Genomic DNA, 57,671 nt, shown 5'->3' on the forward strand with positions numbered 1-57,671 from the left:
ATAAGCGTAGGGATTGCGTAAAATTCTCAACATTCTAATCGAATTGACACAAAAAAATGAGCAAATATTCCAATGCAAAAGAGCTTGCGGGCTTAACGTTAGGTAAAAAAACAGCCTACGCCACTCACTACGACCCAACCCTTTTGCAACCTGTTCCACGTAGTTTGAACCGAAATGACCTGAATCTAAGCGCCGATTTGCCGTTTCAAGGCAGTGATTTATGGACGCTGTATGAGATTTCATGGCTCAATCAACGTGGTCTCCCTCAAGTGGCTGTCGGTCATGTTGCCATTCCAGCAACCAGTGCCAATCTGATTGAATCCAAATCGTTCAAGCTTTATCTCAACAGCTTTAACCAAACACGTTTTGCAGCCTGGGATGACGTGCAAACCACGATGGTGAAAGACCTCTCTGCTTGTGCAGGAGAAGCAGTAACGGTCGAGCTATGTTCTGTTGAACAATTCACTGGTGAAGCCATTGTCTCTATGCAAGGTGAGTGTATCGATAACCAAGATATTGAAATTACTCATTATGAATTTGATGATACTCTACTCTCTAACGCCAAAGGTACAGAGGTGGTTACTGAAACATTGCACAGTCACCTACTCAAGTCCAACTGTCTTATCACCAGTCAGCCAGATTGGGGCAGCGTAGAGATTCAATATTCTGGTAGCAAAATCGACCGTGAAGCGTTGTTACGCTACATTGTCTCTTTCCGTGACCACAATGAGTTTCACGAGCAGTGTGTTGAACGTATTTTTACCGACATCATGCGTTACTGCCAACCGACACAATTGACCGTTTATGCTCGTTACACCCGCCGTGGTGGTTTGGATATCAACCCATACCGTTCGACAGAAAACGCGCTCCCGGCGAACAAACAACGTATGGCAAGACAATAATAGGAACACCCCAATAATGATCATAACTCGCTGGCAATCTTGGTTTGCTCTGTTCATGTTGACCGCGTCGACACTCGTTCACGCGACCATTTATTCATCACCAACACTGAACGAAGCCGCCGGATTAGTCGATATTGCCCCAATCCAAGCCAAGGCCTTAGCCAGCGAGTATCTCAATCAGCGCCGCTTGACGGACAAAGCAGAAAAAACGCCGACCACCATGGCGCGAGATGAAGCAGACAGCCGTATTCGAACGCCCGGTAGCACAGTCGATGCGATGGAGCTTCTGGCTCAAGCCGAATTTAATCTTGGTAATGCCCTAACCGCTTATACCGTCTTAGAACAGGCAGAAAAGCTCACCGAGCAATATCAACTCCCATACTTAAACCTTGATGTAAAACTTCTGCATACTCGCTTGCAATGGGTTGATACCGAAAGTGCTGCCAATGCCAATCAGGCCTTAGACGGCATTGAAGCAGCATTTAAAAACATTCAAAACGCAGACCAGCTTGCGACTGGCATTGAATACAAATTGCTGATGCTACGGGCAGAAGTGGCCTCGAAAGCAGGACAAATCACAACTGCCAACCAGCTTTTTGCCAACGTTCAAAATTACCTCAACAAAATAAAATCGACCAAAACTGCCATTGATTACCACATTACCGTGGGTGAGCACTATCTCGACCACGAGCGTTACAACCTCGCGTTGTCAGAACTGTTACGTGCTTACTGGGATGCGATAGAAAATGATTCAGGGGCACAGCTGGCGAAAACAAACACCCTATTAGGTCGACTATTCTTCGAACGTAGAGTGTTAGACAAAGCGTTGCTCCATCTTTCTCAAGCTGCTGATTTTTATGGCAAATATGAAAAGTCCCCGGTATTAGCGCGCGTGCTCAAACGTATGGGTGACACCTACTTTTTGCAGGGCAAATACAACCTCGCCTTGGTGCACTATTTCAACGTCATCGACCATGAAAGTAGTAACAGCGATATCGAACAAGTGATTGAAACTCGTCTCTCCTTAGCGGCGACTTATCTGCAGCTGTATAACTACCCGCTGGCTAGCCAGTACCTAAAACGTGCTGAGGAGCTGCTAAGCTATAGCGACATTCCGCGCCTCAAAGCCAAAGTTGCACTGCTCAACGCAGGTCTCGCTTTCCATCAGAAAAAAACCAGTGACGTAATTAACTACTCGACCAAGGCCCTACAAATCAGCCGAGCATTAAATGATGCAGATCTAGAAGAGCAGGCGTATCAATTGCTCTCTGAAGGCTATGAGCAATCGGGTCAACTGGCGCGTGCACTGCAAAATATGAAGTATCACAATCATCTTGCGCAGCTGCGTCAAGACAAACTCAATCGGATTAGCGAAGATGCGTTTCGCCAGCAAAAAGAGTTCGTTGAGCAAACCTTGCACATGGCTGGTCAAGAGGAAGAGCTTAAACGCCTAAAACAGGAATACAGCAAATTCCAGAAAATTGCCTTTGCTCTATTTATTACTTCAGCGTTATTTTTCCTTTTCTTACTGCGCCGTGGTTACATCATTCAGCGCCAAAAAGATGAGATTGAAGAGCTGAACAGTAACCTATTTACTCACTCGCGATCACGCTTACGCAACCTACGTATGCTCAACGCCAAACTGGCAACCTCGCTTGAAAAGAGCAGTCGTAGTTTTGAAGAGTGGCATATTGGGGAATTAATCAATGAACCGCTCAACGACCGCTTGCGCTTTGTGATGGTGGATATCCCGTTTATGCGTAACATGTATCTGCAACACGGTTACACTGGCGGACTAGAGTTAGAACATGCGTTTGGGGCATTTTTGAAATCCAAACTGACTGGCGATCAGCGCATTTACCATTTCTCCGACTCCAACTTGCTGTACATCGAACCCAATACAGATCGAAACCGCCCACCGGAAGAGATGTTTGAGCTGTTCCAATCATGGATCAATGAATTCGAGCCTCATCGCCATCTCAATCGTAATATTCGTGTTGGGATTGCGGATTACCCATTCCTACCACGGGCTTATACAGCAATTAACGATAAAGAATTGTTAGACATCCTGCTGATGGCAACCGACATCGCTCGCGGCTTGAGCTTGCAAGAAAACAGCAGTCATTGGGTCTACTTTAGAGCGATTGATAACGCCCCTGCGGCAAGTTTTGCTTCGAATAATATTCGTCGCTCTTGTAAGTACGCAATTAATCAAGGTTTGGTAAAAGTGCAATCTTCGTATAAAAATGAAGACACCATTAAGAAACTCTTAAAAGCTGGTTAATTTTCCATCACTTAAGCAATTAGTGAGGTGACGAATCAATTTATTTTGATATTATCGCCAATAGGTCTAATCAATGAACTTTTACACCATATTCAACTAGTTTACTAGATAGGTTAGTGAATAGCGTTCTCAATAACGAAGTGCTTTAACACCGATTATTGCGCACAAATCTCCGTTTTTTTGGACTTAAGACAAAGTTTCGTTGTGGCAGATACGCACAATATAAGCATCAAAGCACTTTCTCTCTTTGATGCTTTTCGACCTTAGCATTTAATTGCATATTTCTTAGCTTCCCATCGTGATGAACTAAGACCTTTTGATCTAACTGATCTTTTTTGTTCCTTAACCAGTGGCATTGGAGCACTTGTAATGCAGCACAGTCTGGCAACTGACAACCCGACCCCAACGTTAGCAGAACAGCTACAACGTAGCAGCGAATGTTTGCTTCGGGTCCCGCATCTGCCAGAACGCGTAAAACGCGAACTACGTGACCTTATTAACTTTGCTGCATCACAACGAATTGATGACAATGAGAAAGCCTCACGCTTACTCAATCTCTATGAGATCACCATTAAGATCCTCAGTACCAACCGCGAGAACACTGCCCCGAATAACTTAGGTTTTGATGCCAGCAGTGATCAGTTAAAACGCCTTAACAAAGAGCTACAACATGTTATCACTGAGCTTGATTTCGAAGGTGAATACGGTGATTTACTGGTCGACATTCGTGCCAAATTGCTGCTCGGCGTCAGCTCTAGTGCTTTACTAGAACTGACACTACAAGTGTTGCAGTTGGTGGTATTAGGTACTGAAAATGAACGTAAAAGTTCAGAGAAGTTTCTCGAACAAACCCATGAGTCACTCTCTAATATCAGCACCAATTCAGAGCAGATCATCAGTCAAACTCGCAGTGATTTTGTACAGCGCCAAAGCTTGCATCAAGAACTTAACGGGCTGGTAAAACGCAGCCAGAACTCTCTTGCGTTAGACAAAGACTTTGCCTCATTGCTTGGACGAATGACGCCACTCGTTAAAGAGCTATCACAGCTTTCTGAGCGTTTTAATTTGTCTGAAGCACGTGAGCAAGCGTTGCTGGAACAGATCCAATACGCGAAACGCCAAATTGATACCTTAAGCGACATGACTAATGACTATCGACGTCGTTTAGAAGATCAGGCAAAACGTCTACTGCTTGATCCACTTACCAAAACGCTTAATCGTACCGCCTTCAACGACCAACTTGAGTTGGAATATCGTCGTTGGATTCGTACTCAACACAACTTACGCATCGTGTTGTTTGATATCGATAACTTTAAGCAGATCAACGAAAACTTTGGCTACAGTGCCGGAGATAAAGCGCTGAAAATCATCTCCCGTAACATTGGCAAAGAGCTTAATCAGTCCGATACCTTAGCTCGTTTTGGTGGCGAGGAATTCGTGGTTATTTTGCCCGAATATCAAGACCAAGAAGTATTGGCGTTGATCCAAAAAGTGCAGCGTAACATCGCCTTGCTCCCGTTCAAATTTCGCGATCGCAGCTTAAAAATTACCGTGAGTGCCGCCTGTACTTCGTTTAAAGAATCTGACACACCGGAAGTCGTACTAGAGCATTTAAGTAAAGCGCTTTCTGAAGTAAGAGATTTTGGCTCTAACCAACTCTCTTGGAAATAATTCCACCCAATACGAGTTAAAAACCTTGGTTCTCCAATAACATCCCCCTCGCGCAACTGGTCGAAAAATAAGCTATTCTTAGCAAAGATTGTGCTCATCGTCACATCTTTGATGTTGAGCAATTTCCGAACACTAAAGATGCACACTAGATTGTTATAAACAAAATATATCAATAAGTTAGTGACCACCTAAGTCGGTTATGCTCACGCCCTTCTGACATCAGCACCTCAAGGTGGTTTGATTTTCCTTTGCAAAGGAGACCAGTATGATCACACAAGTCAGCCCAGCGGGCAGCATGGATTTGTTATCGCAGCTGGAAGTTGAAAAATTAAAAAAGACAGCCACAAGCGAACTGTATCAGCTCTATCGTAACTGTAGCCTTGCCGTGCTCAACTCTGGCAGCCATACCGACAACTCGAAAGAGCTGCTCGATAAATACCAAGACTTTGATATCGATGTCATGCGCCGTGAGCGCGGCATCAAACTCGAACTCATCAATCCACCAGAACATGCGTTCGTGGATGGACAAATTATTAAAGGCATCCAAGAACACCTATTTTCAGTGTTACGAGATATTGTTTATCTCAACTTGCATCTTGGCGCAACGCCGCAAGCCTGCTTAGAAGATTCAACTTACATCACCAATCGCGTCTTTGCGATTTTACGTAACGCAGGCGCTCTGATTCCGGGCATTACCCCTAATCTAGTGGTGTGCTGGGGCGGCCATTCGATCAATGACATTGAATACCAATATACCCGTGAAGTGGGTAATGAACTGGGATTACGTGAACTCAATGTTTGCACCGGGTGCGGTCCGGGTGCTATGGAAGGCCCAATGAAAGGGGCTGCAATTGGTCATGCGAAACAGCGCTACACCGAGCAGCGTTATCTTGGTTTGACTGAACCGTCTATTATTGCGGCAGAGCCGCCTAACCCAATCGTGAACGAACTCATCATCATGCCAGACATCGAAAAACGTCTGGAAGCGTTCGTCCGTATGGGGCACGGGATCATTATCTTCCCGGGCGGTCCAGGTACGGCCGAAGAGTTGCTGTATATTCTTGGCATCATGATGCATCCCGATAATGCAGAGCAACCTTTGCCTATCGTGCTAACCGGTCCTAAAGAGAGTGAAGCTTACTTTCGCTCAATAGATCAGTTCATTGGCGACACACTAGGTAAAGAAGCGCAAAAACGCTATCAAATCGTGATTGGTGATCCCGCTGAAGCAGCACGCATTATGAAAAAGGCGATGCCTGTGGTGCGTCAACATCGCAAAGATATGGAAGATGCCTACAGCTTTAACTGGTCACTTAAGATTGAACCAGAATTTCAGCATCCCTTTGAGCCAACTCATGAAAACATGGCCAACCTTGATTTGCATTTAAATCAAGCCCCTCAAACCTTAGCCGCTAACTTACGTCGAGCGTTCTCTGGTATTGTGGCGGGTAATGTGAAGGCTGAAGGTATTCGCGAAATTGAGCAAAATGGTCCATTTGAAATTCATGGCGAACCTGCGTTAATGAAGAAGATGGACACCTTGCTAAAAGATTTCGTCGCGCAAAATCGGATGAAATTGCCTGGCGGTTCCGCTTACGTTCCATGCTATAAGATTGTTCAATAACAGCTTTGGCTCGCCGTAAGGTAGTATTCCTAGTCAATATCATTACAATAAGGGCTTATTAGCCCTTATTTTCTTTCTGTTTATGTCAATTCATCTGGTCATTATCGACGCTCTTAACCTTATTCGCCGCAACCATTCGGTTCAACCGGATCCCAACGATATTGCCCGGACGATAGACACCACCAGCAAAACGCTTACTCGCATCATCAATGAAGCCCAACCTACCCATATGATTGCGGTATTCGACCATCATCTGCAAGACCGAGGTTGGCGTGGTGACATTCTGCCAAGCTACAAGGAAGGCAGAAAGCCGATGCCTGAACCGCTAAAAAATGGATTAGAAGCTATTCAAGATGCGTGGTGGCAATTGGGTATCGATTCCCTACTCTCAAGTGGCGATGAAGCCGACGACCTCGTGGCCACCTTAGCGCTCAAAGTCGCAGCGCATCAAGAGAAAGTCACTATCATTTCAACGGATAAAGGCTACTGTCAGTTGCTCTCTCCAACCTTGCAAATCCGCGATTATTTCCAACAACGTTGGTTAGATGCGCCTTTTATTGAGCATGAGTTTGGCGTAAAACCAGAACAGTTGACCGATTATTGGGGCTTGGTTGGCGTGAGTTCGAGCCAAGTTCCTGGCGTTCCGGGCATTGGACCCAAAGCCGCAAAAGAGATTTTGACTCAATTTACCGATATCGAAGCGGCCTTTGCTAGTGATGAATTGGCCTCTAAATACCGTAAAAAGCTCGATGAACACATTGATATGGCAAGGCGCTGTAAGCAAGTGGCGACCCTTAAAACCGATATTGAGCTGGGCTTTAATTTGCAAGACATCCGCTACACTGGGCCAAACGAGTCACAAGAGTCGGTTCAATAACCGCGAATGTTGTTTGATGGATAAAAAAATAGCGCCCATGGCGCTATTTTCAATTTATCTTCTCCGCTATTAATGAGGGGAGATATTCGATAACACTTGTATGTGAACCGTAATTTCTTCACGGTCGTGATAAAGGTGTTTAGCTTGCATACGGAATTTAACGCCGTTTTGAATAAGGAAGATTTTCAGGTTTTCGATATCCTGTAGTACTTCGTCATAACGACCTTTCATTGGCAATTTAAGGTTAAATAGCGCCTCTTTTGCCCAACCAGCAATCAACCACTCACCCATCAGCTGAGCAACGCGTGATGGTTTCTCTACCATGTCACACACTAGCCAAGTGACGTTCTTACGTGCAGGCTCAAACTTAAATCCATCGACCATATGATGTTTAACTTGACCTGTATCCATCAAGCTTTGCGCCATCATACCGTTATCAATCGCATGCACGAACATTGAACGAATCACCAACTGATAAGTCCAGCCGCCAGGACACGCACCTAAATCAACGGCCCACATACCCGGAGCTAAGCGCGTTTCCCACTCTTCACGAGGAATAAATACGTGAAAGGCTTCTTCGAGTTTCAACGTTGAACGACTTGGCGCATCCGCTGGGAATTTCAGACGAGGAATCCCCATAAAGAACTTAGAGTTGTTATCTGAATAAGAATACCCCGTGAAGCAGTGTCCAGGAGCCACAAAACAGACATGCAGCACTGGCTTCTTCGGGTTCTCATTTTTCAGCAATAAGCCTTTACCACGCAATGCTTGACGCAGTGGCACAGTAAATTTGCGGCAGAACTTTAGCAGCTCTTTTGCTTCGTTGGTGTCTGGCGTTTCAACACGCAAGTCACCACATTTAGGCATGCTTTCATCTTCAGCCAAGCCTTCCAGCAGCGGCGAAATACGGTCATCTGTTGGGAGATCCTGACACTCAGCCACCACCGCAAACATCTGGCGCGAAAAGATCAGAGAATTGAAGTCGATTTGACGAATCAGTTTCTCTGCATCTCCATCCTGATAGCATTCGAACAATACATAACCTGTATTGCTTTTTAAACGCGGAAAACCAAACACTTCCAGTTGGGTTGCCTTATCCTGAATCTCACCTGCACACTCTTTTTCAAAACCAGAGCGGCAATAGAGCATCACTTGTTTCACGACTTCACCTCGTTAATTTTCAGTGCAGCAACAACAAAGTACACCCAGCCCAAAATGAACAGGAGACCACCAAACGGCGTGATTGGTCCAAACCATTTCACACCTGTTAGCGCAAGAGCGTACAGACTGCCACTAAAACAAAAGATGCCGATGATAAAGCAAATTGCTGCACGGCTGAAATACTTTCGTGCCAAAGGCGCATTTACTTGCAATAACATCAGTACACCACAGAGCAAAATCGCTGCGGCATGAATAAATTGATAATGCACGCCCGTCTGAAACACTTCCACCATAGGCAGAGTGATCATTTTCTTCAGGCCATGTGCTGCAAAAGCCCCAAGAATCACACCTAAGCCAGAGAATGCGCCACCAATGGCTAATAACGACTTACTTTGCATCTTGATACACCTCAAAGATATAGGCACTGAGCAGTTCAATGACCATTTGAATATTGTCCGGTTCAGTATGTCCGGAAGACTTGCGGGGTTTAAAACTGTGGTCACCATCAGGGATAAACGCACAGCGAATTTGGTCGCTGAGTACGAAATGTTCGAACTCTTCACGCTGCCCAAAAGTATCTCGCTCTCCCTGCAATATAAAGCAAGGCTTGGCTATCTCTGCCAAGTGCTCCCCTTTAAAGCGTTCAGGTTTACCCGGTGGGTGAAATGGATAACCAAGACAGGCAACGCCTGCGACTTGAGGATGCTCCCATAAGAGTGACGCCATCCGTCCTCCCATCGACTTACCACCAATCACCACAGGGCCATTGGCGTACTGTTCAATTACCTGAGCATAGGCTTCTAAAAGCTTAGGCGCTCGATCCGGTGGAGACTTTTTACCGGTTAAAGCTCGCTTGACCATATAAGGGAAGTTAAAACGCAGCACTCGAATCCCCTTTTGCGCTAGACCTTGCGCCACTCGTTCCATAAAGTCGTGGTGCATATCTGCCCCTGCGCCATGAGCAAAGATGAATAAGGGTTGATGCTCTGCACCATTAATTAGAACCAACTCACTCATCCAGCATATCCTCTTGTTCACTGCGCGCGGTTTTCAGCATCCAATCGCGGAAGGTCGCAATACGTCCCATGTCAGCCTGCTTCTCATCGCACACGACGTAGAAGGCATTGGGCGTCATTAATATTTCATCAAAGGGAGCAATCAAACGGCCAGCATCCATTTCAGGTTTGGCTAATACGTTATTGCCAAGGGCAATCCCCTGCCCATGAATCGCTGCTTGCAGCACCATGGTGGTATGACTAAAGATAGGACCATGATTGACATTAACACTCTCTAAACCATGATCTTTGGCGAACTGTTTCCAATAGTGGCGCGACGTGTCATGCAATAGTGTGTGGTTAGCAAGATCAGCGAGCTTTTCAAGAGGCTTAGTGCCGAGCAGTAGGTTAGGCGAACAAAGCGGAATCAAATATTCTTGATAGAGCAGATCAGTTCGCAAGCCCGGCCAGTGACCACGACCGTAGTAGATAGCAACATCCACATCATCGGTGAGCGAGCCTTCGTCTAGATCCACAGCTTTAATTCTGACGTCGATGTCCGGCTCTTTTTGATTGAAGTCAGAGAGACGAGGCACCAACCACTGAATTGCAAAACTTGGTGGTAAACTGATCGTCAGTGCACCTTTTTCAGTACGCTCTAACAGCTTATCGGTTGCTTCAGCAATTGAACCAAAAATATCTTTAATATCAGAAAAGTATCCTTGTCCTTCTTCGGTTAGCAGCAAAGAACGGTTACGACGACGAAACAGTTTTAAACCTAAAAACTCCTCCAGTGCTTTAATCTGATGACTCACCGCTGCTTGAGTCACAAATAACTCTTCAGCTGCACGAGTAAAACTTAAATGTCGAGCCGCCGCTTCAAACACTTTTAGTGAGTTTAATGGGGGTAATCTTCTAGACATAGGCATGTTCTACCATGGATTAGTTTTTCTTATGTGAAACATTATAAATTGTCCGTTGCTAACCAGCCAGAGAAAATCTATATTTCGTCCCGCAGCAAAAGCCTGAACGGCTTGATTCGTTTTCGAATCAATGGGTTTTTGTTGCGATGTTGTGTTTGCAAACTCGAATTTCGAGTTCGGTAGTTTCTACCATCCGGTTTTGTACAGTTATCCCCTGTGCAAAACTTACTTCCTGTATTTATTTTTTGACCTGTCTGTCAAATATTCTTCACCGCCTTATATGGCGGTGTTTTTTTATCCAAAATTCAAGCAATTCCAGCTCAGCACCTCTTTGCCAAAATCGACTTATCTTAACTCAGATCGTTCTGATAACCAGCTTACATCGATCACTCTGTTAGCGTTAGGCATAAAAAAACGCCGCGACAGCAAGGTCAGCGGCGTTACAAATTCATGTCAAATGTATGAATTTTTCTATCGATTAAGGGCGATAAACTTTAACGTTATTGAACCCTTGCTCTTTCAGATAAAGTGCCTGCAAACGACTCATCACCCCACGGTGACAGTACAGCAAGTAAGTTTTAGATTGGTCGAGATCACCAAACTTAGTCGACAGCTTGTAGAAAGGAATGTGGGTTACTTCCACACCTTCGATTTCTAATGGGCTCTCTTCTTCTTCGTCTGGGCTACGAATATCCAATACCACTGCTTCGCCTTGAACAACGTTAACCAGTTCCACTTCAGGAACCGCTTCTTCGCTCTCTTTCGCGATATCGCGAATGTCCATTTGGCGTGCGTTGTACACCACTTGCTCAAGGATGCTGAAATCAAATTTCGCTTCTTCTGCTTCCAGTTTCGCTTTGATCGCTTTAACCGTTGGCTTACGCGAGATCACACCACAGTATTCAGGCATAGTCTTGGCAAAATCTTCTGTGCCGATTTCACGAGCAAGATTAATGATGTCTTCTTTATCCCAGTTGATTAAAGGACGCAGAATCAAGGTATCGGTTACACCGTCAATATGGCGCAAGTTAGTCAATGTTTGACTTGATACTTGGCCAAGTGCTTCACCGGTCACCAACGCTTGAATATCAAACTTCTCAGCGATCATACCTGCAGCGCGCATAAACATACGTTTTAATACCACGCCCATTTGGCCATCATCAACTTTTTCAAGGATTTCAGCCACTACCGGTTCAAAATCAATCGCTAGGAAACGTACCTTGGCTGAAGAGCCGTACTTATTCCATAGGTAATGCGCAACCTGTTTAACCCCAATTTCATGAGCAGGACCACCGAGGTTGAAGAAACAGTAATGCACTTTTGAACCACGTTTGATGTGCAGGTAGCTCGATACACCAGAGTCAAAACCACCCGAAATTAGGCTCAATACATCTTCTTGGGTTCCTAGCGGGAAACCACCCAGACCTTTGTAACGAGCGATAATTTGGTTGAGCAGTTCATCTTGTACTTCAATGTTGATAGTCACATCTGGATTTTTCAACTTCACTTTTGCACTAGCAACCGCTTGGTTCAAACCACCACCAACATAACGCTCAACCTCAATAGAGGAGAAATCATGTTTACCGCGACGTTTAGCGCGCACGACGAAGGTTTTACCTTCAATCAGATTACGATTGCGTTCTAACACTTGTTCATAAATGTTGTGCAAATCAGTGAAGTTGGATTGCTCAACTTCTAACACATGGTGAATACCCGGTGTATGAGTCAAGATTTCCAATACTTCTGGGTAGAACTTATCGCTCTCCGCGGCCACTTCAATATGGTCACGACGGTTAAATACCGATACGCCTTCCGTTCTACGCTGGATGATGATGCGAATGTTGCTCTCGAGAATCTTTGTGAAGCGCTTACGCACAGATTCACTTTTGACATAAATTTCTGGATGTGGCTTAACAATAAATTTCATAGGTATATTCGCAATCTGAGTAAAACGTCTGGCAAGCGGACTCTGTACTGACTCATACCGAATGGCAAGGGTACATCAAGCGCTACCGCTAAGGGGGCGGGATTATACACGATCTCTTCTGTTCGGGGAAAGCCTATGAAAAAGGCAAGCTCGAAAGCTTGCCTTAATTAATTGTAATTGCTTAATTTTTACTATTTAGCACCGTTCGTTGTTGGCGCAGAATCCCCTGGTAATGACGGAACTTCCTGACTGTACAACGGTTCACCTTGCATGATGCTGATCTCCACACGACGGTTTTCCGCACGATGTTCAGGAGTATCGTTTGGCACTAAAGGTGCCGTATCTGCCAAACCACGCACTTGCAAGCGATCATGATTAAAGCCTTTCACACTCTCCATCTCTTGGGCAACAGACACGGCACGTTGTGCTGATAAGTCCCACAGTGAGCGATAGAGCTCAGAATCAATCGGTTGGTTGTCGGTGTGACCCGTAATGCGAATCTTACCGGGAATATCTTTAACCAGTTCGGCAATTTGGCGCACCAAAGGACGGAACTTAGGCTGTAAGAAAGCAGAGCTGGCTGGAAACGCCCCTTTTTCTTTAATTCGAATCACAATTTGTTGGCCAAGGTTCTCTACTTCAATCGCGCCTTCAGCGATTTCGCGTTGCAACGCCTTTTGGATCTTCTCAACCGTCGCATCTACTTCCTCTTCAGACATCGCTTCAGATTGCTGCTGTTGCTGCTCTGCATCTACGTTCTGGTTCATTTCGGTTGAAGTTTCGGTCGACTGTCCACCAGTGAGCGTTCCCGCATCACGTTGTGTACCGCCAGAACGGTCCTCATCACCCTCTTTAAACTCGAGCGTTTGCTGAGTGATATCGATAGTCTGCTGCATGATGACATCAATAGGCGTTGGCTCTGGACGGCCAGGTCGAAACTCTTGTGCGATGATACTGGTGCCTTTCGGAATGTCTTTCACTTCCAGCTTGTTTTGCACCCCGAAAGCGAACTTCATCGAACCAGCAATTTGTTTAAACTTCAGTACGTCCATTTCGGAGAACGAAAGGAGCAATACGAAGAAGCACATCAACAGTGACATAAGATCAGCAAACGTCCCAAGCCATGCAGGCAACCCTGGGGGGGGACATTTACATTTTGCTTCGTCATCCATACTTCACTTCCACTATTCGTTATCTACATCAAGAACACGTTTCCCTTCGCTCAGGTAGTTTTTCAAATAACTATCAATAACACGTGGGTTTTGACCATCTTGAATAGCTAACACGCCATCCATTATCAGTCTGCGGTTTAGTGTTTCTTGCTCTCGACGTAAGGCCAATTTATCAGCAATAGGGAAGAACACCATGTTCGATAATACTGCTCCATACAAGGTGGTTAACAATGCCACTGCCATTGCCGGACCAATCGACTTAGGGTCATCCATGTTAGACAACATAGCAACCAGACCAACCAGCGTACCAATCATCCCCATCGCTGGAGCTACGTCACCAAAAGCACGGAATACTAAGCTCCCCGCTTCATGACGTTCGTTGGTCAACGCAATGTCTTTTTGCAACGTTGAACGGACAACGTCAGCATCGTGACCATCCACCAGCAAATCAATCCCTTTTTGCATAAACGAGTTGGTAATTTCCATCTCTTCCAGTGCTAAGAAACCGCCTTTACGCGCTGCGTCTGCCATTTCTACGATTTTAGCGATTAAATCTTCGGGCTCATCCGCCTTAAACATGAACGCTTTACCTGCAATTTTGGCTGCACCAAAAAATTGCCCCATGGTAAATTTCATCATGACAACGAAAATCGAGCCCCCCACTACGATCAGGATGGAGGTCACGTCGATAAACATCGACAAACTACCACCTAAAATCATCGCCATTGTTACGAAGCCTAGGCCACCAATCAGCCCTAACAGCGTTGCTAAATCCACGAAGTGCTCCTCTGCTACTGTTCGCGTCTACCCGTTTCTCTATATTTTATCGGCAAGATTATCAAATCCTTAAATCAATAACAGCAAAAGAGCACCAACCACTTTTGACTATGGCACTCTAAATGAACTTACCTGAGGCTTGAGAAACCACTTTTCTTTGTGATTTGAGTATATATCCAAGGCTGTCTGATGTGCAGGTTTTAGAGCTATCAGAACAAGCGCACTTCAATCAATATCACATTCAAAACAAAATTATTCAGCGCACTGCAGCTCGAATCGCTTTTAGCCGCGAGCCTTAGCCACTTGAAATAACCACTCGTTGCGGATGAACATCAAAAAAACCTGGACTCAGTGTACGCGGAAACTGTGTTAGAATGCACTAAAACTCAGATAGATAGTCAATCTCAAATCGCGATCAGATAGAGATACCCCTGAGTCACTCCTTCTTTGACAATACAAAATGCAGAAAAATGCACCAAGGGAACCAGTATCTCTTGTTTAGCTGTAGTTTTTTTTACAGAGATGCTAACGAACTTGCTCTATTTGTGACAAAATTGCTCGGTTAAATTTGACCGTAGGTATTCCCTAAGGTAACTTTCGTGCATCTTTCTCAAGGTAAAATGATTATGGCGAGCAAAAAACCGGAAAATATGTCCTTTGAAGAAACCATCAGTGAATTGGATCTTCTCGTTGAACAACTCGAAAACGGGGACTTAGTTCTGGACGAAGCGCTGAAAAAATTTGAACGCGGTATCGCCCTGACTCGATCAGGCCAAGCTAAGCTTGATGAAGCCGAACAGCGCGTCAGCATTTTGCTCAGTAATAATGATGATGCCCCATTGACTGATTTTGCCCAAGAGCAAGAATGATGGAAGAAAAGATCTCTATGAATGAGGCTTTAACCTCTTTACAAAAAAGAAATAATCTACAACTTGACCAATGGTTGAACCGCCTACCAAACCAACAACAAAGCCTGATTCAGGCGATGCGTTACGGTTTATTACTCGGCGGCAAACGCGCACGTCCCTTCCTCGTCTACATTACAGGACAGATGTTAGGCTGCCGTTTAGAAGACCTCGATACGCCAGCATCGGCTATCGAATGTGTTCACGCTTATTCATTAATCCATGATGATCTCCCTGCCATGGATGACGATGAATTGCGTCGTGGTCAAGCCACCTGTCACATCAAATTTGATGAAGCGACCGCCATTTTAACCGGAGATGCTTTGCAAACTCTGGCGTTTACCATTTTAGCTGAAGGCGCTTTATCTAATGACGGTGAACAGCAACGAATTAAAATGATTCAGATGCTTGCAGAAGCCTCGGGCGCGCAAGGCATGTGTCTTGGTCAAGCATTAGACTTAGCGGCAGAAAACCGCTCAGTTGACCTTGAAGAACTGGAACGCATTCACCGTAATAAAACCGGCGCTTTGATGCGCTGTGCCATTCGCCTCGGCGCACTTGCTGCCGGAGATAAAGGCGTCGCGGTGTTGCCTCAGTTAGATCGTTATGCCAATGCGATTGGCTTAGCATTCCAAGTTCAAGATGACATTTTGGATATCATCAGCGATACCCAAACGCTTGGTAAACCGCAAGGATCTGATGAGCAATTACACAAAAGTACCTATCCAGCCCTACTCGGCTTACAAGGTGCTATGGATAAAGCGCATACTCTGCTAGAAGAAGCGCTTCAAGCATTAGAAGCGATTCCTTATAACACTGAGTATCTCGAAGCGTTCGCCCGATACGTTATCGAGCGCAAGAACTAACACTATAAGCGCGCATCACTATGACTCTTGATATTTCAAAGTATCCAACGTTAGCACTCGTTAACACACCGGAAGATCTACGTAGCCTGCCAAAGGAGGTATTGCCTCAACTTTGCGATGAGCTCCGTGAATTTTTGCTTAACTCCGTTAGCCAATCCAGTGGTCACTTAGCTTCCGGTCTCGGCACGGTCGAATTAACTGTTGCTCTCCATTACGTTTACGACACACCGAATGATCAACTGATTTGGGACGTGGGCCATCAGGCTTACCCGCATAAAATCTTGACTGGTCGTCGTGAACAAATGTCGACTATCCGCCAAAAAGATGGTCTACACCCTTTCCCATGGCGTGAAGAGAGCGAATATGACACGCTCTCGGTTGGTCACTCGTCTACCTCAATCAGTGCCGCATTAGGCATGGCGATTGCGGCAGAGAAAGAGGGCAATGGTCGCAAAGTGGTGAGTGTGATTGGTGATGGTGCGATCACCGCTGGGATGGCGTTTGAAGCCATGAACCACGCCGGTGGTATTCATCCTAATATGTTGGTGATTCTAAACGACAACGAGATGTCTATCTCTGAAAACGTCGGCGCGCTGAATAATCACCTTGCTCAATTGTTATCCGGTAACTTCTATACCTCTATCCGTGAAGGTGGTAAGAAGGTGCTTTCGGGTCTACCACCGATCAAAGAGTTGGTGCGTCGTACCGAAGAACACCTGAAAGGTATGGTGGTTCCAGGCACTCTGTTTGAAGAACTGGGTTTTAACTATATTGGTCCAGTTGATGGTCATGATGTTCTTGAGCTGATCAAAACCATCAAAAACATGCGTGAGCTAAAAGGCCCACAATTTTTGCATGTGATGACCAAAAAAGGGAAAGGCTACGAACCCGCGGAAAAAGATCCGATTGGTTATCATGGCGTACCGAAATTTGACCCGAATGCTGATTCACTGCCTAAGAGCAAATCCACCAGCCCAACCTTCTCCAAAATCTTTGGTGATTTCCTGTGTGATATGGCTGCGCAAGATCCAAAACTACTGGCAATCACTCCAGCAATGCGCGAAGGCTCAGGCATGGTGCGCTTTTCCAAGGAGTATCCCGAGCAATATTTTGATGTAGCGATTGCCGAGCAACACGCGGTCACCTTAGCGACGGGCATGGCCATTGGAGGTTATCACCCGATCGTTGCGATTTACTCTACCTTCTTGCAACGTGGTTACGATCAACTGATTCACGATATCGCTATCATGAATTTGCCAGTGATGTTCGCTATCGACCGCGCAGGTTTAGTGGGTACCGATGGTCAAACTCACCAAGGTGCGTTTGACTTAAGCTTTATGCGCTGCATTCCGAACATGACCATCATGGCACCAGCCGATGAAAATGAATGTCGCCAAATGCTCTATACCGGTCACTTACACCAAGGGCCAAGTGCCGTGCGTTACCCTCGCGGTACAGGCATGGGCGTTGAGCTTGAAGCACAGTTGACTGCCTTACCTATCGGTAAAGGCCGCATGCTGCGTCAGGGCGAAAAAGTCGCCATTCTTAACTTCGGTACGTTCTTACCAAGCGCGTTAACGGCAGCTGAAGCATTGAATGCGACTGTGGCGGATATGCGTTTTGTTAAGCCACTTGATGAGCAACTGATTCGCGATTTAGCCGCCTCTCATGATGTGCTGGTAACCATTGAAGAGAATGCAATTGCCGGTGGTGCAGGTGCTGGGGTAATTGAATTTATGATGAAAGAAAAAATCATCAAACCTGTGCTTAACTTAGGTTTACCAGACGAGTTCGTGGCTCAAGGTACTCAAGAAGAGCTGCATGCTGATTTAGGTTTGGACGCCGCAGGTATCGAGCAATCGATTCGCGAGTATCTTGCCCGTTAAGCATCTTGCGAGATAAGCAGTTACTTTACATAATCTTATCGGCCTCAATTTTATTGAGGCCGATTTTTTATGCCTGAAATATCGCGACTACTGTAACTTCAGTGAGCGCTAGCTTTGATCCTCGAGCATATGGTGGACACCAAAATCATAGCGAACTCGATAAATGTGGATTAACCCACTCAAACTCGGTAAACAATCTCAACCACGTCTCATCAAACCCCGCTCGAATCACGGTTTCCGCTTGGGTGTACGGATGGACAAAACGCATTTCGCTACAGTGCAGCAATAAGCGATGCACATCGTATTGCTCGCGATATAACCGGTTATGACGACCTTCACCATGGCAGGTATCACCCACAATTGGGTGTCTTAAGTGTGCCATATGCCGACGCAATTGATGTTTACGCCCAGTCTTAGGTTTGAGCTCGACCATGCCATAACGGGTGGTTGGAAAGCGTCCAGTAGAATGAGGTACTTCCACTTGAGCCAAAGGGCGATACTCAGTCACTGCCTCTTGCGCTTCTTTATATTGATGCGCTTTTTTGTCAGTAATCTTATCCAACTCCTCTTTGAGTGGATAATCGAGGATCCCCTCTTCTGCTACCCAACCGCGCACAACGGCATGATACGTTTTTGTCATCGTATGAGACGCAAATAGCGGCATCATATCGCGAGCAACTTCGCTCGAAAAACCAAAAATGAGCACACCGGATGTGGGGCGATCAAGGCGATGTAGCGGATACACATGTCGCCCTAATTGGTCGCGCAAGGTTTGCATAGCAAAGACGGTTTCATGCTTATCCAACCATGAACGGTGTACTAGCATGCCTGCCGGTTTGTTAATCGCGACAAAATAATCATCTTGGTAAACGATTTCTAGCATAGGTGACTCGCCTCATCGATAGTACGAATGACACGAATAACAGCGCGAAACTCGGGTTGATCGACCCAAGCTTGCTCAAAATAAGGAGTCAATGCGAACCCCGTTGGCACCCATTCAGTTGCGAGTAACTCACTCAGTTTAGGAATGAAAATCCACTGCAGCCATTCATGAGGCTCAAGGGTATCTAAAGCAAAAGGTTCACTACTTGCCAACGCTTCATCCGAAGGAGCGAAAGATTGCCACACACCTAGGCGCTGCAGCTCATATTCCAGCTCATTCAAAGCATGTTCTAATTCATTAAAAGACGTTGTCATGCACTATTCCATCATCATCTCATGGGGGTTCAAGCGAGGTATTTCCCTCAAAGCAGGCATGGTATGCAGTTATGGCAAAAATGCAATGGTTGGAGAGTGGTTTGATCAAAAGGAAGTATAGGTTAACATGAGCGCTGCAAAGAAAACTTGGGCCGTTGATTTCCATGGAAAACCTTCAAACTCTTAGCCAACTGCTTAAAACCAGTGGCAACCACTACAAAGTGTTCGACCTCGGTCGACGTATTCAATGCCTAGATAACGAGCAGTTTGCTCAAGTAGAACAAGGCTATCAACCGTATCCATTTCCTGTACAACGTACCGCGCAATTAGCCATAGCTTACTGGAACGAGAGTCATCAGCCGTGGATTTGGTTTCTCAAGTTTGAACTTGATGAGCGCGGGTTATTGCAACAGGCGCACGTTAGCCAATTCATTCAATATGTGCTTGAAGCGATGGGCTCACGTCTCACCAATGAATTGGACGAAGAGCAGCAACAAAAACTGAGCAATAACCCATTCACCTTCAAACCTCATGAAGACAAAATGGCGATGTTTCATAGCTTAATTCGTGCTCATTTAGGTCTTTCTTGCAGCCAGTATTATGAACATGCTCAGTTCTATTTCACCGGCGGTTTAGGTTGGGATAACTGGCAAACAGTGGGTCTGCAAGGTATTACCGATATGTGCGCGCGTATCAGCCATGAAAATAACGGTGTGGTATTGAGAAAAGCGCTGCGTCAACTGCCAAACCAGCCACTTTATGCCTTGCTAGGCGCGTTAGAACACATTGATCTACCAGAGAAATTGGCTGATCGTTTAGTTGAGCTGGCTCAAGACCAGATCGCATCCGATCAACCGGATCTGTTTTTACTATCGGCATTAGTTCGTTCTCTCGCCGGCGCTCCAGCTCAGCAACTCGAGCAACTGGTCGATGCCTTATTGACTAACCCTACGTTGAGCCACCAAGAAATTCTTATCGGTATCGCAGGACGTTCTTGGCATGTATTGGCAGAAACAGGACGGGCACAACGCTTTTTACTGCGCTTAGCGCAAACAGGAAATCAAAGCCTATTTAATCACCTCTTTGCTGATTTGGTGATGTTACCGCCACTGCGCATGATTATTCTGCCGCTGCTGCATTCAAGTCCATCCCCTGAGCTTACGCAAGCGTTGCTGGAATTGCAGCGACAGACAAAAGGATAATTGAGATGGAGCACCTGTTGAATCTACTGTTGGTGTTTTTGGTCTGCTTTGCTTTTTGGCAGCAACGCCGCCAATCAGAGATCGCCAAAATGGTGATTCAACGCCAGTGCGATCAACTGCAGCTGCAACTCGTCAGTGTTGCTTTCGGTCGGCACCATCTAAAAACGCCACAAGGAGCGTGGCGTTGGCATACGGTGTATTGGTTTGAGTTCTCATCACTAGGTGATGACTGTTATCAAGGTCAGCTCATCATGTATGGTTTTAAAGCGGGTAAGTTTCACTTACCACCACATCATCTGCCTGATGCATAGCAATGCTGCGCCATTCAAAACAGTAGAATGGACCAAAATCATCTTCATCAATTCCTGCCATAGTAAAGCCGAGTTTGCGCAAAATGGCGATGCTCGCTTCATGGCCTATATTCGCCGTTGCCTTAACGTGGGTCAGATTTAACTGCTGACAAATATGAGGGAAATAGGCTTTTAACGCTTCAGAGGCGAGCCCTTGCCCCCAATAAGCTTTATCAAAAATATAAGCCAGTTCAGCTTGATTATGTAGACCTGTTTCTACGTAAACATGCCCCATATATTCGCGGTTATAGTTATCTAACACCGCCATGGCATGAATATCAGGATCCCCAATAACACGTTGGAATAATTTACGTGCTGAGGCGACGGTTTTGGGGCCATTCATTTGCGCGCGGTTTTTAGCACAGCAGTTAAGCATCAGAAATTCAGACTCTAATGCTTCAGTGTAAGGAATCAACAGCGTCCTACGTGTCACTATGGTCACGGACAATCCTTGTGAGATACAAACTCAAATAACGAACGTTCCTTTTCAGTAGGGAAAAGGAAAATCATCTGGGAAGAAATGGATACGTATTTTGTGCCTTCTCCCGGAACAGAGAAGGTACTCAGATCAAAATTTACGCTTTTGATAAAGTGACAATCAAGAAAAGCCCCGATACCAACGTATCGGGGCTTCATTCTTACTCGCAGCAGTCCGGCTACTATTCGTGCTCCATGCATCATCCGTAATAGTGGCATCATCCTTTTGCCTCATCCTCGCATCGCCATCCTAGCGGTGTCCGAACTATCCTTGATACGATGCATTCCTACATCGTGCTCATCACTTGTTCCTTGAGCGGTGTCCCTTCCATCATCCTGATGGTTTCCACCTATTCCTTTGGTTGATCCTGAGCAATCCTTGCCAGCCTATGAATCCGTATAAGCTGCAGTATCCAAACTGAATCCTAACCATCCTTGCAACGGTATATCCTCATACCGTCTCTTCATCCTGAAGACGCCCAACTCCGTGGCGATTTATCCGTGTCAGTTTCCGTCCGACCCCTTCAATCTACCTCTTTATGGTTCAGAAACAATGCCCTCATAGCATAAAATTCTAGCCACTCACACTTACCTGACAATAAACAACATAAAATCAATATGTTAAATCAATATTGAGATAACATCCCCAGCATAAAAAGCCTATTTCTTACGTAACGTGTGAGAGATCTCTCACACGCCATCGCCTATTTTGCTCTTGGGGATTTGACCTAAGGTGATGGTGAAGTACACAAACCCCGAACGAGCCTCATCTGCCCATGAGTTAACACTGCATTAAAAAGCGAATTAGGTATAATAAGTGCAGTCGTTTTAGATAAGGAAACACCATGCTCACCAAAGACGTATCAGATGAACTCAAAGCCATTTTTGCTAGCTTAGATGCGCAAGGCAAAGAACCCAGTGTCGCGTTGGTCAAACACCGCCTTAGCACCTCGGTACCCATGCCAGCTCTGATTAACGCCATCCGCAGTTGGAAGAGCCAAGCCAAAGTGCCGAAAGTGGAAGTGGCACAGCCCGAGCCAGAGATCCAATCTAGCGAACAACGTATCGCGGCATTAGAAACACAAGTCGCAGAACTGATTAATCGTCTTGAAGCATTGGAAACGCAGTTAGCAGGAAAAGCACAATGAAAATTTGGGTTGACGCTGATGCATGTCCAAAAGTGATTCGCGAGACACTGGTTCGCGCCGCAGAACGTACCAATTTTGAAACGACCTTCGTCGCCAACCATCTGGTCCCAGTACCCAAACGCGCTAACATTCGTACCTTACAAGTGATGAGTGGCTTTGATGTGGCAGATAATGAGATTGTCGTGCGGGTTGAAGCGGGTGACTTAGTGATTACCTCTGATATTCCACTTGCGGCTGATGTGATAGCGAAAGGTGCTCATGCTCTTAGCCCGAGAGGCGAGCTGTTTACGAAAGAGAATATTGGTGGTCGTCTGAATATCCGTGACTTTATGGATACGATGCGCTCAAGTGGCATTCAAACGGGTGGCCCTGCGGCACTTTCCCAGACTGAACGTCGCGAATTTGCTAGCCATTTAGACAGAATCATTGCTCGTGCGATGAAATGAGTCTAGCCCTCGATAATGGAGGGCAGACTCACTCGCTTTAAGGCAAGTCCTGCGCAAAGCTAAAGTCTAAGGTCTTACGTTAGGATCGTTAGAGATTAGCGCTGAACGGCTTTAAAGCGAGGGTTCGTTTTACAAATAACGTATAGACGTCCACGACGTTTCACGATTTGGCAATCTGGGTGACGGTTTTTCGCGCTTTTTAGCGAACTTAACACTTTCATGGTGACTCCGGATAAAATAGCTAATATTTTGATTGGTTAGATGGTTGGCGTTATTTGAACATACCAAAACGGTCTTTGAATCGAGCGATACGACCTTGTTGAGTCGCCACACGTTGTTTCCCGGTATAGTACGGATGAGATTCAGATGAAACCTCAATCGTTACATAAGGGTATGTTTCACCTTCAAACTCAATGGTTTGTTTAGTTTGAACAGTCGAACCAACCACAAAGTATTTGTCGATGCTGGTATCGTGGAAAACCACTTTACGGTAGTCAGGATGAATACCTTCTTTCATGTGCGCCTCTTTTCATCTAATTGTTATGTTATAACATGCTAATTAGAAATCATTATCAACTAGAATTGCAAGCGATTTATACACAAAACTGTGATATTTTTTGCGCTGGTCATTTTTTTACGCTCAGTTTTTATGTACACCATTGAACCCGTGGCTTTTATGCAAAGCCCCTATCAAGAAAAATTTGCTGTTCCTCGACAACCACGCCTTGTTCCTGCTGCGACAGGAAGAATCAAGCTGTTAGGGGAACTAAATTGCGCAGAGGCGATTCGTGGCATCGAACAATTTAGTCACTTATGGCTGCTGTTTTTGTTTGATCAGAATCTTGAAGCCGGCTGGAAACCAACAGTTCGCCCGCCTCGTCTAGGGGGCAATGAACGTATCGGTGTGTTCGCCTCCCGTGCGACATTCCGTCCTAATGGTATTGGCATGTCAGCGGTCGAATTCAAAAGAGTGATCAAAGAGCAGGATCAATACTTTTTAGAAGTAGGCAGTGTCGACTTAGTCAACGGCACCCCAATTATTGATATCAAACCCTATATTCCCTACTCCGATGCCATTGCAGATGCCAACGGCGGATACGCAGCAGAAGAACCGGACACCATTGACGTCACTTTTTCTCCTCAAGCACTCGCCGCTTTGCAAAAACGTCCACAAGGCACAACAGAACAGCAAGTGATCGCCCAAGTGCTGGCCCAAGATCCTCGTCCTGCCTATAAGAAAAACAAGCCAGATAACAAAGAATATGCAGTAAATTTGTACGATTTGAACGTTAAATTCATGGTCGAGAACAAGTTAGTGACAGTTACTGCGATAGACCTCTTTTGACAAAGGCATTTGGCTGATATTATTAGCGGCTATTAACAAATGGCTCGTCGCGCTGAACACGACGAATCCCCCTAAACTTTGATGAACGGATACCATAAATGCGTACCAGTAAATATCTTCTTTCTACTCTGAAGGAGACTCCAAACGACGCAGAAATCGTGAGCCACAAACTCATGTTGCGTGCAGGTATGATCCGTAAGTTAGCTTCAGGCCTATATACCTGGCTACCTACTGGTCTGCGCGTACTGCGTAAAGTCGAAACTATTGTTCGTGAAGAAATCGACAATGCAGGGGCAATTGAAACCTTAATGCCCGTTGTGCAGCCGTTTGAACTATGGGAAGAGACTGGACGTTCTGAAAAAATGGGGCCAGAACTGCTACGCTTTACTGACCGTCATACACGTCCGTTTGTATTGAGCCCAACAGCAGAAGAAGTGATCACTCACCTTGTGCGTAACGAAGTAAGCTCTTACAAACAACTTCCAATGAACTTGTACCAAATCCAAACTAAATTCCGTGATGAACGTCGTCCACGCTTTGGTGTGATGCGCGCACGTGAATTCTGCATGATGGACGCATACAGCTTCGATTTGGATAAAGAAGGCCTACAAAAATCGTACGATGCAATGCACGCAGCGTACTGCAAAGCATTTAACCGTATGGGTCTAGATTTCCGTCCAGTACTTGCAGACAGCGGTGCTATCGGCGGTAACGGTTCACAAGAATTCCACGTATTGGCAGAAAGCGGTGAAGACTTAATTGCCTTCTCTACTGAATCCGATTACGCAGCAAACATTGAGAAAGCAGAAGCCGTTGCTCCAACAGCTGAGCGCGCTGCTCCAACTCAAGAGATGACGCTAGTTGACACACCGAACGCGAAAACCATCGCTGAATTGGTTGAGCAACATGGTCTACCAATCGAAAAAACCGTTAAAACTCTGTTTGTTAAAGCGTCTGACGCGATTGAAGCTCCAATCGTTGCGCTGTTAATTCGTGGCGACCACGAACTTAACGAAATCAAAGCTGAACACCTAGATGAAGTGGCGGCTCCACTAGAAATGGCTGAAGAAGCAGAAATCCGCGCTCTGATTGGCGCAGGTCCTGGCTCTCTAGGTCCAGTTGGTTTGACTCTACCCGTTATCGTTGACCGTTCAGTAGCCGTGATGAGCGACTTCGGCGCTGGTGCAAACATCGATGGCAAACACTACTTCGGTATCAACTGGGGTCGTGATGTTGAACTTGGTAAAGTAGCTGACCTTCGTAACGTGGTTGAAGGTGATCCAAGCCCATGTGGTAAAGGCACTTTAATGCTTAAACGTGGTATCGAAGTGGGTCACATTTTCCAATTAGGCACCACCTACTCTGAGAAAATGAACTGTGGCGTACTTGGTGCTGACGGCAAAAATACCATCCTAGAAATGGGCTGTTACGGTATCGGTGTTTCTCGCGTGGTTGCTTCTGCTATCGAGCAGAACAACGACGAATACGGCATCATTTGGCCAGACGCAATTGCGCCTTTCCAAGTAGCTATCGTGCCAATGAACATGCACAAATCTGAACGCGTTCAAGCGGCAGCAGAAAAACTTTACCAAGAGCTTAAAGATCTTGGTGTAGATGTTCTGTTTGATGACCGTAAAGAGCGTCCAGGGGTGATGTTCTCTGATATGGAACTGATCGGTATTCCTCACACTATCATCATCGGCGATCGCAGCATGGATGAAGGTAACTTTGAGTACAAACACCGTCGTTCTGGTGAGAAAAGCGCTATCGCGATGGATGCCATCGTTGAGCACATCAAAGCACAATTGGCGAAATAACCTCATTTTGCTTTTGCTAAAAGGTCGGGATATCCCGACCTTTTTTGTTACATCCTGCAATCATTCCCTTCGTTAGATTAATCTTGAGTTCATCTTCGGCCTTCTAGACTAGTTCACATCAACACTCATCATGTGAAGAAGGTAGAAAACGATATGGACTTAAAACAGCTATTAAACCAAGCATTGAATTCTGACCTCGTTCAACAAGGGCGACAAAAAGTCAGCCAAATCAGTCAAAGCACCGATAGCAATCAATTGAAAACTCTTGGCTTGGGCGCTGCAGGCGGTGGACTCATTGGCCTATTAATGGGCTCAAAAAAGAGCAAAAAATGGGGTGGCACGGCACTGAAAGTCGGCGGCGTCGCTGCTCTTGGCGCATTAGCCTACAAACTCTATAACGATCATCAGAAAAAACAGCCCCATCCTGCACCGGCTATCGAGTTCGATGAACACAATCCTCGCCATGAGCTGTTAGTACTTAAAGCCATCATTGCCGCAGCTAAAGCGGATGGTCATGTCGACCCAACCGAAATGGCGCAAATTGAAGAAGCCATGCAAGCCCTTGGCGCAGATAGCACAGTGCAAACCTTAGTTGAACAAGAGTTAGCCAAACCTATCGACCCAAGTGAGATAGCGTCATTAGCACGCTCACCGGCCCAAGCTGCAGAGATCTATCTCGCCTCATTGGTGGTCATTGATGAGCAAAACTTTATGGAAAAGGCCTATCTTGAAGAACTCGCTAAGCAGCTAAAGCTGGAGCCAGAATTGGTCGAGTCACTTAAAGAGCAGGTAAAGAACAATAATTAATCAATCGATATTGAGGCTTGTTACAACTCAAAAGTGAGCGTCTTGCCTTCAGTCTGTGCTTGTGTATAGTTGAGAGCAGTTATCATTTATAGGATAAAGCCATGCAAGTATATGACTGTTGCGATTTAGTTCGGTCGCTCTATGCGCAAATTGGTAGTGGCGATCAAGCATACGTGCCTCGCGCCATTGACTGTACTCTGCGCGCACTCAATGAGATCGCTGCCGACACCGCGTTAGACAAAGAGACACGAGAAAAAGCCGCCTTTGCTGCAGCGAACTTGTTGATTTCTGACTTTGAGGATGAGTAATGAATCTCGCTAATTTTGAATCGATGGATCCCATTTTGCTTTTTAGCCTAATCAACACCAAGCTACGTGATGATTTTGCTGGCGATTTGGACAAACTTACACGTTACTACGATATTGATCGTAATGCGTTAGAAGCCAAGCTTGCTGCTGCTGGGTTTGACTTCATGCCAGAAGTGGGACAATTCCGTTAAGAAAACCCGCTCTCAAGATGAAACAGCGCCAGTCGAATTGACTGGCGCTTTTGCTTAAAACCAACACCTTGTTGGACCAAGTGGCCTAGTTGAAGTTAGTTAAGATGCACATCGTAATCAGTCGCGTAGCGACGTAACTTACACTGGTTACCTTCATGGCAACCGCAGCTTAAACAACGTTTCGCCTCGTTATGCACTTGCTCAGAAGTGAATCCCGTTTCTACTTCATCAAAGGAAGTTAAACGGCGATCCATCTCGATCTCCGGCATCTGTGCGCGAAAGATCCCTTGTAGCGCTAACTGGTAATTGATCTCTTTGATCGGAGCACTACTGCCACGCGCCATATTTTTCAAACTCTCTTTCAAGCGCTTAGTATGCTCAGGACGAACCAGATTCTCCGTTTTGGCAATGTTTTTCGAACGGAAAGAGCGGGTATAAAGCGGCTCCATATCACCACCCAAATACTCATCAATCCCTTGTGCTGCAGCGCGAGCATCCGCAATCGCTTCAATCGCTGTTGCAGGACCGCGACGAAAATCACCAATCGCAAAAATATTTTCCACCCCAGAGAACATGCTCTTTTCATCCACATTGATCGTATTACGCCGACTCATGTTGAGATGAATGCTCTCCCCTTCGAGGAAGCGGGTATCGGTTTGCTGTGATACGGCAGCAATCACAGTATCAAACAGCAAAGTTTCGGTTTCCCCAGTCGGTTTAGGCGAGCGGCGACCGCTGGCATCAGGTGCACCTAACTCCATTTTTTCGAGAATAACCTGTTTCACTCGCCCCTGATCATCTGCCACGTTTTCAATCGGATTAGTCAGGAAACGAAACTCGATGCCTTCATGCTCCGCTTCATCGACTTCATAAGGTTCTGCTGGCATTGCATCACGGGTACGACGATAAATTAACGTCACTTCAGCGCCGCGGCGTAACGCAGTACGCGCGCAATCAATCGCTGTGTTACCACCACCGATCACTGCCACTTTTTTGCCGATATCGAGTTTACGTTCCAAGACATTGTCTTTTAGAAAATCGACGCCTAGGAAACAGCCAGCTAAATCACTGCCTTTATAATCCATCGCACTCGCTTGTGAGGCACCAACCGCAAGACAAACCGCATCATAATCCTGGCTTAGTGATGAAAGAGTAAAATCGTCACCGAGCACATGATTGGTATGCAGTGTCACACCGTGTTGGCAGAGCAAATCGATTTCCTGATCCAAAATGGCTTTGGGCAAACGAAATTCTGGAATGCCGTAACGCAGCCACCCGCCCGCTTGTGGCATCGCTTCGAAGATGTCGACATCGTAGCCCTCACGCCCCAGAAAATAGCCGCAACTTAATCCACCAGGACCAGCACCGACAATCGCGACTTTTTTGCTTTTTTCCGCTTTACGTGCTGGCTGAAAAGAACGATAAGCCGCAACATCATAATCGGCGGCGTAACGTTTTAATTGACGAATCGCGAGCGGTTCATCAACGTTATTACGTAAGCATTTATGCTCACAAAACGCTGGGCACACTCGACCAATCGAGAGCGGCATGGGTAGGGTGTTTTTGATCACTTCAACCGCTTTTTGAAACTCATTTTTAGCGATCAATGACAAATAGAGTTGCACATCCACTTTAGCTGGACACGCAATCTGACACGGCGGCAAGCTACAGGTGATATTGGGGTTTTCTAACAGAGTTTCGAGAATGTGTTTACGACGTTGTTCAATCTTGCTGCTGTTGGTCGTGATAACCATGCCTTCGCGCGGCTGGCAATCACTGGCACTTGTTAAACCAACACCATCAATTTCGACATCACATAGACCACAATGCCCACTCACACCATCCGAACCACATAGGCAAGGAATAATGACACCACACTGTTGTGCGGCACTGAGTAGGCTTTGATTTGTTTCAACTTGGAAAGGTTTTCCATTAAGGGTTATTAAGACCATAGCAATCCTCTAAATAGACTGACATAGAGAAATACACTCGCAGTCCGTACCTATCTGTGGACTGATATTATTATCGCTCGAGCAAGAAGCCTTTCTTCTGAAGTTTGGGTAAATCCCACTTTTTGCGTTATTTTTCTCGGTATTTCCCATCAATTACTGCACAGTGAGAAACATGACTTGATTTTCTATGCAGCTTGACACACAAATTTACAATCGAGTCATTCTTGCACAGCAATGATGGATTACTTTGACCTTGCTCAATAAAGTGAATACTGCTGCATAATCACCCTACAATTTCATATTAACTTATTGAATTTAATACATTAAAAATAAACTTTTTTTATATTCGATAAACTTCTAAACCTTGATAACACTCGCTTTCACTTTTACGCACTCAACAAAAAGGCCCTGCCGAAGCAGAGCCTTTGATAATTCAGATTGAAGACTCAAGCGTCTATCAACCGATGTTCTTACGTGCGTTTTGGAACATACGCATCCAAGCACCGTTTTCGCCCCAGTTGTCTGGGTGCCATGAGTTCGCCACTGTACGGAATACACGTTCAGGGTGAGGCATCATGATAGTCACACGGCCATCTTTGGTTGTTAGACCAGTGATTGCGTTTGGTGAACCGTTCGGGTTGTTTGGATATTGTTGCGTTGCGTTACCGAAGTTATCAACGAAACGTACTGCCACTGTACCTGATTGTTCAATCGCCGCCAGGTGGGCATCATCACGAACTTCTACACGACCTTCACCGTGAGAAACCGCGATAGGCATACGAGAGCCAGCCATACCATCAAAGAAGATTGAGTCAGATTTTTGCACTTCAACCAATGAGAAGCGTGCTTCAAAACGTTCAGATTCGTTGCGTACGAAACGTGGCCACAAATCAGCACCAGGGATCAGATCTTTCAAGTTAGAGAGCATTTGACAACCGTTACATACACCTAGAGAGAAGGTGTCGTTACGGTGGAAGAAGCTTTCGAACTGGTCACGAGCTTGTGCGTTAAATAGTGCAGACTTCGCCCAACCTTCACCCGCGCCCAATACGTCGCCGTAAGAGAAACCACCACAAGCCACAAGACCTTGGTACTCATCAAGCACCGCTTGACCACTTAGAATGTCGCTCATGTGAACGTCAATCGCATCAAAACCAGCGCGGTTAAATGCCGCTGCCATTTCAACGTGTGAGTTAACACCTTGCTCACGCAAAATTGCCATGCGAGGTTTCGCACCTTTCGCAATGTAAGGAGCCGCTACATCTTGTTGAACATCGAACGTTAGGTTCGCGTTCAAGCCTGGGTCGGTGTTGTCTTTCTTCGCTGCAAATTCTTGGTCTGCACAGGCTGGGTTATCACGCAGCGCTTGCATTTTGTGCGTTGTTTCAGCCCAAATAGTACGTAGTTCAGTACGTGAACGGTCAAGAACCACTACATCGCCTGAAGTAATCACGATCTTATCTGATGCTTCAACTGAACCAATCACGTGTGAACACTCTGCTAAGCCAAATTGTGCCAACGTGTCTAGTACCGCTTGTTCATCAGCTTTCGCTACTTGAACAACCGCACCAAGCTCTTCGTTAAATAGAACCGCTAGAGCATCGTCACCTAGTGCTGCGATATTCGCATTCACACCACAGTGACCAGCGAAGGCCATTTCAGCAAGAGTCACAAACAGACCGCCGTCGCCTTTGTCGTGGTAAGCAATCAGTTTATCGTTGCTAACAAGCGCTTGCATCGCATCGAAGAAGCCTTTTAGCTGCTCTGCGCTGTCAACGTCTGCTGGTTTATCACCAAGCTGTTTGTAAACTTGAGCGAGTGCTGTTGCACCTAGACGGTTTTGACCGTTACCTAGGTCGATAGCGATAAGGCTGGTTTCACCTTTATCAGTGCGAAGTTGTGGTGTTACTGTCTTACGTACATCTTCTACGCGAGCAAACGCAGTGATGATAAGAGATAGCGGTGAGGTCACTTCTTTGTGTTCGCCGTTCTCTTCCCACTTCGTCTTCATTGACATTGAGTCTTTACCTACAGGGATAGTAATACCCAACGCAGGACAAAGCTCTTCACCAATCGCTTTCACTGCTTCGTAAAGACCTGCATCTTCACCAGGGTGACCTGCTGGAGACATCCAGTTTGCAGACAGTTTAATACGTTTGATGTCGCCGATTTCAGTTGCTGCGATGTTAGTCAAAGACTCAGCTACTGCTAGACGAGCAGAAGCACCAAAGTCAAGCAGAGCAACAGGTGTACGTTCACCCATAGACATCGCTTCACCGTGGTAAGAGTCGTAACTTGCTGCTGTTACTGCGCAGTTTGCTACTGGAACCTGCCATGGGCCAACCATTTGGTCACGAGCAACAAGACCCGTTACGCTGCGGTCACCGATGGTGATAAGGAAGGTCTTTTCTGCAACAGCAGGTAGACGCAATACGCGCTCAACCGCTTCGTTGATTTCAATACCGTCGCGAGTAATCGCTGGGCTATTCACTTTCAAAGTGGTTGCTTCACGAGACATTTTTGGCGGCTTGCCAAGCAGAATGTCCATTGGCATATCGATTGGTGTATTGTCGAAGTGTGAGTCTTCTAGAGTCAGATGACGCTCTTCCGTTGCAATACCTACGACCGCATACGGTGCACGTTCGCGTTTACAAATTGCATCAAAGCGAGCCATGTTTTCTGGAGCGACTGCAAGTACATAACGTTCTTGAGATTCGTTACACCAGATTTCTAGAGGGCTCATGCCTGGTTCATCGTTTGGTACGTCACGTAGTTGGAATTTACCACCACGGTCGCCATCGTTAACCAATTCAGGCAATGCGTTAGAGATACCACCCGCGCCCACATCGTGGATAAACGCGATTGGGTTCTCTTCGCCAAGTTGCCAACAACGGTCGATCACCTCTTGACAACGACGTTCCATCTCTGGGTTTTCACGTTGTACTGATGCGAAATCCAAATCTTCAGCCGATTGACCAGACGCCATAGAAGACGCAGCACCACCGCCAAGACCGATGTTCATTGCTGGACCGCCAAGCACGATTAGGCTAGCGCCAACAGGAATTTCTTTCTTCTGTACATGTTCAGCACGGATGTTACCTAGACCACCAGCAATCATGATTGGTTTGTGGTAACCACGCACTTCTTCACCTGCGTGAGAAGTCACTTTTTCTTCGTAAGTACGGAAGTAACCTAGTAGGTTTGGACGACCAAATTCGTTGTTGAATGCTGCGCCACCTAAAGGACCATCGAGCATGATGTCGAGTGCGCTAACGATACGACCTGGTTTACCAAAATCGCTTTCCCAAGGTTGCACAAAGTTAGGAATACGTAGGTTAGATACGGTAAAACCGACTAAGCCCGCTTTTGGTTTACCACCAATACCGGTTGCGCCTTCGTCACGGATTTCGCCGCCTGAACCAGTAGAAGCACCCGGCCATGGAGAAATTGCAGTTGGGTGGTTGTGCGTTTCCACTTTCATCAGAATGTGTGCATCTTCATGATGATAATCGTACTGACGAGTGTCTGGATTTGGGAAGAAACGACCCACTTTAGAGCCTTCCATAACGGCCGCGTTGTCTTTATAAGCAGACAATACGTAGTCTGGATGAGTCTCCATCGTGTTCTTGATCATCTTGAACAGAGACTTCTCTTGTTTCTCACCATCAATTGTCCAATCTGCATTGAAGATTTTGTGACGGCAGTGTTCTGAGTTTGCTTGCGCAAACATCATCAGTTCGATGTCGTTTGGATTACGACCCAGCTTAGTAAAGTTCTCTACTAAGTAGTCAATCTCATCTTCAGCTAGCGCTAGACCTAGGGAAACGTTTGCCTCTGCAAGCGCAACACGACCACCAGCAAGGATATCAACAGGCGTCAATGGCGCTGGTTCTGCATGGCTAAAGAGTGCTTCAGCCGCTTCAAGTTCAGTAAACACCACTTCCATCATTCGGTCATGAATCAACGCTTTCACTGCAGTCACTTGGTCTGCATTAAGTGGTTGTTCAGATTCGATGTAGTAAGCTGTACCGCGCTCAAGACGTTGTACGCCAGCAAGACCACAGTTGTGTGCGATATCGGTAGATTTAGAAGACCAAGGAGAGATAGTACCAGGACGTGGAGTCACAAGAAGCAGTAATCCCTGAGGCTCGTGTTCTTGAATGGTTGGGCCGTAAGTCAATAACTTCGCTAGTTTTTCGAGTTCTTGACTGTCCAGATCCGCGCTAAGGTTCGCAAAGTGCATAAACTCAGCATAGATGTTGGTCACAGGCAGATTTTGTTCACGACAAGTTTCAATCAGTTTGCTGACACGAAACTCAGAAAGAGCTGGGGAACCACGCAAAATTCTCATGTGCTTAGGTCTCTATTAACTAGTGTGTGAGATAGAAATTGGAATAAATTTAATATTTACAGAGAGTTATTGTGCAATTATTAAACATATACCAATTTCATCTCTTGGATGCGTGCGCATTATAGAGGATTTTTTTTTGTGACGTAACATCAAAAGCAACCGTTTGCGTCATTTTTTTTATGAATTTTGAAATTAACCCCGTTTGATGACAAATAAAACAAATCTCGCGCGATTTTTTTGGCGAGTGCGTTTTAGGCCAGCCTAGTCACCGTAAGGGTTGCACCCTACCTTACTTAAAAAACAAACTCCTAACTGCGAAAACGCACACATCTCACGCAACAGAAAGTGCCCAAAACGATGGTTAATAGGTATAATTACCCAACACAGATGGCGTATTGGTTTGTCAAAACTTTGCCAGAAGCACTGCCTTTATCAAAAAAAGGCCACCACCGCTGTAAGAGAAATTGTATTAATGACAAAGCTTTCTTCCGATACTTTGAGTCGTAGCCTGTTTTTCCTTTTTGTGGCTATTCTATTGTCTGGCTGCCAGATCGACTCCGAACCACAGAGCGAATTAGAGCAAATTCGCGCGCGAGGAGTATTGCGTGTCGGCACGTTAAATAACCAGCTTTCCTACTATATCGGTCCCGATGGCCCAGCAGGGCTGGACTATGAACTGACGCGTGAGTTTGCTCGAGAGCTAGGTGTCAAGCTTGAGATCAAACCGGCTTACCGTTTATCCAGCCTTTTCCCTGCATTAAAAAATGGCGAAATCGACATTATTGCAGCCGGTCTTAGCCAATCAGAACAACGAGTTAACAACTTTCGTGCCGGTCCGGCTTATTACTACGTATCGCAGCAACTGGTCTATCAACAAGGCCAATGGCGTCCACGCAATATCGAACAGCTGATCGCCAAACAAGAGCAGTTGTTTAAAGAGAGCGAAGATAAACCGATTCTCAGTGTGGTCGAAGATTCTCACTTTGAAACCACATTGCACGACCTAAAGCAGACGTATCCTGACTTTCGTTTTCATATCGATGAAGATTCGGATATTAACGATTTGCTCAAACAAGTGTCGGAAGGTGAGCTGATGTTCACCATGGCGGACTCAGTACAAGTCTCGCTGGCACAACGTGTTTATCCCGATTTGGCCGTAGCACTCGAAATGACCGAAGACCAACCTATCTCTTGGTTTATGCGTCGTTCCGATGATGAAAGCCTATACGCACTGATGATCGAATTCTTTGGTGACCTAAAACAATCAGGCTATTTGGCCTCTTTGGAAGAGAAATACATCGGTCATATCGGCACGTTTGACTATGTGGATACTCGCGCACTGATCCGTGCTTTAGATACCCGCTTAATGAAGTGGGTCCCACTATTTCAAAAATATTCTGGCGAGTTTGACTGGCGTTTGATTGCGGCGGTGGCCTACCAAGAATCGCATTGGAATCCACGGGCAAAATCCCCCACCGGTGTGCGCGGTATGATGATGTTAACGCTACCTACTGCTCGTAGTGTAGGCGTGGTTAATCGCCTCAATCCTGAACAATCGGTACGTGGTGGTGTGGAATATCTGCAGCGCATGGTGAGTCGTATTCCTGACTCAATTCCAGAGCATGAAAAAATCTGGTTTGCCCTTGCCTCCTACAACGTAGGTTATGGGCATATGATGGATGCGCGCCGCCTCACTAAATTACAAGGTGGCGACCCGAATTCATGGACTGACGTGAAAGACCGTTTGCCACAATTGCGACAGAAAAAATACTTCCGCCAAACCCAATATGGTTATGCTCGTGGCGATGAAGCCCTCATGTATGTAGAGAACATTCGTCGCTATTATCAGAGCATTATCGGCCACATGGAACAGCGCCAAGTCGTCACTGGCGATGACAGTACCGATGACTTAACCGTGATCAATGTGACCACGCCATTATCCGCTGATGACCAAGTTTTAAGTGATGATAATAGCAATGTGGATGCAGAACCCGATGAAGATGTGACAAATAGCAAGAAAGCCAAATAAAGACGCCGATTGTCACGAAATTATCACTTGATCTTTGTTGGGAAAACCCATAAAACTGAAGTGAGCTCGTAAGAAATTGTTTTCTATTTTTGAACATCTTACGAGCTTATCGTACCAACAACAGATAATCACCAACCTGTTCAGTATCTCACTGTATAGAACCGTTCGGTTTACGCTCTATTTCATGTGGTCTTATCAAGAAGAATGACCCGTGAGCAAATAGACTAAAACCAACGTCATCACTAACAAGAACTGACTCAGTCATCACCTGAAATAGACGATATAGCGTAGAAAAGAAAAGGCGCTACAGGAGAGGCTAAGCCAGAAGAGTACCTGACGGTGTGGCTTATCATCTGTGCTTACACATAGGAGGTTGTTTTATGCTCAAACGTAGACAACAATCAAGACTCTTTAATAAAGCCGTATCAGCTAATCGACGTCGTCGTATGCTGGCGAACAACAAGAAAAAAGTGATTGCTCGCCATCGCGCTTTCGTTCAGTTTGTTTGCTGATATTTATAGAAATGCAAACATCTACACATCAATGAAACCGTAGATGTTTGCTTATATGCCCCTTCCACCTAGCTTTACCCTAACGACTACTCTGCTCTACCTTCATCGTTTTTCTGCGCTTGTCGCTCAGCTTTAATTTCTTTACGGCGACGTTGGAAAAAAGCTTGTAGCTGCGCTCGGCATTCTGCTTCTAATAAACCCGCTTCAACCGTGGCGTAATGGTAAGACGCTTGGCTATCAAAGAGATTTAACACGGTTCCGGCCGCCCCTGCTTTTAGATCTGGCGCGCCATACACAATGCGTTTAACACGGCTATGCAAAAGCGCACCGGCACACATAGGGCAAGGCTCTAATGTCACGTACAGCGTGGTATCAAGCAGGCGATAGTTTTGTAATGCTTCCCCTGCCGCACGTAATACTTGGATCTCCGCATGAGCCGTCGCATCATGATTGCCGATAGAACGGTTCCAACCTTGAGCAATGATCGCCCCATCTTTCACTAAAACAGCGCCTACTGGCACTTCGCCTTCACTTTCAGCATGAGCTGCCAACTCCATTGCATGGCGCATGAATGCTTCATCTTCAGCGGTAAATGTGGCTTGGTAATCCGTCATAACTCTCTCTCTTTGGTTGGCGCGGCATTATAGCCAACTCCATAAGTGACTTCGAGAAACAATCCAATGATTGCATTATTTAAACCGTTAAATGCTCGGCTTAAACCGTTAAGTGCTCGGCGAGATAATCCAGCATTAAGCGCACTTTAGGTGATAACAAACGGTTTTCTGGATAAAGCGCCCAAACCCCTTCCCTGTCATCTTTAAGATTACTTAACACCTCCACCAAACGCCCATTTTCCAAATGTTCCATCACGTAATAGTCAGGCAACTGAGTCAATCCCATGCCTTTTAAGGCCGCATCTAACAGCACAAAGCCACTGTTACATGCAATCCGGCCAGTCACTTTGAGTGTCCGAGCTTGCCCTTCCACCTTAAAACGCCAATGGTCATACGTTCCGACTAAGCATTGATGGCGATTGAGTTCAGATAAGGTATGCGGCACCCCATATCGAGATAAATAGTCTGGGGTAGCACACACATAAAGCTGACGTTTACACAGTTTACGCGAGATAAAACTGGAGTCCCCCAACTGACCAAGGCGAATTGCCACATCAACCCCTTGTTCAATCAAATCCAGCTTGCGGTTAGTTAAAATCAACTCCAACTCCAACTCAGGGTAAAGTTGCAAAAAATCGTGTAGCAGCGGCGCGATTTTACGTTCACCATAGGTCACAGGCGTGGTCACTTTCAGCTTACCTTTCGGTGTAGCCTGCATTTGAGTCACCGCCAATTCAGCTTGCGCCAACCCCTCTACGAGCGATCGACAATGTTGATAATAGAGTTGACCTGCCTCACTCAAGGAGACCTTACGCGTAGTGCGCTGTAACAGCTTGACACCAAGACGTTGTTCCAGAGCGTTGATCCGACGGCTCACATTGGCTACCGATGTCGCAAGACGTTGTGCCGCAGTGGTAAAACTGCCCGTATCCGCAACCGTTACAAACTCATTCACCCCTTCCCAGTTCGCCACAAGCGCTCCTAATTATTACTTTATTGTAAAAGTTATTCTCATTTTGCCCTAATTATCAATCAAATTGAAATAACTATACTAATTGAAACGCGAGAACTTGAACGTTCTGCAATTTAATAACGCCATGAGGAAATACGGATGTCACAAGACAAATTCATCAAATCGCGCGCCGCAGTCGCTTGGGGTCCAAAACAGCCACTTAAAATCGAAGAAGTGGATGTCATGTTGCCACGTAAAGGCGAAGTTCTAGTTAAAATCGTCGCTTCTGGCGTATGTCACACTGATGCATTCACTTTGTCTGGCGACGATCCAGAAGGTGTATTCCCAGCGATTTTGGGTCATGAAGGTGCAGGCATTGTGGAAATGGTTGGCGAAGGTGTAACGAGCGTTGAAGTCGGCGACCACGTTATCCCACTTTACACCGCAGAATGTGGTGAGTGTAAATTCTGTAAATCAGGGAAAACCAACCTATGTTCTGCCGTGCGTGCAACTCAAGGTAAAGGCCTAATGCCTGATGGTACAACACGTTTCTACAAAGATGGCCAACCTATCTTCCATTACATGGGTTGTTCAACGTTCTCTGAATACACAGTCCTGCCTGAAATTTCACTAGCAAAAGTCAACAAGACTGCACCACTAGAAGAAATTTGCCTACTCGGTTGTGGCGTCACCACTGGCATGGGCGCGGTACTGAATACTGCCAAAGTGAAACAAGGCGATACCGTCGCTATCTTTGGTCTTGGTGGTATTGGTCTATCAGCGATCATCGGTGCTCGTATGGCTGGTGCTAGTCGCATCATTGGTATTGACATCAATGAATCAAAATTTGAACTTGCCACTCAGCTAGGCGCAACAGACCTCATCAACCCGCAAAAATTCGACAAGCCAATCCAAGAAGTGATTGTTGAGATGACTGACGGCGGCGTTGATTTCTCGTTTGAATGTATCGGTAACGTGAACGTGATGCGTCAAGCACTTGAATGTTGTCATAAAGGTTGGGGCGAATCGGTCATCATCGGTGTTGCTGGTGCTGGTCAAGAGATCTCAACTCGTCCGTTCCAGTTGGTCACTGGTCGTGTATGGCGTGGTAGCGCATTCGGTGGTGTAAAAGGTCGTTCACAACTTCCTGGTATCGTTGAACAGTACCTCAATGGTGAGTTTGGTCTGCAGGAGTTCATCACTCATACCATGAGCCTTGATGAGATCAATGACGCGTTTGAACTGATGCACAAAGGCGAAAGTATTCGCTCAGTCGTTCACTACTAAGTCATTCCAAAACATAAGTTATCCCGAAACACAATGGCGGTGCTGCTTGCAGTGCCGCCAAAGGAGAAAGTATGGATCTCATCAATCTTAGCCAAGCCAAAGTTTTTGGTGGCTGGCACAAGCAGTATCAACACACATCGACCGTATTAAACTGCGACATGCGTTTTGCTATTTTCCTGCCGCTTAAAGCGACTCCAGCCTCACCAGTCCCGGTCTTATACTGGCTTTCAGGTCTTACTTGTACCGACGAAAACTTTATGCAAAAAGCAGCTGCATTCCAAAAGGCGGCTGAGCTGGGTATCGCCATCGTTGCGCCAGATACCAGCCCGCGAGGTGAAGGTGTTCCGGATGATCCCGACGGTAAATACGATTTTGGCTTAGGTGCAGGTTTTTATCTCAATGCCACTCAAGAGCCATGGAAGAAACATTATCAAATGTACTCTTATGTCGTAGATGAGTTACCTGAGCTAATTGAAGCCCATTTTCCCGTTACCTCCGTCAAATCCATTGCGGGTCACAGTATGGGCGGACATGGTGCGTTAACGATTGGAATTAAAAACCCAGATAAATACGTGTCGATCTCTGCGTTCAGTCCTATCTGCCATCCAAGCATTGTGCCTTGGGGTGAGAAAGCGTTTCGTCACTATCTTGGTGAGGATAAAAGCAGTTGGCAGCAATACGATACAATTTCGCTGATCAATCAATATCCAGTGACCACTCCTATTTTAGTCGACCAAGGCGATGCCGACGGCTTCTTACACGAACAGCTCAAGCCCGAAACTTTGCAAGCAGCCGCGCAAACTCATCGAGTGCCACTCACTCTGCGCATGCAGCCAGGCTATGATCACAGCTATTACTTTATCCAAACCTTTATTGGTGAACATTTAGCGTTTCATGCCCAGCATCTTAATCAACATTCGGCATAACCTTAGTGAGTGATGCCTCCTAGAGCGATGCCTCCAAACTTTGTCTCCCAGCACTATGTCTCCCAAAGCTATGTTTCTCAAAACTACAGGGAGACATGGCCTGCTCGGCTGAGTTGCGACTGCAAAGTAATGCTCTGTGATGCACCATTTCTTTCTTGCCAAGAGACCGTAATATCAACTTGTCGCACCAGATCGCCAAGATGCGATTGCACCTGCCAGCGCATCTGATAATCCCCCATCTGCTGAGAACCAGAACCCCATTGCGACCACATCGACTCATCCGTCGCCGCCAATTGCCACATACGCCATGATTGCAATTGATTGTCAGCTAACGCTTGAGCTTCGAGTACGTGGTGAGCATATTGGCTATGTTGTTGCAGATAAAGATGGGCTTTCATCAGGGTCAATAACGTCACCGAGATCAGCGTCATACTGACCAAGACTTCAATTAAACTGATGCCTCGCTGGTTACGGCTCATAATATCCCCCAGTGACTAATGTTGCCTTTCCATGAGAAATACGCAGCTCTTGCGTCAGTATCACCGATTGCCATTGACTGGTTAAGGTGCCTTTTTGGGAACTGACACTCCAAGTGATGACACCCACTTGGTCATCATGACGTATGCGACACAGGTCGAACGAAGTCTCAAAACTATTTTCGTGAATCAGTGCTAAGGCACACTCTAGTTGTCCTACCGCTAACCAATATTGCTCTTTAGCCCCAACCAAATGATGTACCTGTTTTAGCTGGTAAAACTGCAACTTATAGGCTGTCGCGGTAAACGTCAGCATGATCGAAATAAGCCCTATTACCATCAGCAGCAGTGCTGCACCTCGTTCACTGCGTCTCATGATTGATCACCAAAGCAGCTAGGTTAAATGTATACAAACTCGGGACTCGCTCTTTGTTTGAGACTTGCAGCGTAATATGCCAAAGAGTCACGGTGTCATGCTGCTCTACGTGGGCTTGAAATTGCTTTACGACTAACCAGTTAGGGTCAAACACTGAATAACAAAGACTGTCACGATTCGACTTGGCTGCCTCCGCCACCGTCAACGCCTTCTCTGCACGCTTTTCGCAGGCAACGAGTTTTTCGCCATCCAATGTATAGACCAAATGGAAATAGGCAGTTGAAGCCGGCTGATTAGGGTCTTGATAGATAATGGCTAACTGATGTGCCGCATCACTCCAAATAACGGCTGATGACGAATGAAGAAAGTAACTCGGATGTGTGGCAAAGGAACGATGCCCAGCGCGATGAATATCTTGTTGTAGTGACTGCAGTGCGGTCTCTACGGCACTTTGTAGCCTCAACGGCTGGTTCACCTTTTGTAGAGATCGGTGTGACTGGACCAGAAAAGCACTCACACTACCTAGTGCTAACGAACTGATGATCACCACAATCAGCATTTCTAATAACGAAAAACCTTGCGTTCTAACAAGCCGGATAGCCATAGGCCGCTCCACTCACACTGCATAATCTCACACGACCAGCGCCGTAAGAGGTAATCAATTTTAATCCCTCGGCTGCATCGTTATCCGTCATCAGCGTCAGGCTGCCGTTGCTGATTTTCCCTCTCTCACCAAGCAATACGATGCGGTCATCAAGATACGTGATGTGCAAAGCAACTAGAGGAAACCGTTGTCCATCAAGAATAAGTGATTCTGGGTCAAGTTCGTCGGCCAAATGCAACGACCAATCCCCCACTTGAGTAGAACTTCTCACGTCAATCCACATCGGGGTTTTGCGACTTTGAGCAATTGACTTCGCAGTTTCTACGAAACTGAGCAGTTCTTCCCCTGCACTTTTGATTTGCTGTGTCCGCTGGGTAACCAAAGAGTAACTAAGACCAATGCTCAGCAGTACACCGACAATCACCAGCGAAGTAAGTAGTTCTAATAAACTAAAGCCGCGACACATTTCCCAAAAATCTCCCGACAGAAAGTGCTGGAATGTTCTAAAGTTGGTCTGAGATTAGCAGCGTAAATACGGGAAGTGCGCTGAAATAGAGGAATGACTGGACATGATTCTAAAAAAACCATGTAACCGCTATAAACGGTCAATTGCAGGCATGACACTGCTCGAATTACTGATAGTGATCAGTATCATCAGTATTCTCGCCTCCATCGCGTATCCAAGTTACAGCCAATACGTGAAAGAAAGCTATCGCAAGCAAGCCCTAACGGATATGGCTCGCGTACAACTCTTTTTGGAAGAACACCAACTGCAAAATTCAGCGCTACATGAGATTAGTGACAACGGCGTCTGTAATGATTTTTGCCAAAGCGACCCACACCGCTATCGAATCTCGCTCAATATCAGCGCTAATCACTATGTGATCACAGCGATCCCACAGCGTGACAGCGGCCAAGATGAAGATACCTGTCAGGGCCAGGGTTACAGTAAATTGACCCTCACGGATACGGGATTGACCACACCGCAAGCCTGTTGGAAATAGTGACGTTCTAAAGTAATGGCAAGGTATCACTAAAATTCAGGCATAAAAAATCGGTCTCAAACACATTTGAGACCGATTTAAAAATTCACTTAGCGTCAATTCAAAAAACTGAATTAGCTGGTGAGATCGTCAAAGAATTTTTTCACACCTTTGAAGAAGCCTTCCGACTTGGGTTTGTGCTTATTGCCGTCCTCCCCCAGGCAGGAGTCCTCCAATTCACGAAGCAATTCTTTTTGACGGGCGCTCAGTTTAACTGGGGTTTCTACCACCAATTTCACAATCAAATCACCGACAGCACCGCCACGCACGCTCTTCACACCTTTACCACGCATACGGAACATACGGCCGGTTTGAGTTTCTTCAGGCACTTTCAAGTTAACGCGACCATCAAGTGTAGGTACTTCGACTTCACCACCAAGTGCAGCCATACCAAAGCTAATAGGCACTTCACAGTAGAGGTTGCTACCGTCACGTTCAAAAATTGCATGCTCTTTTACATGAACTTGAACGTATAAGTCACCTGCTGGTGCACCATGTTCTCCAGCTTCGCCTTCGCCAGCAAGACGGATGCGATCACCGGTATCCACTCCCGAAGGAATTTTAACATTAAGTGTTTTTGTCTTCTGTTTGCGACCTTCGCCATGACACGCATCGCAAGGGTCTTTAATGATCTTGCCTTTACCATGACAGGTTGGACACGTCTGCTGAACAGCAAAGAAACCTTGGCGCATTTGTACCTGGCCATGTCCGTGACAAGTTGGACACGTTTGCGCTTGAGAGCCTTTTTTCGCACCAGACCCATGACAAACTTCACACTCAACGAGAGTTGGAACTTCAATTTCTTTGCTACAGCCACGAACCGCTTCTTCCAAAGTCAGTTCCATGTTGTAACGTAAATCCGCACCGCGTTGTGGACGATAACCACCGCCACCACCACCACGACGACCGCCGCCGAAAATGTCACCGAATACATCACCGAAGATGTCGCCGAAATCAGCACCGCCGCCACTAAAACCGCCGCCGCCAAAACCACCAGCACCTTGCTCAAATGCAGCATGGCCATATTGATCGTAAGCCGCTTTTTTCTGGGCATCGGTCAGAATTTCGTACGCTTCTTTTACTTCTTTAAACTTATCCGCAGCACTTTCATCACCCGGGTTACGGTCTGGGTGGTATTTCATAGCAAGACGTTTGTACGCCTTTTTGATATCGCGCTCTGAGGCATCACGGCTAACGCCTAATACTTCGTAAAAATCACGTTTTGACATGTTCTTAGTCACCAATTATTACTGCAAACGGGCTACGCCGCTCGGTGTTTGTATTGATATAGATAAAGCACATAACCCACTGATTTAATTAAAAACTGAGTTATTACTATTTGGGAAATGCACACCACTAGGACAATGCTTCGCCTTATCTATAGCCACACTATGTGGACAAACATACGGGCGTCAGAGTTTCCTCAAACGCCCGCATCAAACTTCTTTACTCTTTATCTCTGACAAACAAAGAGTAACTCGAAGCAGAAACCTGTTTTACCAGATAAGCCCAACTGGGCTTATCTGAACAAGCGTCTTGTTAATGACAATTATTTTTTGTCGTTAACTTCTTCGAATTCTGCATCAACAACATCATCATCTGCAGAACCAGATTGTTGACCGGCGTCAGCACCACCTTGTTGTGCTTGCGCTTTTTGCTGTGCAATTTCCATCAATTTTTGAGATGCAGTCATTAGAGCTTGAACTTTCGCATCGATTTCAGCTTTATCTTCGCCGTTACGAGCTGTTTCTAGTTCTTTGATTGCAGCTTCAATTTTTTCTTTTTCGTCAGCTGGTAGAGCATCGCCCGCTTCAGTCACTTGCTTGTTAGTTGCGTGAATGATTTGGTCAGCTTGGTTACGTGCAGTTGCTAGCTCTTCGAACTTTTTGTCCGCTTCTTTGTTAGCTTCTGCTTCTTGAACCATCTTCTCGATATCTGCATCACTTAGACCACCAGAAGCTTGGATAGTGATGTTTTGTTCTTTACCAGTTTGTTTGTCTTTAGCAGACACATGCAAGATACCATCCGCATCCAAGTCGAAAGTTACTTCGATTTGTGGTGTACCACGTGGAGCTGGGTTAATACCTTCTAGGTTGAACTGACCAAGAGACTTGTTGTAAGACGCTTGTTTACGTTCACCTTGTAGTACGTGAATGGTTACCGCACTTTGGTTGTCATCTGCTGTAGAGAACACTTGGTGTGCTTTTGTTGGGATAGTGGTGTTTTTCTCAATCAGTTTAGTCATCACACCGCCCATGGTTTCGATACCAAGAGACAGAGGAGTAACGTCAAGAAGAAGAACGTCTTTCACTTCACCAGCAAGAACACCGCCTTGAACTGCTGCACCAACGGCAACCGCTTCATCTGGGTTCACATCACGGCGAGCTTCTTTACCGAAGAAATCAGCAACCGCTTTTTGCACCATAGGCATACGAGTTTGACCACCCACTAGGATAACGTCAGTTACTTCGCCTACAGATAGACCTGCGTCAGCTAGAGCCACTTTCATTGGTTCTAGAGAACGTTGAACTAGGTCTTCTACAAGAGACTCAAGTTTTGCACGAGTCACTTTGATGTTCATGTGTTTTGGACCTGTTGCATCAGCAGTGATGTAAGGTAGGTTTACATCAGTTTGTTGTGCTGAAGACAGTTCGATCTTCGCTTTTTCTGCAGCTTCTTTTAGACGTTGCATCGCAAGCGCATCGTGTTTCAGGTCGATACCTTGTTCTTTCTTGAACTGGTCAACTAAGTAGTTGATCATACGAGTATCGAAGTCTTCACCACCAAGGTGTGTGTCACCGTTGGTTGATAGAACTTCGAACGTTTTTTCGCCATCTACTTCATCGATTTCGATGATAGAGATATCGAATGTACCACCACCAAGGTCGTATACAGCGATAGTGCGGTCACCGCCCTGTTTGTCTAGACCGTAAGCTAGAGCTGCTGCAGTAGGTTCGTTGATGATACGTTTAACTTCTAGACCAGCGATACGGCCAGCATCTTTAGTTGCTTGACGTTGTGCATCGTTGAAGTAAGCAGGAACAGTGATAACTGCACCAGTTACTTTTTCACCTAGGAAGTCTTCAGCTGTTTTCTTCATTTTTTTCAAAACTTCAGCTGAAACTTGAGGTGCTGCCATTTTTTGACCACGAGCTTCGACCCATGCGTCACCATTGTCAGCTTTGACAATTTTGTATGGCATAATTTCGATATCGCGCTGTACTTCTTCGTCTTCAAAACGACGACCGATCAAACGCTTAATTGCAAATAGCGTGTTTTCTGGGTTAGTAACAGCTTGACGTTTTGCAGGTTGACCTACCAGAGTTTCACCATCTGTATAAGCGATGATGGAAGGAGTTGTACGTTCACCTTCAGCGTTTTCAATTACGCGAGGTTTGTCACCATCTAATACTGCAACACAAGAGTTAGTAGTACCTAAGTCAATACCAATGATTTTACCCATCAGGCTATCTCCGAATAATTCTATTGTTCGTTTGGCTATATCCCCAATATGGGGATGGAGAATGGGCTTTCAACCCTTACTCACAAACTAAACTTTTTCAAGTTTGCTTCTCTATGCCCCTTAGATAAGGGCGTAAATATTCTTTTCAAGGGAACTTTTGAAAAAAAATACAAATTAATGATTTTTTCTTCTATTAAAGGTTCAAATGCCGAATAAACCACCACTTTCACCTTTAAGCTCCCTCTTTTTCCTTACCCACTAGATGGGGATAGCGCTCTATTTTTACAAGTCAATCACCCACAAATTGGTAAAAATTTCTCTCTTTATTTAAGTGAGCATTCCACTTAACTGTTAACCAAATGTAACTCACTTCTCATGTTTAAAGATTTTTTGCCATGTTGATAATCGAGGATCATCAACATGCTCAATAAATAATCATTTTGCTGCACAATGTAGCAGCAAAATCACAAATCTATCCGTTCACATAATAGATTGTTATTGAACAATCACTTTTGGCAGATTTTTGTAAAAATCTCGTAGCATCTAAAAACCCGCAAGGTGTGATACAGCACACATAATTATTGCTATTAAGCACGCAACCTATCAAAAGATAAAAATAGTATTGATAACAATTCTCATTAGCCTTAGCATTTGGAACTCAATAATGATCACACTGTCAAAGGCCGTCTATTATGAATCAATCTATTAGCTCTCCAACGTTTGGAAAGCCAAATTATCTCAAGCTTGTTATCGCTACTCTTCTTGGTACCGCACCCTTTTTCTACTCTTCTATCGCCGTATCAGCAGAAACCACGCCAGAATCTAAAGCGCAAAGCATGGAAACCATTACGGTAACCGGCGAAAAAGTAAATCGCAGCTTAAAGAAAACCACCACAGCGGTATCGGTGATTGATTCAGACCAATTTGAAAATGGTCAGTACAGCAAATTAAACGACCTAGTGACTCTATCTCCTGATGTTATTTCTGAAGGCTTTGGTTCAGTAAGTATTCGTGGTATCAGCGGCACAGGTGCTGCAACGGGTCAATATGCTTATATGACTGGTAGCCGTTCTCGTATCGCCACTATTGTTGATGGCGTAACCCAGCGTTGGACAGGTTATGCATATTCACCAGCAGGTCTTTGGGATGTGAAACAGGTCGAGGTTCTACGTGGTCCTCAATCCACTTCTCAAGGGACAAACGCTATTGGTGGTGCATTGGTTTCAACCACCAATGATCCTACTTTCCAATATGAAGCAGCAGTTCGCGGTGGTTTAGAAAACTACGAAAACGGCAACATCAAGAAAAATGCAGCGCTGATGTTCAACGCGCCAATCATCGATAACGAACTCGCAATGCGTGTGGCTATTGATGGCTTGAAAGGTGAAGGTTGGATGAACTATGAAGATGAGTCCACTGTCACTAAAAATGTTGATCCTAACGACTCAGAAAACCTGAACGTACGCACTAAGTTTCTTTGGGAACCTGCGTCCATGCCAGGCCTATCTGCTAAGTTGACTTACAACTACCATAAATACAAAGGTGAATTTCTAACTTGGGTAAACGACAGTGATGACGATTACGGCTCACAAACACTGACGTTAAAAACCCGCTCTCGAGATGGTAACACTCGTATCCAAGATACCGACGTGCACTCCATTGCTGCCGACGTGAACTATGATTTCGACAACGGAATCCAAAACACTTTCCACGCGGATTACCAAGTTAACAACATCAATTTCTTCCAATATCCATACGACTCAACAACGTTGGATAACGATCTGAAATCATTTGAAATTGACAACCGTGTTTCTTTCTCTTTCCCAGCGTCATCTTGGACTGGTATGGCTGGCGTTTATCTTAACCACGAGAAAAACGAATTCACTGTTGATAATAATTACGCAGGTTATACCTCTTACCAAAGCAGTGCGACAACTGATGTTTATGCAGTCTATGGTGAAGCGACTTACGCCCTAACTCCAGTATGGAACTTGATTGGTGGCGGTCGTCTAGAACATAACACTATCGATCGTGATATGACCTTCCACAGAACGGCTGATGAATATCTAGATCAAGACGATAGCGATACCGTATTCCTACCAAAAGTTGGCGCGACTTACGACGTAACAGAAAGCACAACTTTAGGGGCGAACATTCGTCGCGGTTACAACGCTGGCGGCGCTGGTTTGAACATGACAAGCTACGAATACTATGCGTTTGACAAAGAAACCGTATGGGCTTACGAGCTAAGTTCAAGAACTCAATTTGGCAATCGCGCTTCATTAGCAGCGAACCTGTTCTATAACGATTACGATGGCTACCAAGCTCAATCAAACTCTGAAATCACTAACGTAGATTCTGCTCATACATATGGTCTAGAACTTGAAGGGAACTTCTGGGCAACCAATAGCTTGATGCTTCGTGGTTCTGCTGGTTTGATGAATTCTAAAATTGATTCAAATACTGATGGCATCGGCAATAGCCTACCTAACACCCCTCACACCAACGTTGGTCTTGGTTTTACTCAATACCTAGGTGAGGACTTCTCATTCGGTGCTGATGCTAAATACGTGGGCGAGTACTACTCAGACCTAGACAACGATAGCGAATACAAAGCGGGTGATTACATCACAGCCGATGCTCGTCTACAGTACATTTGGGGTGACCTAACTATCGACGGTTACGTAAAAAACCTAACTAACGAAGACGTTGTACTCTATGTGAACGACTACCGCGCTTCTGTAGGCCAAACACGTACTTACGGTGTAAACCTAACTTACAAAATGTGATTAATTGACTGCCTGTCAATAAAACACAAGGCGACTGCAATGCAGTCGCCTTTCTTTTGGCTTAAAGACTCACTTCGCGCTAAGCGCTATTTCAGCTCACAGCTAGCGATGAACATCGAGATAGAAAAAAGCTGGGAACATCCCAGCTTTTGCTTTCATCATTACCATCGCGTTTAGCTATGATTATTTAGAAACCATAACCATTGCAGGACGAATCAAACGACCGTTCAATTCATAGCCTTTTTGCATCACAAACATCACCATATTTGGCTCGTGATCTGGGCTTGGTTGAATTGACATCGCTTGATGCAATTCAGGGTTAAATGCTTCACCTTCAGGATTGATCACTTTAAGACCGAACTTTTCAATCACGTCAGAAAATGTTTTGTAAGTCAGTTCAACACCTTCAAGAAGAGGTTTTACTGCTTCATTTTCTGTATCTGCGGCTTGAATCGCGCGTTCTAGGTTATCAATCACTGGCAGCAATTCTTCTGCAAAGCGGTTCAACGCGTATTTACGTGCTTTATCGATTTCCTGTTCAGTACGACGACGCATATTTTCTACTTCAGCTTTCGCGCGCAATACAGAATCTTGTTGTTCTTTCACACGCTCTTCGCTGCTTAATAAAGCGGCTTCAAGCTGAGCAATTTTTGCTTCTTGTTCATTTAGAACTTCGCCTTCTTTGGCGTCGTCATTCTCATTCCACTCGATATCGGCATCGGTACCTACGGCTTCAACTTCAACCGCTTGCTCTTGCTGCAGCTCTTCTTCTTTGATTTTGTTTTCTTCGTTGCTCATGATATCTCCAGAATTCCACTCTCTAATGTGGTGAGGGATTGAATTCTCGTCCGTTTCGTGACACAAAAATTCGCATAAAAGTATAACTTGCCCTTATTATGGGGATGAAGATTTCTGATTCAAGCCTAATTAGGTTGGAAAACACATGAAAAAACCATTTGAAGTGATCGCAATCATAGGTAAACCACGCGATAAGCAAGCGATTCAGACCCACAAAGAGCTTTACCAGTGGTTAACTTCTCTTGGCTATCCAGTATTTATCGATGACCGTCTGTCCGACATTTTACCGGAAATACCAGAGACTCAATTTGCCTCTCTCCTTGAACTAGGCAAAAAAGCTGACCTTGCCATCGTCGTGGGTGGTGATGGCAACATGCTTGGCGCTGCACGTGTCTTATCACGCTTTGACGTGTCCGTGATCGGTGTTAATCGTGGCAACCTTGGCTTCCTGACTGACTTAACCCCAGACGAAGTCTGCACCGGTTTACAACAAGTATTAAATGGGGAATATCTTGAAGAGACTCGCTTCCTTCTTGAAGCAGAAGTGCATCGTCACGGTCAAATTAAAAGCCATAACTCAGCATTAAATGAAGCGGTGCTGCATCCTGGGCAAATTGCTCGCATGATCGAATTCGAAGTGTATATCGATAACAACTTTGCGTTCTCGCAGCGCTCTGATGGGCTCATCGTTTCAACACCAACAGGGTCTACTGCTTATTCGCTGTCTGGTGGTGGTCCTATTTTATCGCCAAGCCTCAACGCCATTACCTTGGTCCCAATGTTTCCACACACCCTCTCTTCTCGACCACTGGTCGTAGATGGTAAACGTCGCATTAAATTAGTGGTCTCACCGAATAATGCACTCAACCAAGAAGTGAGTTGTGATGGACAAGTGACGCTGCCTGTTTCTCCCGGCGATGAAGTACATATTTATCAAAGTCCTAACGTGCTCAAGCTCATACACCCTAAGGACTACAACTACTATCACGTGCTGCGCAATAAATTAGGTTGGTCCAGCAAGCTCTTTTGATAAATCTCACATTTTTTCTCTAGAGCGTTTAAAAATTTCACCTGATCATCTTTACTGTATAAAGAAACAGTATATACTGTTTTCTTATACAGTATTGTTCAACTATACAGGTGCAATAAAATGCTGGCTCATCTTAGTGTCAATAACTTCGCAATCGTGAAATCTTTGCAACTAGAACTCGCTTCCGGAATGACCACCATTACAGGTGAAACGGGTGCAGGTAAATCTATCGCAATCGATGCTTTGAGTTTATGTCTTGGCGGCCGCGCGGAAGCCAGTATTGTCAGACTCGGTGAATCAAAAACCGAAGTCAGCGCCACCTTTATCCTAGATAACAACGTCAATGCAACTCGCTGGTTGGAAGACAACGAACTCCTTGATGGTAAAGACTGCATTTTACGTCGCATCATTACCAAAGAAGGACGTTCACGCGCGTTTATCAATGGTAGCCCAGTTCCACTGTCTCAGCTTAAATCTCTAGGACAAATGCTGATCAACATTCATGGTCAACATGCTCATCAACAACTGATGAAAAATGAATACCAACTGACTATGTTGGATCAGTACGCTGGTCATACCGAATTATTAAAGAAAACGCGTTTGGCTTACCAAGACTGGCGTCAGGCTAATAATCAATTAAAACAACTCAAAGAAAACAGCCAACAAAACTTGGCTCAACTTCAGCTACTTGAATATCAAATCAAAGAGCTGAATGAACTTTCGATTGCCGAAGATGAATTTGGCGAATTGGAACAAGAGTACAAACGTTTATCCAACAGTGGTGACCTTGCGATTAACTGTCAAAAGGCCATAGAGCTGATTTACGAAGGTGAAGAGGTCAACGCCTTAAGTATCCTGCAATCGGCCAGTAGCACCCTTATAGAGCTCGCAGAATTGGATAACTCATTGTCTGCTTTACCAAACATGGTCGCAGAGGCCATTATTCAGTTAGAAGAAGCCAATAGCGAACTACGAAACTACCTCGATAGCATCGATGTTGATCCAGAGCGCATGGCCTTTGTTGAAGAACGTTACTCACGCATCATGTCGTTAGCCCGTAAACATCATGTGCTACCTGAGGAGCTCTATCAGCATCATCAAGATTTGCTAAGCCAAATCGCTCAGCTCGATTGCTCAGATGAAAAGATGGCTCAATACGAAGAAGAAGTAGCAGCAAAATACCAAACGCTAGTAGGCAAAGCCGATAAGCTTCACCAATCTCGTGCCCGCTATGCAAAAGAGTTGGATAAACTCATTTCACAAAGCATGCACGAACTGAGTATGGAACACGCCCAGTTCCGCATTGAGGTCAATTCGCAGGAGCACCCATCGCCGCTAGGCTTTGATGCGGTTACGTTCCTTGTCTCGACCAACCCAGGGCAACCATTGCAACCGATCGCAAAAGTGGCTTCTGGTGGTGAGCTGTCGCGTATGTCACTAGCCATCCAAGTGATCACGGCCCAGAAAGTCGACACTCCTAGCCTTATCTTCGATGAAGTGGATGTAGGTATTTCAGGTCCAACAGCAGCTGTGGTCGGCAAAATGCTACGTAAACTGGGCGAATCAACTCAAGTACTGTGTGTAACCCACTTACCGCAAGTGGCAGGTTGTGGTCATAACCAGATGTTCGTTGCTAAGCAGACCAAGGCAGGTCAAACCGAAACACAAATGGTCAAGCTAAACCAAGAACAGCGCATTGCCGAATTGGCTCGCCTACTTGGTGGCAGTGAAATTACACCAACGACTCTTGCCAACGCGAAAGAGCTATTAATCGCAGCCTAACTGCTATTACATTAAGCACCGTAACCCTACGGTGCTTGATAACTTTCTGATATACACCACTTAATCAAAATATTTTCTTCTATCTTTGCAACCAAATTCAAAATTCGTAGTCATAACAAGCTCAGGAAGTGCACGAAGTTTTTACTTCTGCGCTGAGCTTGTTTATTATCAGCCAAGTTTTTGAGTCCATCACAAAAGTACAGAATTTTAAAATATGCAGTTTAGCAAGTGGCTTATCGCCCTCCCTCTAGCACTAGGTGCTCTGACCGGCTGTTCCGTTGTAGAGCGTTTGGTTTACCGAATCGACATCAACCAAGGTAACTACATTGAGCAACGTGAAGTTGACCAACTCAAATTTGGCATGTCAAAAGAACAAGTACGCTATGTATTAGGATCACCAATGCTAGTCGAAAACGGCTATCCAAATACGTGGTACTACATTTACTCTCATACTCCTGGTCATGAAGAGACTATCCAAAAAGATTTGGTGGTGAATTTCAACGATGCAGGCAAGTTGGTGAAAATCTCTGGTGATTACAAACAGGGTGCCAACTTCTTTGAAGGTATGAACTAAACCGCATTAAAAAAGCTCGCCTCGGCGAGCTTTTTGCTATCTGCTATTGTTAGACAACCAATCAATGTGCTTGCTTGGCTTGTTCTGCACGTTTGCGACGAATCTCTTTAGGATCGGCAATCAGTGGACGGTAAATCTCAATACGGTCATGATCACGAACTGTCGCATCAAGTTTCACGTTGCGCGAGTACACGCCAACTTTATTCACTTTTAAATCGATCTCTGGATACATTTCCAGCAGACCCGATTTTTGAATGATCTCCTCAACGGTCATGTCACTCTTGACCACCAATTTAACCACTCGTTGTTCGTGAGGAAGGGCGTAAACCACTTCAACGTGAATCATGCCATTATCACTGCTCATTATCGGTATACCTGCTTCGCACGCTGTGTAAATGCATTCACCATATTATTGGTCAATTCATTAAAAATTTTGCCAAACACCATCTCGATCATCTTGCTAGAAAACTCAAACTCTAACTTGAGTTCTACTTTGCATGCCTGCTCGTCAAGGGGAGTGAAATACCAGCCACCACGTAGCGTTTTAAAAGGACCGTCGACTAAATCCATCAAAATAGCGTCATGCGCTCGCAAGTCATTACGAGTCACGAATGTCTTCTTAATACCTGCTTTAGAAACATCAACAGAAGCCACCATTTTGTCATCAGTTGATTCAATCACTTTCGATCCTGAACACCCCGGCAAAAACTCTGGATAACGAGCCACATCATTGACCAGATGAAACATCTGCTCTGCACTAAACGAGACCAACGCAGAACGACTCACTTGATTCATCTTCACTCCTCATTGTTTTCCGAGACAATCTAGCGCTGCGATTGTACTGGCATCAGCACATCAGCTCAAGTTTCCGACTGGCCCCCTTATTGTTGATTATCGGTAATCCCTTGAAATAGGAGAAATCATCCCCATATATTAGAAAACAAACACGCGAATGTGCGCTTAGCACGCTTAACACATTAACGGCTTGCCTGTTTGGTAGGTCACAGTTAAGCTGCTCTCTTTGTTACCCATCTGAATCGTCAATTTATGTGGCATAACGCTATTTTTGACTGCGATAAGGGTATATAAAGAAAAGCATTTTCATCATATTAACTAACCCGTATAATGCGCCCACTATGGCAAAGAAAAAATCTAAAGATAAAGCGGGTAGTAACACTATCGCGCTAAACAAAAAAGCTCGTCATGAATACTTCATCGAAGAAGAAGTAGAAGCAGGACTTGAGCTACAAGGCTGGGAAGTTAAATCACTTCGCCAAGGCAAAGCAAACATCGCAGAAAGCTATGTCTACATGCGTGACGGAGAAGCGTTTGTTTCAGGAATGAGCATTGTTCCACTGCAACAAGCATCAACTCACGTAGTGGCAAACCCAACTCGCGTTCGTAAACTTTTGCTGTCACGTCGTGAATTGGACAACCTGTTTGGTCGAATTAACCGTGAAGGTATGACGTTAACTGCGTTATCGCTCTACTGGTCACGTTCTTGGGTAAAACTGAAAATCGGTGTTGCCAAAGGTAAAAAACTGCACGACAAGCGCGATACATTGAAAGAGCAAGACTGGCAGCGCCAAAAAGAGCGCATTATGAAAAGTAACTTGCGTTAATTGTAACCACTTGAACTAATTGAGCTAGACACCAGAAATCATTCTGTTACTATGCTCGAACAACCTTGGGGCTGATTTAGGATTCGACGGGAATTTTGAAGTCCAAGGTGCATGCCGAGGTGCGGTAGGCCTCGTTAACAAACCGCAAAAAATAGTCGCAAACGACGAAAACTACGCACTAGCAGCTTAATACCCTGCTCAGAGCCCTTCTGCCTTAGCCTCCGCTTGTAGGACGGGGAGTTCAGAAGGTCAAAAAAAATCAAGCTGGCGTGGATTCCCCCACCTGAGGGATGAAGCGTAAGATACAATTCAGGTTAGCCATTCGTTCGCGTGTCGGTTCGCAGGCGGTGGTGAAATTAAAGATCGACTAAGCATGTAGTACCAAAGATGAATGATTTTCGGACGCGGGTTCAACTCCCGCCAGCTCCACCAATCGATTGGAAGGCCGCTAACTCAATGAGTTAGCGGCCTTTTTGTTTTCTTACCTGCAAGACAAATTTGCTGACTTTCAAGTACTCGTTCGTCGCGCAGTAGCTATAGTTTTATGTATTCCAGGTTGTATTCCAAAACTTTTGCAGTGAAATTTGGAATACAACGAAGCGCTAGAATACTGTGACTACTATGCCGAAAGCCGTTACTCCTCTTACCCAAACTCAAATCAAAAACGCCAAACCTAAAGAGAAAGACTACAACCTTTCAGACGGTTTTGGTCTTCAACTACGAGTACGCAGTAACGGCACTAAGCACTGGAACTATCAATACAGCCATCCCTTCACGAAAAAGCGTGTGAATATTGGTTTGGGTACTCTCGATAAGGTCAGTTTAAAGCTGGCAAGAGAACTGGCGCTAAAATATCGAGAGCTGGTGGCGCAAGATATCGATCCCAAAGATGCGCGTGAACAAGAGCAATTATCCACTCAAGCGCTTTATAAAAACACGTTTTATACCATTGCGAAGCGTTGGATAGACATAAAACGAGACAGTGTCACTCCCGATCATGCCAAAGATCTTTGGCGTTCTTTGGAACTGCATATCTTTCCTTCTTTAGGTAATACACCTATCTCTGCGCTCACTGCTCCTAATGTCATCAAGATTCTGCGTCCAATCGAAGCCAAAGGCAGTCTTGAAACCGTTAAGCGTCTAACTCAAAGACTCAATGAAGTAATGACTTACGCCGTCAACTGTGGGTTGGCTCAAGCCAACCCACTCTCCGGCATTAAAGAAGTTTTCAAAAAGCCCAAAAAAGAAAACATGGCCGCTCTCGCTCCAGCAGAATTGCCAGAGCTGATGCAAGCCATCGCTACCGCCAGTATCAAGCGCACTACTCGTTGTTTAATTGAATGGCAGCTTCATACCATGACTCGCCCAAGCGAAGCTGCAGGCGCTCGCTGGGAGGAAATAGACCTAGAAACCAAGATATGGACTATTCCACCTGAACGAATGAAAAAAAGAAGAGATCATCGCATTCCACTGACGGAACAAATGCTGGCTTTACTGGAAGTCATGCAACCCATCAGTGGACATCGTGAATATGTTTTTCCATCGGACCGTAATCCTAAAAAATCCATGCAATAGCCAAACCGCCAATATGGCTTTAAAACGCATGGGCTTTGCCGGGCGATTAGTCAGCCACGGCATGCGCTCATTAGCCAGTACCACGCTCAATGAGCAAGGATTTGAGCGAGATTTAGTTGAAGCTGCGTTAGCGCACGTTGATGACAACCAAGTACGTAGTGCTTATAACCGCACCGACTACATAGAACGTCGCACTCCAATGATGTGCTGGTGGAGTGAGCATATTGAAAAAGCTTCTCAAGGTAGCTTATCGATTACAACCACTCGCAACTTGCGCGCCATTGGTTAACAAACAAAAAATAAAAGCATTTGCGATTAATACCACCACGATGGTCTTTAGTAACAACAAAACGTTATGTGTAATTTATTACTCATAAGCTGCGATATCGGATTTCTACGAGCTGCTTACAAAGGGGCTAGAACTCCATGATGGGTGTGGATCCCCCCCATTCAAGGAGTTGTATCCACACCAACAAAAAAGCCGCTTGCGCGGCTTTTTAATATCAGTTTCTACGGTTATCTCGTTTTCTTACCAGTCATACTTCAACGTTGCGTTGAATGAACGGCCTGGGTTGTAGTAATCCGATGTACCAGAGCCAACAACATACTGTTTGTCGGTCAGGTTGTGTACGTTGAACGAGAACTTGGTCGCTTTGTTGATTCGGTACGAGAACGCAGCGTCGAACAAGGTGACGGCTTCACTCTTCGATGTGTTGTCAGTATCGAAGTAGTAACTACCGATGTAACGAGCACCTAAACCTACATCCATGGTTTTGATAGGTAGCGTGTAGTAACCCCAAAGCGAAGCGGTGTGGTTTGGTGTTGCAACAAATTCATTGCCTTCAATCGATGAACCATCGCTTAAGCTGCCGCGGATCACTTTCGATTTCATGTAAGAGTAACCGCCGGTTACGTTGAAATCTTCTGCCACTTCCGCTTTCATCTCTAGGTCAATACCGCGTACGCGAGTTTCACCCATGGTTTTTTTCTCAATCGTACCGTTGTCTTGCACAACCGCCATGGTCACGTCTTTTTTCTTCAGGTCATAAATGGCTGCAGAAAATAGCGCGTTAATCTCTTGTGGGGAGTATTTCACACCCAGCTCGATCTGATTACCACGTTCAGGTTTCACACCAATCGTTGGTGGAGCAACAGATTCCACTTGGCTGATGTAAGTTGACCACTCTTGCGATACTTTGTAAGTCAAAGCGGCGCGTAAAGACGTTTCAGAAAAATCATCTTTGCTTAGGGTATTGTCAATGTCACGACTGGAGAGATCCATAAAGTCATGACGTACACCTACGGTTAAGATGTAACGGCTATCAAGCGATAGGTTTTGTTGCAAGAAGATAGACTTAGTAATCGAGTCTAAATCCGTATCGCTGTACGGAGCACCAGTCGTTGGAGCGCCGCTGTACGTCGGATTATCGATATTGATGCTGCTTGCCGAGCCATAATAATCCACCTCATGAGTCGATGAATTACGATATTCCAAACCAATTAACGAACTGCTATCGATACGGTCGAAACTCGCATCGTATTGCAAAATGGTGTTACCAATGATCTGGGTCGAATCCGTGTCTGTACCAAAATAGTAACGAGAAATATCGCTGCCAGTTCGGCCTTCGTAGTCATACAGATAGATATAACCAAAATCA

General features: G+C 45.4%; 54 protein-coding genes, 1 other RNA gene and 1 pseudogene (1 of these 56 running past the window's edge). 30 read left to right on the plus strand and 26 right to left on the minus strand.

Annotation, left to right across the window (positions count from 1 at the left end; genetic code table 11):
• Nucleotides 1-56: 56 nt before the first annotated feature.
• The 5 genes from queF to xni all read left to right on the plus strand — a co-directional run bounded on the left by queF (nucleotide 57) and on the right by xni (nucleotide 7,358).
• Complete coding sequence (gene queF, locus OCV11_RS12375) at nucleotides 57-902, plus strand: NADPH-dependent 7-cyano-7-deazaguanine reductase QueF (protein WP_261893183.1); 846 nt, start codon at nucleotides 57-59, stop codon at nucleotides 900-902.
• 16 nt (nucleotides 903-918) lie between these two features.
• A complete protein-coding gene (locus OCV11_RS12380; protein WP_373332789.1) occupies nucleotides 919-3,186 on the plus strand; it encodes a tetratricopeptide repeat protein in 2,268 nt (755 codons plus the stop codon).
• A 369-nt stretch (nucleotides 3,187-3,555) separates the two neighbouring features.
• Nucleotides 3,556-4,857: a GGDEF domain-containing protein gene (locus OCV11_RS12385; RefSeq protein ID WP_261893185.1), complete on the plus strand. Its 1,302-nt coding sequence runs from the start codon at nucleotides 3,556-3,558 to the stop codon at nucleotides 4,855-4,857.
• A 265-nt stretch (nucleotides 4,858-5,122) separates the two neighbouring features.
• Complete coding sequence (gene ppnN / locus OCV11_RS12390) at nucleotides 5,123-6,481, plus strand: nucleotide 5'-monophosphate nucleosidase PpnN (RefSeq protein ID WP_261893186.1); 1,359 nt, start codon at nucleotides 5,123-5,125, stop codon at nucleotides 6,479-6,481.
• A gap of 82 nt (nucleotides 6,482-6,563) precedes the next feature.
• A complete protein-coding gene (gene xni, locus OCV11_RS12395; protein ID WP_261893187.1) occupies nucleotides 6,564-7,358 on the plus strand; it encodes a flap endonuclease Xni in 795 nt (264 codons plus the stop codon).
• A 69-nt stretch (nucleotides 7,359-7,427) separates the two neighbouring features.
• Here xni and rlmM read toward each other — a convergent pair whose 3' ends face one another.
• The 7 genes from rlmM to pomA form a co-directional block, all read right to left on the minus strand.
• The gene (rlmM, locus tag OCV11_RS12400) at nucleotides 7,428-8,519 is read right to left on the minus strand and encodes a 23S rRNA (cytidine(2498)-2'-O)-methyltransferase RlmM (protein WP_261893188.1); all 1,092 of its coding nucleotides are present in this window, start codon (nucleotides 8,517-8,519) and stop codon (nucleotides 7,428-7,430) included.
• The gene (locus OCV11_RS12405; RefSeq protein WP_261893189.1) at nucleotides 8,516-8,917 is read right to left on the minus strand and encodes a DUF423 domain-containing protein; all 402 of its coding nucleotides are present in this window, start codon (nucleotides 8,915-8,917) and stop codon (nucleotides 8,516-8,518) included. Before OCV11_RS12405 ends, rlmM begins: the two co-directional genes overlap by 4 nt.
• A complete protein-coding gene (locus OCV11_RS12410) occupies nucleotides 8,907-9,536 on the minus strand; it encodes an alpha/beta fold hydrolase (RefSeq protein ID WP_261893190.1) in 630 nt (209 codons plus the stop codon). Before OCV11_RS12410 ends, OCV11_RS12405 begins: the two co-directional genes overlap by 11 nt.
• The gene (locus tag OCV11_RS12415; RefSeq protein ID WP_261893191.1) at nucleotides 9,529-10,437 is read right to left on the minus strand and encodes a transcriptional regulator GcvA; all 909 of its coding nucleotides are present in this window, start codon (nucleotides 10,435-10,437) and stop codon (nucleotides 9,529-9,531) included. Before OCV11_RS12415 ends, OCV11_RS12410 begins: the two co-directional genes overlap by 8 nt.
• Nucleotides 10,438-10,915: 478 nt before the next feature.
• Nucleotides 10,916-12,364, minus strand: coding sequence for a tRNA uracil 4-sulfurtransferase ThiI (thiI, locus tag OCV11_RS12420; RefSeq protein ID WP_261893192.1), 1,449 nt, complete (start codon nucleotides 12,362-12,364; stop codon nucleotides 10,916-10,918).
• A gap of 191 nt (nucleotides 12,365-12,555) precedes the next feature.
• Nucleotides 12,556-13,536 (minus strand): flagellar motor protein MotB, encoded by a 981-nt coding sequence (locus OCV11_RS12425; RefSeq protein ID WP_261893193.1) that lies wholly within the window; start codon nucleotides 13,534-13,536, stop codon nucleotides 12,556-12,558.
• A 12-nt stretch (nucleotides 13,537-13,548) separates the two neighbouring features.
• Nucleotides 13,549-14,313, minus strand: coding sequence for a flagellar motor protein PomA (pomA, locus tag OCV11_RS12430; protein ID WP_261893194.1), 765 nt, complete (start codon nucleotides 14,311-14,313; stop codon nucleotides 13,549-13,551).
• A 626-nt stretch (nucleotides 14,314-14,939) separates the two neighbouring features.
• Between pomA and xseB the strand changes: the two genes are divergently transcribed.
• From xseB to dxs, 3 genes are read left to right on the plus strand one after another with little or no spacing between them, the layout of a single operon-like run.
• Nucleotides 14,940-15,182 (plus strand): exodeoxyribonuclease VII small subunit, encoded by a 243-nt coding sequence (gene xseB, locus OCV11_RS12435; protein ID WP_068716050.1) that lies wholly within the window; start codon nucleotides 14,940-14,942, stop codon nucleotides 15,180-15,182.
• A gap of 17 nt (nucleotides 15,183-15,199) precedes the next feature.
• Complete coding sequence (gene ispA / locus OCV11_RS12440) at nucleotides 15,200-16,084, plus strand: (2E,6E)-farnesyl diphosphate synthase (RefSeq protein WP_261896297.1); 885 nt, start codon at nucleotides 15,200-15,202, stop codon at nucleotides 16,082-16,084.
• 20 nt (nucleotides 16,085-16,104) lie between these two features.
• Entirely contained in the window at nucleotides 16,105-17,970 is a 1,866-nt protein-coding gene (dxs, locus tag OCV11_RS12445; RefSeq protein ID WP_261893196.1) for a 1-deoxy-D-xylulose-5-phosphate synthase, read from the plus strand.
• A 145-nt stretch (nucleotides 17,971-18,115) separates the two neighbouring features.
• Here dxs and truC read toward each other — a convergent pair whose 3' ends face one another.
• On the minus strand, nucleotides 18,116-18,853 hold the full coding sequence (gene truC, locus OCV11_RS12450; RefSeq protein WP_261893197.1) for a tRNA pseudouridine(65) synthase TruC: 738 nt from the start codon (nucleotides 18,851-18,853) through the stop codon (nucleotides 18,116-18,118).
• On the minus strand, nucleotides 18,847-19,167 hold the full coding sequence (locus OCV11_RS12455; protein WP_261893198.1) for a YqcC family protein: 321 nt from the start codon (nucleotides 19,165-19,167) through the stop codon (nucleotides 18,847-18,849). Before OCV11_RS12455 ends, truC begins: the two co-directional genes overlap by 7 nt.
• 164 nt (nucleotides 19,168-19,331) lie before the next feature.
• Between OCV11_RS12455 and OCV11_RS12460 the strand changes: the two genes are divergently transcribed.
• Together OCV11_RS12460 and OCV11_RS12465 are read left to right on the plus strand one after the other, a co-directional pair.
• Nucleotides 19,332-20,369 carry a DUF3549 family protein gene (locus OCV11_RS12460; protein ID WP_261893199.1) on the plus strand — a complete coding sequence of 346 codons (1,038 nt, stop codon included), beginning with the start codon at nucleotides 19,332-19,334 and terminating at the stop codon, nucleotides 20,367-20,369.
• A gap of 5 nt (nucleotides 20,370-20,374) precedes the next feature.
• Nucleotides 20,375-20,680: a DUF3301 domain-containing protein gene (locus OCV11_RS12465; RefSeq protein ID WP_261893200.1), complete on the plus strand. Its 306-nt coding sequence runs from the start codon at nucleotides 20,375-20,377 to the stop codon at nucleotides 20,678-20,680.
• On the opposite strand, the gene OCV11_RS12470 is transcribed toward OCV11_RS12465, so the two are convergent.
• A complete protein-coding gene (locus tag OCV11_RS12470; protein ID WP_261893201.1) occupies nucleotides 20,631-21,161 on the minus strand; it encodes a GNAT family N-acetyltransferase in 531 nt (176 codons plus the stop codon). The genes OCV11_RS12465 and OCV11_RS12470 overlap by 50 nt on opposite strands.
• 880 nt (nucleotides 21,162-22,041) lie before the next feature.
• Between OCV11_RS12470 and OCV11_RS12475 the strand changes: the two genes are divergently transcribed.
• Both OCV11_RS12475 and OCV11_RS12480 read left to right on the plus strand, forming a co-directional pair.
• Nucleotides 22,042-22,344 carry a hypothetical protein gene (locus OCV11_RS12475; protein WP_261893202.1) on the plus strand — a complete coding sequence of 101 codons (303 nt, stop codon included), beginning with the start codon at nucleotides 22,042-22,044 and terminating at the stop codon, nucleotides 22,342-22,344.
• Nucleotides 22,341-22,790, plus strand: a complete 450-nt coding sequence (locus OCV11_RS12480; RefSeq protein ID WP_261893203.1) for a YaiI/YqxD family protein — start codon at nucleotides 22,341-22,343, stop codon at nucleotides 22,788-22,790. The genes OCV11_RS12475 and OCV11_RS12480 overlap by 4 nt, the downstream gene beginning before the upstream one ends.
• A gap of 95 nt (nucleotides 22,791-22,885) precedes the next feature.
• Here OCV11_RS12480 and ykgO read toward each other — a convergent pair whose 3' ends face one another.
• Both ykgO and OCV11_RS12490 read right to left on the minus strand, forming a co-directional pair.
• Nucleotides 22,886-23,011, minus strand: a complete 126-nt coding sequence (gene ykgO, locus OCV11_RS12485; RefSeq protein WP_038152722.1) for a type B 50S ribosomal protein L36 — start codon at nucleotides 23,009-23,011, stop codon at nucleotides 22,886-22,888.
• A gap of 50 nt (nucleotides 23,012-23,061) precedes the next feature.
• Complete coding sequence (locus OCV11_RS12490) at nucleotides 23,062-23,307, minus strand: type B 50S ribosomal protein L31 (RefSeq protein ID WP_261893205.1); 246 nt, start codon at nucleotides 23,305-23,307, stop codon at nucleotides 23,062-23,064.
• 132 nt (nucleotides 23,308-23,439) lie between these two features.
• Between OCV11_RS12490 and tsaA the strand changes: the two genes are divergently transcribed.
• The 5 genes from tsaA (at nucleotide 23,440) to OCV11_RS12515 (ending at nucleotide 27,258) form a co-directional block, all read left to right on the plus strand.
• A complete protein-coding gene (tsaA, locus tag OCV11_RS12495) occupies nucleotides 23,440-24,135 on the plus strand; it encodes a tRNA (N6-threonylcarbamoyladenosine(37)-N6)-methyltransferase TrmO (protein WP_261893207.1) in 696 nt (231 codons plus the stop codon).
• A gap of 98 nt (nucleotides 24,136-24,233) precedes the next feature.
• Complete coding sequence (locus OCV11_RS12500) at nucleotides 24,234-25,952, plus strand: proline--tRNA ligase (protein ID WP_261893208.1); 1,719 nt, start codon at nucleotides 24,234-24,236, stop codon at nucleotides 25,950-25,952.
• A 153-nt stretch (nucleotides 25,953-26,105) separates the two neighbouring features.
• Entirely contained in the window at nucleotides 26,106-26,759 is a 654-nt protein-coding gene (locus OCV11_RS12505; protein ID WP_261893209.1) for a tellurite resistance TerB family protein, read from the plus strand.
• Between the two features lie 101 nt (nucleotides 26,760-26,860).
• Nucleotides 26,861-27,067 carry a YaeP family protein gene (locus OCV11_RS12510; RefSeq protein WP_261893211.1) on the plus strand — a complete coding sequence of 69 codons (207 nt, stop codon included), beginning with the start codon at nucleotides 26,861-26,863 and terminating at the stop codon, nucleotides 27,065-27,067.
• Nucleotides 27,067-27,258: a DUF4250 domain-containing protein gene (locus OCV11_RS12515; protein WP_261893212.1), complete on the plus strand. Its 192-nt coding sequence runs from the start codon at nucleotides 27,067-27,069 to the stop codon at nucleotides 27,256-27,258. The genes OCV11_RS12510 and OCV11_RS12515 overlap by 1 nt, the downstream gene beginning before the upstream one ends.
• 95 nt (nucleotides 27,259-27,353) lie before the next feature.
• Here the strand turns inward: OCV11_RS12515 and OCV11_RS12520 are convergent, their stop codons facing one another.
• Both OCV11_RS12520 and purL read right to left on the minus strand, forming a co-directional pair.
• Complete coding sequence (locus OCV11_RS12520; protein ID WP_261893213.1) at nucleotides 27,354-29,210, minus strand: FAD-dependent oxidoreductase; 1,857 nt, start codon at nucleotides 29,208-29,210, stop codon at nucleotides 27,354-27,356.
• Nucleotides 29,211-29,667: 457 nt separating this feature from the next.
• On the minus strand, nucleotides 29,668-33,561 hold the full coding sequence (purL, locus tag OCV11_RS12525) for a phosphoribosylformylglycinamidine synthase (RefSeq protein WP_261893214.1): 3,894 nt from the start codon (nucleotides 33,559-33,561) through the stop codon (nucleotides 29,668-29,670).
• Nucleotides 33,562-34,033: 472 nt separating this feature from the next.
• Between purL and mltF the strand changes: the two genes are divergently transcribed.
• Nucleotides 34,034-35,590: a membrane-bound lytic murein transglycosylase MltF gene (gene mltF, locus OCV11_RS12530; RefSeq protein ID WP_261893215.1), complete on the plus strand. Its 1,557-nt coding sequence runs from the start codon at nucleotides 34,034-34,036 to the stop codon at nucleotides 35,588-35,590.
• 380 nt (nucleotides 35,591-35,970) lie between these two features.
• On the plus strand, nucleotides 35,971-36,102 hold the full coding sequence (locus OCV11_RS12535; protein WP_261893216.1) for a hypothetical protein: 132 nt from the start codon (nucleotides 35,971-35,973) through the stop codon (nucleotides 36,100-36,102).
• An 86-nt stretch (nucleotides 36,103-36,188) separates the two neighbouring features.
• On the opposite strand, the gene tadA is transcribed toward OCV11_RS12535, so the two are convergent.
• Together tadA and OCV11_RS12545 are read right to left on the minus strand one after the other, a co-directional pair.
• Nucleotides 36,189-36,716 (minus strand): tRNA adenosine(34) deaminase TadA, encoded by a 528-nt coding sequence (tadA, locus tag OCV11_RS12540; protein ID WP_261893217.1) that lies wholly within the window; start codon nucleotides 36,714-36,716, stop codon nucleotides 36,189-36,191.
• A 100-nt stretch (nucleotides 36,717-36,816) separates the two neighbouring features.
• Nucleotides 36,817-37,689, minus strand: a complete 873-nt coding sequence (locus tag OCV11_RS12545; RefSeq protein ID WP_261893219.1) for a LysR family transcriptional regulator — start codon at nucleotides 37,687-37,689, stop codon at nucleotides 36,817-36,819.
• A 138-nt stretch (nucleotides 37,690-37,827) separates the two neighbouring features.
• On the opposite strand from OCV11_RS12545, the gene OCV11_RS12550 reads away from it, so the two are divergent.
• Both OCV11_RS12550 and fghA read left to right on the plus strand, forming a co-directional pair.
• Nucleotides 37,828-38,955, plus strand: a complete 1,128-nt coding sequence (locus OCV11_RS12550) for an S-(hydroxymethyl)glutathione dehydrogenase/class III alcohol dehydrogenase (protein WP_261893221.1) — start codon at nucleotides 37,828-37,830, stop codon at nucleotides 38,953-38,955.
• Nucleotides 38,956-39,026: 71 nt separating this feature from the next.
• A complete protein-coding gene (gene fghA / locus OCV11_RS12555; protein WP_261893223.1) occupies nucleotides 39,027-39,881 on the plus strand; it encodes an S-formylglutathione hydrolase in 855 nt (284 codons plus the stop codon).
• Between the two features lie 83 nt (nucleotides 39,882-39,964).
• Here fghA and OCV11_RS12560 read toward each other — a convergent pair whose 3' ends face one another.
• Genes OCV11_RS12560 through OCV11_RS12575 form a run of 4 tightly spaced genes read right to left on the minus strand, consistent with a single transcriptional unit; the run spans nucleotide 39,965 to nucleotide 41,803 of the window.
• Entirely contained in the window at nucleotides 39,965-40,360 is a 396-nt protein-coding gene (locus tag OCV11_RS12560) for a type IV pilus modification PilV family protein (RefSeq protein WP_261893225.1), read from the minus strand.
• On the minus strand, nucleotides 40,350-40,733 hold the full coding sequence (locus OCV11_RS12565) for a hypothetical protein (protein ID WP_261893226.1): 384 nt from the start codon (nucleotides 40,731-40,733) through the stop codon (nucleotides 40,350-40,352). The genes OCV11_RS12560 and OCV11_RS12565 overlap by 11 nt, the downstream gene beginning before the upstream one ends.
• The gene (locus OCV11_RS12570) at nucleotides 40,720-41,337 is read right to left on the minus strand and encodes a PulJ/GspJ family protein (protein ID WP_261893227.1); all 618 of its coding nucleotides are present in this window, start codon (nucleotides 41,335-41,337) and stop codon (nucleotides 40,720-40,722) included. The genes OCV11_RS12565 and OCV11_RS12570 overlap by 14 nt, the downstream gene beginning before the upstream one ends.
• Nucleotides 41,318-41,803: a GspH/FimT family pseudopilin gene (locus OCV11_RS12575; RefSeq protein WP_261893229.1), complete on the minus strand. Its 486-nt coding sequence runs from the start codon at nucleotides 41,801-41,803 to the stop codon at nucleotides 41,318-41,320. The genes OCV11_RS12570 and OCV11_RS12575 overlap by 20 nt, the downstream gene beginning before the upstream one ends.
• A 103-nt stretch (nucleotides 41,804-41,906) precedes the next feature.
• Between OCV11_RS12575 and OCV11_RS12580 the strand changes: the two genes are divergently transcribed.
• Entirely contained in the window at nucleotides 41,907-42,341 is a 435-nt protein-coding gene (locus OCV11_RS12580; protein ID WP_261893231.1) for a type IV pilin protein, read from the plus strand.
• Nucleotides 42,342-42,454: 113 nt separating this feature from the next.
• Here OCV11_RS12580 and dnaJ read toward each other — a convergent pair whose 3' ends face one another.
• Entirely contained in the window at nucleotides 42,455-43,609 is a 1,155-nt protein-coding gene (dnaJ, locus tag OCV11_RS12585; RefSeq protein ID WP_261893233.1) for a molecular chaperone DnaJ, read from the minus strand.
• Nucleotides 43,610-43,929: 320 nt separating this feature from the next.
• Nucleotides 43,930-45,843 carry a molecular chaperone DnaK gene (gene dnaK, locus OCV11_RS12590; RefSeq protein ID WP_261893234.1) on the minus strand — a complete coding sequence of 638 codons (1,914 nt, stop codon included), beginning with the start codon at nucleotides 45,841-45,843 and terminating at the stop codon, nucleotides 43,930-43,932.
• 692 nt (nucleotides 45,844-46,535) lie between these two features.
• Here dnaK and OCV11_RS12595 point away from each other — a divergent pair.
• Both OCV11_RS12595 and OCV11_RS12600 read left to right on the plus strand, forming a co-directional pair.
• Nucleotides 46,536-48,632, plus strand: coding sequence for a TonB-dependent receptor (locus OCV11_RS12595; RefSeq protein ID WP_261893236.1), 2,097 nt, complete (start codon nucleotides 46,536-46,538; stop codon nucleotides 48,630-48,632).
• A gap of 39 nt (nucleotides 48,633-48,671) precedes the next feature.
• Nucleotides 48,672-48,809, plus strand: coding sequence for a hypothetical protein (locus OCV11_RS12600; protein WP_261893237.1), 138 nt, complete (start codon nucleotides 48,672-48,674; stop codon nucleotides 48,807-48,809).
• Nucleotides 48,810-48,815: 6 nt separating this feature from the next.
• Here the strand turns inward: OCV11_RS12600 and grpE are convergent, their stop codons facing one another.
• Complete coding sequence (gene grpE / locus OCV11_RS12605; protein WP_261893239.1) at nucleotides 48,816-49,430, minus strand: nucleotide exchange factor GrpE; 615 nt, start codon at nucleotides 49,428-49,430, stop codon at nucleotides 48,816-48,818.
• Nucleotides 49,431-49,575: 145 nt separating this feature from the next.
• On the opposite strand from grpE, the gene nadK reads away from it, so the two are divergent.
• The 3 genes from nadK to bamE all read left to right on the plus strand — a co-directional run bounded on the left by nadK (nucleotide 49,576) and on the right by bamE (nucleotide 52,816).
• A complete protein-coding gene (nadK, locus tag OCV11_RS12610) occupies nucleotides 49,576-50,460 on the plus strand; it encodes an NAD(+) kinase (protein WP_261893240.1) in 885 nt (294 codons plus the stop codon).
• 120 nt (nucleotides 50,461-50,580) lie between these two features.
• A complete protein-coding gene (gene recN, locus OCV11_RS12615) occupies nucleotides 50,581-52,242 on the plus strand; it encodes a DNA repair protein RecN (RefSeq protein ID WP_261893241.1) in 1,662 nt (553 codons plus the stop codon).
• Between the two features lie 214 nt (nucleotides 52,243-52,456).
• Nucleotides 52,457-52,816: an outer membrane protein assembly factor BamE gene (gene bamE, locus OCV11_RS12620; protein WP_261893242.1), complete on the plus strand. Its 360-nt coding sequence runs from the start codon at nucleotides 52,457-52,459 to the stop codon at nucleotides 52,814-52,816.
• Between the two features lie 61 nt (nucleotides 52,817-52,877).
• Here bamE and OCV11_RS12625 read toward each other — a convergent pair whose 3' ends face one another.
• Together OCV11_RS12625 and OCV11_RS12630 are read right to left on the minus strand one after the other, a co-directional pair.
• A complete protein-coding gene (locus tag OCV11_RS12625; RefSeq protein ID WP_261893244.1) occupies nucleotides 52,878-53,180 on the minus strand; it encodes an RnfH family protein in 303 nt (100 codons plus the stop codon).
• On the minus strand, nucleotides 53,180-53,611 hold the full coding sequence (locus OCV11_RS12630) for an SRPBCC family protein (protein ID WP_261893246.1): 432 nt from the start codon (nucleotides 53,609-53,611) through the stop codon (nucleotides 53,180-53,182). Before OCV11_RS12630 ends, OCV11_RS12625 begins: the two co-directional genes overlap by 1 nt.
• A 341-nt stretch (nucleotides 53,612-53,952) precedes the next feature.
• Here OCV11_RS12630 and smpB point away from each other — a divergent pair, with 341 nt between their 5' ends.
• The 3 genes and pseudogenes from smpB to OCV11_RS12645 all read left to right on the plus strand — a co-directional run bounded on the left by smpB (nucleotide 53,953) and on the right by OCV11_RS12645 (nucleotide 56,302).
• Complete coding sequence (gene smpB / locus OCV11_RS12635; protein ID WP_261893247.1) at nucleotides 53,953-54,438, plus strand: SsrA-binding protein SmpB; 486 nt, start codon at nucleotides 53,953-53,955, stop codon at nucleotides 54,436-54,438.
• A gap of 67 nt (nucleotides 54,439-54,505) precedes the next feature.
• Nucleotides 54,506-54,870: a transfer-messenger RNA gene (gene ssrA / locus OCV11_RS12640) on the plus strand.
• A gap of 189 nt (nucleotides 54,871-55,059) precedes the next feature.
• Nucleotides 55,060-56,302, plus strand: a pseudogene (locus tag OCV11_RS12645) (integrase domain-containing protein).
• A 240-nt stretch (nucleotides 56,303-56,542) separates the two neighbouring features.
• Here the strand turns inward: OCV11_RS12645 and OCV11_RS12650 are convergent.
• Nucleotides 56,543-57,671 carry the 3' portion of a TonB-dependent siderophore receptor gene (locus OCV11_RS12650; protein WP_261893248.1) on the minus strand. 992 nt of this gene lie beyond the right edge of the window, so the window shows 1,129 of its 2,121 coding nt (coding positions 993-2,121); its start codon lies off the right edge, out of view; its stop codon occupies nucleotides 56,543-56,545.

Origin of the sequence: Vibrio porteresiae DSM 19223, from assembly GCF_024347055.1 — a bacterium.
GTDB classification, from domain to species: Bacteria; Pseudomonadota; Gammaproteobacteria; order Enterobacterales; family Vibrionaceae; genus Vibrio; species Vibrio porteresiae.

Excerpts from the sequence above, each read along its gene's own strand:
- queF (WP_261893183.1), top strand. The coding sequence starts at position 57 with ATGAGCAAATATTCCAATGCAAAAGAGCTTGCGGGCTTAACGTTAGGT.
- OCV11_RS12380 (WP_373332789.1), top strand. The coding sequence starts at position 919 with ATGATCATAACTCGCTGGCAATCTTGGTTTGCTCTGTTCATGTTGACC.
- OCV11_RS12385 (WP_261893185.1), top strand. The coding sequence starts at position 3,556 with ATGCAGCACAGTCTGGCAACTGACAACCCGACCCCAACGTTAGCAGAA.
- ppnN (WP_261893186.1), top strand. The coding sequence starts at position 5,123 with ATGATCACACAAGTCAGCCCAGCGGGCAGCATGGATTTGTTATCGCAG.
- xni (WP_261893187.1), top strand. The coding sequence starts at position 6,564 with ATGTCAATTCATCTGGTCATTATCGACGCTCTTAACCTTATTCGCCGC.
- OCV11_RS12405 (WP_261893189.1), bottom strand. The coding sequence starts at position 8,917 with ATGCAAAGTAAGTCGTTATTAGCCATTGGTGGCGCATTCTCTGGCTTA.
- OCV11_RS12410 (WP_261893190.1), bottom strand. The coding sequence starts at position 9,536 with ATGAGTGAGTTGGTTCTAATTAATGGTGCAGAGCATCAACCCTTATTC.
- OCV11_RS12415 (WP_261893191.1), bottom strand. The coding sequence starts at position 10,437 with ATGTCTAGAAGATTACCCCCATTAAACTCACTAAAAGTGTTTGAAGCG.
- thiI (WP_261893192.1), bottom strand. The coding sequence starts at position 12,364 with ATGAAATTTATTGTTAAGCCACATCCAGAAATTTATGTCAAAAGTGAA.
- OCV11_RS12425 (WP_261893193.1), bottom strand. The coding sequence starts at position 13,536 with ATGGATGACGAAGCAAAATGTAAATGTCCCCCCCCAGGGTTGCCTGCA.
- xseB (WP_068716050.1), top strand. The coding sequence starts at position 14,940 with ATGGCGAGCAAAAAACCGGAAAATATGTCCTTTGAAGAAACCATCAGT.
- ispA (WP_261896297.1), top strand. The coding sequence starts at position 15,200 with ATGAATGAGGCTTTAACCTCTTTACAAAAAAGAAATAATCTACAACTT.
- dxs (WP_261893196.1), top strand. The coding sequence starts at position 16,105 with ATGACTCTTGATATTTCAAAGTATCCAACGTTAGCACTCGTTAACACA.
- truC (WP_261893197.1), bottom strand. The coding sequence starts at position 18,853 with ATGCTAGAAATCGTTTACCAAGATGATTATTTTGTCGCGATTAACAAA.
- OCV11_RS12455 (WP_261893198.1), bottom strand. The coding sequence starts at position 19,167 with ATGACAACGTCTTTTAATGAATTAGAACATGCTTTGAATGAGCTGGAA.
- OCV11_RS12460 (WP_261893199.1), top strand. The coding sequence starts at position 19,332 with ATGGAAAACCTTCAAACTCTTAGCCAACTGCTTAAAACCAGTGGCAAC.
- OCV11_RS12465 (WP_261893200.1), top strand. The coding sequence starts at position 20,375 with ATGGAGCACCTGTTGAATCTACTGTTGGTGTTTTTGGTCTGCTTTGCT.
- OCV11_RS12475 (WP_261893202.1), top strand. The coding sequence starts at position 22,042 with ATGCTCACCAAAGACGTATCAGATGAACTCAAAGCCATTTTTGCTAGC.
- OCV11_RS12480 (WP_261893203.1), top strand. The coding sequence starts at position 22,341 with ATGAAAATTTGGGTTGACGCTGATGCATGTCCAAAAGTGATTCGCGAG.
- ykgO (WP_038152722.1), bottom strand. The coding sequence starts at position 23,011 with ATGAAAGTGTTAAGTTCGCTAAAAAGCGCGAAAAACCGTCACCCAGAT.
- OCV11_RS12490 (WP_261893205.1), bottom strand. The coding sequence starts at position 23,307 with ATGAAAGAAGGTATTCATCCTGACTACCGTAAAGTGGTTTTCCACGAT.
- tsaA (WP_261893207.1), top strand. The coding sequence starts at position 23,440 with ATGTACACCATTGAACCCGTGGCTTTTATGCAAAGCCCCTATCAAGAA.
- OCV11_RS12500 (WP_261893208.1), top strand. The coding sequence starts at position 24,234 with ATGCGTACCAGTAAATATCTTCTTTCTACTCTGAAGGAGACTCCAAAC.
- OCV11_RS12505 (WP_261893209.1), top strand. The coding sequence starts at position 26,106 with ATGGACTTAAAACAGCTATTAAACCAAGCATTGAATTCTGACCTCGTT.
- OCV11_RS12510 (WP_261893211.1), top strand. The coding sequence starts at position 26,861 with ATGCAAGTATATGACTGTTGCGATTTAGTTCGGTCGCTCTATGCGCAA.
- OCV11_RS12515 (WP_261893212.1), top strand. The coding sequence starts at position 27,067 with ATGAATCTCGCTAATTTTGAATCGATGGATCCCATTTTGCTTTTTAGC.
- OCV11_RS12520 (WP_261893213.1), bottom strand. The coding sequence starts at position 29,210 with ATGGTCTTAATAACCCTTAATGGAAAACCTTTCCAAGTTGAAACAAAT.
- purL (WP_261893214.1), bottom strand. The coding sequence starts at position 33,561 with ATGAGAATTTTGCGTGGTTCCCCAGCTCTTTCTGAGTTTCGTGTCAGC.
- mltF (WP_261893215.1), top strand. The coding sequence starts at position 34,034 with ATGACAAAGCTTTCTTCCGATACTTTGAGTCGTAGCCTGTTTTTCCTT.
- OCV11_RS12535 (WP_261893216.1), top strand. The coding sequence starts at position 35,971 with ATGCTCAAACGTAGACAACAATCAAGACTCTTTAATAAAGCCGTATCA.
- tadA (WP_261893217.1), bottom strand. The coding sequence starts at position 36,716 with ATGACGGATTACCAAGCCACATTTACCGCTGAAGATGAAGCATTCATG.
- OCV11_RS12550 (WP_261893221.1), top strand. The coding sequence starts at position 37,828 with ATGTCACAAGACAAATTCATCAAATCGCGCGCCGCAGTCGCTTGGGGT.
- fghA (WP_261893223.1), top strand. The coding sequence starts at position 39,027 with ATGGATCTCATCAATCTTAGCCAAGCCAAAGTTTTTGGTGGCTGGCAC.
- OCV11_RS12560 (WP_261893225.1), bottom strand. The coding sequence starts at position 40,360 with ATGAGCCGTAACCAGCGAGGCATCAGTTTAATTGAAGTCTTGGTCAGT.
- OCV11_RS12565 (WP_261893226.1), bottom strand. The coding sequence starts at position 40,733 with ATGAGACGCAGTGAACGAGGTGCAGCACTGCTGCTGATGGTAATAGGG.
- OCV11_RS12570 (WP_261893227.1), bottom strand. The coding sequence starts at position 41,337 with ATGGCTATCCGGCTTGTTAGAACGCAAGGTTTTTCGTTATTAGAAATG.
- OCV11_RS12575 (WP_261893229.1), bottom strand. The coding sequence starts at position 41,803 with ATGTGTCGCGGCTTTAGTTTATTAGAACTACTTACTTCGCTGGTGATT.
- OCV11_RS12580 (WP_261893231.1), top strand. The coding sequence starts at position 41,907 with ATGATTCTAAAAAAACCATGTAACCGCTATAAACGGTCAATTGCAGGC.
- dnaJ (WP_261893233.1), bottom strand. The coding sequence starts at position 43,609 with ATGTCAAAACGTGATTTTTACGAAGTATTAGGCGTTAGCCGTGATGCC.
- dnaK (WP_261893234.1), bottom strand. The coding sequence starts at position 45,843 with ATGGGTAAAATCATTGGTATTGACTTAGGTACTACTAACTCTTGTGTT.
- OCV11_RS12595 (WP_261893236.1), top strand. The coding sequence starts at position 46,536 with ATGAATCAATCTATTAGCTCTCCAACGTTTGGAAAGCCAAATTATCTC.
- OCV11_RS12600 (WP_261893237.1), top strand. The coding sequence starts at position 48,672 with ATGCAGTCGCCTTTCTTTTGGCTTAAAGACTCACTTCGCGCTAAGCGC.
- grpE (WP_261893239.1), bottom strand. The coding sequence starts at position 49,430 with ATGAGCAACGAAGAAAACAAAATCAAAGAAGAAGAGCTGCAGCAAGAG.
- nadK (WP_261893240.1), top strand. The coding sequence starts at position 49,576 with ATGAAAAAACCATTTGAAGTGATCGCAATCATAGGTAAACCACGCGAT.
- recN (WP_261893241.1), top strand. The coding sequence starts at position 50,581 with ATGCTGGCTCATCTTAGTGTCAATAACTTCGCAATCGTGAAATCTTTG.
- bamE (WP_261893242.1), top strand. The coding sequence starts at position 52,457 with ATGCAGTTTAGCAAGTGGCTTATCGCCCTCCCTCTAGCACTAGGTGCT.
- OCV11_RS12625 (WP_261893244.1), bottom strand. The coding sequence starts at position 53,180 with ATGAGCAGTGATAATGGCATGATTCACGTTGAAGTGGTTTACGCCCTT.
- OCV11_RS12630 (WP_261893246.1), bottom strand. The coding sequence starts at position 53,611 with ATGAATCAAGTGAGTCGTTCTGCGTTGGTCTCGTTTAGTGCAGAGCAG.
- smpB (WP_261893247.1), top strand. The coding sequence starts at position 53,953 with ATGGCAAAGAAAAAATCTAAAGATAAAGCGGGTAGTAACACTATCGCG.